Below are 57,671 nucleotides of genomic sequence, written 5' to 3'. Positions count from 1 at the left end.
AGGCGCAAGCAGTTCAATTTCAGGGGATTTCGGATCAACGGTTTCGCGATAATCTTTCAGGAAAAGATCATCGAGACGGGCGCCGACAGTATTGATCGAGCCGCTGACGCGCGGTGTATCAATGCTGATGCGTTTGCTCTGAGCCAGTGCGGCTTCACGGGTAACAGGTTTTGCTCCCTGAGCCTCTGCTGTCTGACCCGGAATACCAGCCTGAGGCGCATTGCCCTGCGGGATATTGGCGGATGTTGCCTGCGCATTCTGAGTATTCTGCGCTTCAATCCGTGCCTGTTCTCTCTGAGCCTCAGTCTTTGGCCCCAGATAGAATACCTGCCAGAGCGTGAGAATCAGAATCGACAGGCCAATGGTGAGAAAGAAGTTACGATTTTTTTCCATTGACGGGTCCTGGTTCCTGTCAGTTCATTACAGCTAAGTGCGCAAAACCGCTGCGCTGTCCTAGCGTATAATATGCTGGCTGACAGAGCGCTGTGCAGAATATGCCCCATACCTGTCAGAGTTAAGTGCCTGCCTTATAATACGAGCCATTCAGAAAAGCGAACGCTGAGACGATATAATTCAGGCCTATTTTGAGAAACGGTCATTTAAACCGCTTTGAGAGCTCTCTGGTCAGTGCGCTGAAGGGGGCGTTTAACGCTTCCCTGCGTGCAACAATAACATAATCAGTTTGCGGAGCCATTGCGGCTTCGCTGAGTGCAGCGGCGGCTTTCAGGCGGCGGCGGATTCTGTTGCGGATAACCGCATTGCCGTTTTTCTTGGTAACCGTGAAGCCGACACGCGGGTTTTCACCGGTTTTTGCTTGTTTGCTGGTTGCCTCATCGCGCTGTTTTACTTCCAGAAGGAAATATTTGCCGCGACGCTTTTCCCCGCTGCGAACAGCCAAAAACTCCGCTCTCTTGCGAAGGCGGAGTGTTTTGGTCTGCTTATTTGCTTGTTGTGTCACCGCTCTACGCGGAGCAACAATTATGCAGAAAGCTTGCCGCGACCGCGTGCGCGGCGGGCTGCAATAACTTTACGACCGCCTGGAGTAGCCATGCGCGAACGGAAACCGTGACGACGCTTGCGGACGAGTTTAGATGGCTGATATGTGCGCTTCATTTGTTTAATACCGCGGTGTGCGGCCCTTCTTAAATCTGTTTTTTAACAGGAGCTGGTTCAGACGCGGTCGATGAACGACCTTGCAAAAAATATCTGAACGTGGGGCGGCTTATAGATGCAGGCAGGTTTTGAGTCAAGAATGGAGCGGAATATTCGGTCAGCATAAGGATTGCTCACATTATTCCGAAAAAATATGTGCTGTTTTCCGTTTTCTTAACCCTGACAAATAGTCTTGGCGCGCTTTGATGCTTATAAGGCTTTATCGAATTTACAATGAGAGGAAGAACTATGTCTGTTAAGCGTTTCGAATCCGGCAAGCGTATGAGCGGTGCGGTTGTCCATGGCAACACTGTTTATCTGGCCGGTCAGGTTGGTACAGAAAATGCAAGCGTGACTGAACAGTGCAAAACCGCGCTGGCTGAAGTTGATCGTCTGCTGGCTGTTGCCGGTACCGACAAATCCAAAATCCTTCAGACCATTATCTGGCTGGATGATATGAAAGATTTCGCAGAAATGAACGCGGTTTGGGAAGCATGGGTTGATCCTGCTAACACACCGGCACGCGCAACCGGTTCTGCCCATCTGGCAACTCCGGGCTACAAAGTAGAGTTCATCGTAACTGCTGCTCTCGACTAAAGCATGTCTCCCAAAAGTGGATACCGGTTTTGGGATAAAGACATGCGTTAAAATAAAGAAACAGAGCGAGAGCCGTAGGTTCTATTAAACGCAACACGCTCTGGTTTTCTCGGTGCCGCATTATAATGATGCGGCACCGGATATTTTATTGTGCAGCTGCCGGCAGCGGCATGGCAGGGTTACGGATACGCTGCGAATAACCTTCGCGGCTGCCCTTTGCCTGTTCACTGATATCGGCGTTGAGACGCATCGATTGCGTATTATCCTCCGCCGTTACAATCAGTTGTTTTTCAAACATATATTCAGGCAGATAGCCGGAGAGCAGTACGCGATAATCAAGTGCTATCGACGGATCGAGAATTCGTGCCATGTCGAAGACAACCGTCGTGCAATTGGCGGTCAGCGTATTATAAAAGCCGGCTTCTTTGCTCAGGCGGTTGGCTGTATCAGTATATAGTCTGAAAAGCTGCCGTGCCTGTTCCGGTTCAATATCCACATGATAGCGATAGACATGCTCACCACGCACATTGGTGCGCAGATAGATAATGTCGCTTTCTTCTGCCGCGATCATTGCCAGTTCAAAATCTTTGAAGAATCCGCCGATTTCAGAGAAGGCTTGTCCGCGTTTTTTACGGATTTCTGCGGAGAAAACGACCTGTCTCCCGTCTTCAAATCCGAAGCTGACCAATGTGTGGGCAATCGCAGGCCCTGCCCAATAGGACAAGAACAGGTCAACGCTTTTAATCTGGCTCAGATCATAATCGGCACTTTTCCAGTTAACGGTAAAATCCTTTTCCGTACGCCAGTCAAAATCACGGATATGATCGAGCCGCACCATATCGCCACTATACTCGGCGGTGACTGTTTGTGCGACTTCCGGTGCCCAGTCGCGGTTCAGCGATGGCTTGACGCCGTGCCACCAGATCAGCAAAATTGCGAACAGGATTGCAAAGCTGATAAATGCGGCTCTGCGATAATGTTGCAGGTCGGTGAACCAGAGTGTGCTGAGTGCAGCCAATGCCACGAGTACCCATATGCCGATTGCAGCATAAGTGAGCAGGCGCGATTCTGTCAGCTGATAATGGAGTGCAAGACTGCCCCAGACGGTGATGATAATCAGAACCAGACTGAAAAAAGCCTGAGCCAGAAGTGTTAAGAAGACCAGAGCTGGTTTATATGTCATTTGGTTCCGGTATTGCTGATGAGGCGGAATATCTGGTGAAGATATTTATTATGCGGCATGAAGTTAAAATAATTATTGATGGCATGTTTTCGCCGCGATTGAGATTTAGAGAGTGGCCTGTTTTGAGCTTGCCAGAATTGCAACTCTCCGTAAAATGCGCCTTTACAGGCACGCAATGCATCAATTTACCGACTTGTTAGATTATTTTAATATTTGTCCGGCAAAACTTCTCCTATGGTAAACAAATTATTCTCTTTTTCCGCTTCTGCCGCTGTGGCAGCTATGCTGATCTCGTTTCTGCCGCAGGCTGTGCTTGCGCAGGAGGCGCCGTCCCGTGCTGAAACAGCTTCTGGTAATGCGGCATTTATGAAGAAATCAGATATAATGACACCGGCCACAGGCGCGGGGCTGACCATGCGTAATCCTAAAGCGGATGCTGCTGAAGCAGCGAAAGATGTGAGCAAGGTGGTAAAAGAGGCAATTTCCCGCAGTCAGAAATTTGTTTATCACTTTACCAAGCCGGAAAACGGCAGCGGTGAAACGATTGTCCTGCTGCATGGTTCCGGCGGTAATGAAACCAGTCTTGTGCCGTTTGCGCAGAAGGTGTGGCCGCGTGCCACGCTGCTCGGTATCCGCGGGCGGGTTTTGCAGGAAGGTCGCACACGCTGGTATGCCCGCATTACGCCAGTAAAATTCGACCAGAAAGATGTGCGTAATGAAGCGGATGCTTTTGTCAGTTTTCTGACCAAGCTCTCTGAAGACGATCAGATTGATTTGAGCCGCACCACTTTTGTCGGCTATTCCAATGGTGCCAATCTGCTGGCCGCTACGATGATATTGCATCCTGATCTGGTGAAAAAAGCTGTTCTGATGCGCTCTATGCCGGTGCTGGATCAGACACCGGCAGCTAATCTGAGTAAAGCTAAAGTGCTGGTTGTGACCGGCGCTGATGACAAGATGTATGCGCCTTTTGCGCCTGCACTCTCGGACTTGCTGCGTACCAGCGGTGCAAAAGTGGATGCGCGCGTGGTGAAGGCCGGTCATATGATCGGCGCAAAAGACGTGTCGCTGGTGACTGCATGGCTCTCGGGGCAGGGGCCGGATGGCGCACCTGCAATGTCGCAGGCTGTGACGACAAAGACCAAAGACAAAACGGATAAATTGAAAGCCCTGCCGGAAGCACAGGAACCGGCCACTCAGAGCGAGCAGGCACTGGAACAATCGAAGAAGTAATTTCGATCTTAGATGTTTTAAAAAAAAGCGGCTTAGAGCCGTTCCAGTTTAAACGAGTTGCTGGAACGGCTCTTTCTTTTTATTTTACGCATTGTCCGACGCATCGTAGCAGGAAAAGAAATCAGTCCGGTGAACTGATTTCCCTGCGGAGGCGCTGCGCACTTTTGCTGGAAATGCTTTGAAGCCGCTTTTTTCTTTGTTACCACTGAATATTAATCAGACCGCAATCACCGGTTTCCGCACCATAGGCGAGGCGCGTACCGTTTTTATCCCAGCCCATTGAGCTGATGGCGCCTTTGCCCGGACGACGCAGCAGCACTTCTTTCTGATCGGCAAAACGGCAGAGCAGTACCATTCCGTCCTGATAGCCGACAGCGACAATATCTTCGACCGGATGACAGGCAACAGCTGTAACCATTGTGTCGCCGCGCAGGCCAAGTTCCAGCGGCGCTTTGCCCATCGGGCCGTCTTTGCCTGCAAACGGCCAGATGATTGCCGCAGGAGCACCGGAGGTGGCCAGCCATTTGCCCTTAGGGCTCCATGACCAGTCTTTCACCTTGGCCGGATAGCCGGTCATGCGCATATTGCGGTTATCTTCCAGACGCCAGCCATGCAGAGCATTTTCCTGCATGGTGGTAATCAGAAAACGACCGTCCGGTGAAAAGATCACGCCGGTATGTGCGCCTTTCCATTCCAGATCAACCGGTTTACCGGCCGTGCCTGCCCAATGCAATGTCGCGCCATTATAACGGGCAATGGCGAGGCGAAGACCTTTGGGTGCGAAGGCAACGCCTTCAACACTGCGCTCATGGGCAAATTCGGTGGTTTTGCCATTGGCTTCACGTACCCATGCGGTACGGCCGGAAGCATAGGCCACTGCACCATGAGGGCCACTGGCAACCGCAGTGATCCATTTGCGCGGCAGAACCGCCAGTTCCTGCACATTGCCTTTTTCGTCAGTCTGACAGATGCGTCCGTCTTCACCGCCGGTGATCAGGGCTTTATTGTCAGCCGTTGGTGCAACGCAGAGCAAACCGTCATGCATGGTTACGGTTTTATGCGCTTCATCCAGCCAATGGAGTGTACCATCGGCCAGTGCATAATAGGCATTATCATTGAGGAAGCCGGCTTTCAGGCAGTGGCTTCCCAGATCAATAGGGGCAATCGTCGGCATGGTTATTTACATTTCTCGAAGCCGGAACGCAGTGCCTGCTCATTCAGATTACGACCGATAAAGACCAGACGGCTTTCGCGCTTTTCATCCGGTTTCCACGGACGCTGGTGATCGCCTTCGATAATCATATGCACGCCCTGTACCACATAGCGGTCATCGTCACCGGCAAAAGCGATGATACCTTTGAGGCGCAGAATATCCGGCCCCTGAACCTGCGTTACATTCTGAATCCACGGGAAGAATTTCGCAGCATCCAGCTCACCGGTGCGCAAGGATACGGACATGACGGTTACGTCATGGATGGCTGAAGCATGCCCGTGGTCGTGCCCATGGTCATGATTGCAATCGGGGCCGCAGGTATGGTCGTGATCATGATGGTGGTGATGACCATGATGGTCGTGTCCGTGGTCATGGTGATCGTGGTCGTGATCGCAGTCAGGGCCGCAAACATGATCCGGATGATCATGATCGAGGAAATGCGGATCATTTTCCAGCGCACGCTGGAGATCAAAAGCACCGCGATCCAGAACTTTCGTCAGATCAATTTCTGCGCGTTGGGTACGATGAATAATCGCATGCGGATTGATGGCGCGGATAGTCGCTTCGACAAGGCTAAGTTCCTGCGCATTAACCAGATCGGTTTTGTTGAGCAGAACCACATCGGCAAAAGCGATCTGATCTTCGGCTTCTTTACTGTCTTTCAGACGCAGTGGCAGATGTTTGGCATCAACAAGGGCGACCACAGCATCAAGCTGGGTTTTGGCGCGCACATCATCATCCATGAAGAATGTCTGGGCAACCGGCACCGGATCGGCAAGGCCGGTGGTTTCCACAATGATCGCATCGAAACGGCCAGGACGGCGCATCAGACCTTCAACCACGCGGATCAGATCGCCGCGCACGGTGCAGCAGATGCAGCCATTGTTCATTTCATAGATTTCTTCGTCGGACTCGACGATGAGATCATTATCAATGCCGATTTCACCGAACTCATTAACGATGACAGCATAGCGTTTGCCGTGGTTTTCGCTGAGAATACGGTTGAGCAGGGTGGTCTTGCCGGAGCCGAGATAGCCGGTCAGCACAGTAACCGGAATTTTAGGGAGTGTGGTTGCGCCAGTCGCAACCTGATCTGCTACAGGGCTATCGCTCATGGGTAGAGTGCCTCTTCATTGTCAGAATTTTTACCGGATCGGGTAACTGGTGTTGAGCCAGAGCCGGTTTATATGTTGAAATCTCTGTGCATATAAGAATTGCGAAACCGTAATTCTATAGAACAGACTAGCTATATAGAGCAATCTCTTCTGAAGCTTTGCTGACAGTTTTCAAAGTGAGGGTGTTTGCCCAAAGACCGAGATATCAAACCGGTGGACATCATCCATCAGGCCGGTCAGGCCGCTTACTGCATGGGCAATGATTTTCTCGCCATCTTGCGCATTGGCACGTAAAGCATTGCCGGCGGCACCCTGCTTGTTCAGATCGCTCATCATCCAGCCAAAAGCGTGCGGGCCATAGGCACGCAAATACTGAAACTCTTCAATGAATTTTACCTGTTCATTGATGTAATTCTGCGCCTTATCCATCTGCACAAGCTCCGGTGCCAAGGCCAGCATGACAGAGGTTTCGATATAGCCTGCATGGATATCAAGGTGTTTCTGTTCCGCACTGATGAGATCTTCCGGTATGCCGAACCTTGTCCAGTGGGTTGCCACGGCCAGCATGCCTAAACGTGCGCGCAATTCTGTGGCGACTATGGTTGCCAAAGGAGAGTTGCCGCCATGGGCATTGAGTATAACCAGCTTGCGGATATTGGCGGCACAGAGATTTTCACCGATGCCGATCCAGCGGTTCACTGCTTCAGAAAAAGCCAACGTACGGCTGCCTTCCACATCCATATGTTCAACAGAATAGCCAACCGGCTCAGTTGTCAGAAAGCGCGCGGTAATATGCTCCGGCAAATTTTCTGCCAATCGTGCGGCTATGCCCTCGGCGATAATCGTGTCTGTCTCAAAAGGCAGATGAAGTCCGTGTTGCTCATGGGCACCCAGCGGTAAGACAGCAATGAGATTTTCAGGAATAGTATCCTGCAGCGGCTCAGTTACGAGAGCCTCACTGGTTTGCGGCACTCTGTCAGAAAGGGCGGAACTGGCGTGCTGGGTGATCTCCGGCAAAATATTTCTCCTCTGATATGTGCAAGTGAGAGGCATCATAACGGCTGAGTGTGGCCGCGGCTATTCTAAATACGCCTTTATGCCCGTTGTCCTGACTTTGCAGCTGAGACCAGACTGCTGCTTGTCAGTCATAACACCTTCAATTAGGTTGTTTATGAAATGATAAACGGACAGGTAGGGTGCATATGAGCAAGTCAGGCAAAACTGCTATTCTTCAGCCGTTACAGCACAATGCGCGGATGATGCGCACGATATTAGCCACACGGCTGCTGGAACACGGATTATATGCTGGGCAGGATGCGGTTTTGCTGAAACTTGCCGAAGAAGACGGCCTGCCGCCCGGTATTCTGGCGCAGCGTCTGGGTGTGCGACCCCCGACCGTGACCAAAACGATCAGCCGTTTGCAGGCACAAGGTTTTGTCACCAAACAGGCATCGGAAAGCGATCAGCGCCAGACACATGTGTTTCTGACCGATCAGGGGCATGATGTTATCCGTGTGATTGAAAAGCTGGTACGCAAAACTGAGAAAGACTGTCTGCGCGGTTTTGAAAAGAAAGAACGGAAAGTTCTGCTGAAACTGTTGGCGCGGATGGAAAATAATCTGAATGCGGTTGCTGCCGGTCGCCCGTTGCGCACGGCTGCCAGTGATGAGGCCGATACGGCGGATGATCTGGCAGATGATGATGCCGATTAAAACGGAACAATGCAGGTGAGGGTGGCTCTGTGTTCCGTATTGAATAATTTGCCGGATAAGTTGCTAAAAACTGTCTCGCTATTTGTTAAACTATATTCTAGATATTGATTAACTAAGATTACTGAAGATAACTATACCGCAGAACTGCCGGTTCCGGTGAATATGATTGTTGAATAAGGGGCGGACGGCTTTTGGCCCAGAAGATCAAACTTTCAACCATTGCTGATGCGCTTGGCGTGTCAACGGCCACGGTTTCTCTGGCTTTGCGTGACAGTCCTCTGGTGGCGGATCAGACCCGCGACCGTATCAAGGAACATGCCCGCGCCATCGGTTATATTTATAATCGTCGTGCCGCATCGCTGCGCACATCGCGCTCCGGCATTATCGGTGTTGTGGTTCATGATATTATGAACCCGTTTTTTGCGGAAATCTTGCGCTCCATTGAAACGGAGCTGGATCGCTCCCGCCAGACTTTCATTCTCAGCAATCATTATGACCAGCTGGAAAAGCAGCGCACATTTGTTGATACGCTTTTGCAGCTCGGCGCGGACGGCGTAATCATGTCTCCGGCTATCGGTACGCCTGCGGAAGATATTGAACTGGCAGAAAATAACGGTCTGCCGGTGGTGCTGATCGCCCGTAATGTGGAAGGTGCGGATGTGCCGGTGTTTCGCGGCGATGATGCCTATGGCATCAGCCTTGCGACCAATCATCTGATTTCACTCGGACATACACGCATTGCGATGATCGGCGGTACGGATCAGACCTCTACAGGTCGCGATCGCTATCAGGGTTATGTCAATGCGATGGAAAAAGCCGGACTGACTGTGAAGCCGGAATGGCGCATTCCGGGGCCGCGCACCAAACAGGGCGGCTTTGAAGTGGCACCGCAATTCTTGTCTCTCAAAGACAAGCCGACGGCAGCTGTGTGCTGGAACGATCTGGTCGCCATTGGTCTGATGAATGGTATTGCCCGTGCCGGTCTGGTGCCGGGTGAAGATATTTCTGTGACCGGTTATGACGATCTGGAAGAGGCGGCAATTGCTACACCGGCACTGACAACGGTTTGGAACGGCCAGCGTGAAGTCGGGCGTCAGGCAGCGCGTGCGTTGCTGGATCAGCTCAACGGTGTTGAAATGCATAGTGATCAGCCGCTGATTAAACCGGAATTACATATCCGCCAGTCGACAAGTAAACCTGCCTGATACGCATAAACAGGCAGGTTTCAGTATTTTAGTATTTGAAATTTTGTAAAATTATATTCTAAATGCTCCCTGTATTCATAAGCGGGGGCGTGTTGTGAAATCTGTATCAGCAGTTATTTGCAGTCAGTTTTTGTTAATTGCAGTTTTGCCGGCCGGTGCCGCAGATTTCAATCCCACGCAAGTCACAGATATACGGATCAGCAATCCCGATTTTTCTTTTCTGGGCGGAATTGGTTACATCCATCTGCAAGGGGATGAGCTGGTTTATAATAATACCGGCAAGAAGATCAGCCATCTGATCTGGAAGACGGATGCTCCGGTTCTGACCGCAACTGCCAAAGCCGTATTTGATAATGACTGGACGCTGTCAGGCAATGTGATGGTCGGTTTCAGCGGCAATAACCGGATGAAAGATTATGACTGGCTGATGGATCCGCCAGCCGGTTATGGCTCCGCTGCGTGGTCACATCGCTCAATCCATCCTGATACACAGCTTAACCGCTATATAACGGCTGATCTGGCGCTGGGGCATGATTTCCGCCTCAATGAAACAGCGCTGCTTAATCTGCATGGCGGCTTTAAATATACCAATGTGAAATGGGATGCCTATGGCGGCAGCTATATTTATAGCCGGAATGAATTTCGTGATGATGTCGGTGACATTCCTGATGGTGAACGCACTATCAGTTATGAACAGAGTTATCCGACAGCATTTGTAGGGCTGGAAGCAAGTAAGAGCTTTGAACAGTGGACGTTCTCAGTGCAGGCAAGGGGTGGTTTGGCCTTTAAATCCAGAGATGAAGATCATCACTGGCGGCGGAACCTGCGTTTTACTGAGAAATATGATAGCCTGGCATTCATGTCCGTCGGTGCGCGTACAGAATATGCCTATACCGCGCAGACGTCATTTTTCCTCGCCGGTAATTATGAGCGCTATTTCAACAAAACCGCTGATACAACAATGTATAATCTGACCAGCGGAGAGGTCGTGGAATATTTTCCGGACGGAGCCGGAATGAAATTCCAGTCTTTTTCTTTAAGCGGCGGATTGAAATACCGGTTCTGAAACACAGATCGCGGGTTTCACAACCGCGATCTGTAACACTGTATATTTTTTTACTCTGCTTTGCAGGCATGTTTGCGCACAGCATCACCGAATGCCTGAAAGATTTTGGCTGAAGGTGCATCGGAGCGCACCCAATATTCAGGATGCCATTGCACTGCGAGCGCAAAATCCTGTGCGTCTTTCACAACAACCGCTTCAATCGTCCCATCTTCGGCTACGGCTTGCGGTTCAAGCTTGTCGGAAAGGCGGTCAATCGCCTGCCGGTGCACAGAATTGGTGTTAACTGCAGTGCTTTCCAGAATCGCAGCAAGGCATGAGTTTTCAGCAATCTCCAGCGGATGCGAAATCGCATAGCGCTCATCACGGATTGTGGAAACCGGCGCGCGGTGGTCGTTTTTGCCGTTGAGCTCCTGAATATCATTGGCCAGCGAGCCGCCAAGCGCGACATTCATTTCCTGCAAACCACGGCAGATACCAAGCACGGGAATGCCCCGTTCCAGTGCAGCGCGGATCAAAGGCAGGGTGGTCGCATCGCGGTCCGGATCAAACGGGCCGTGCTGCTCTGTGGCTTCCTGTCCGTAATGTTCCGGATGCACATTGGAACGGGAACCGGTGATGAGCAGGCCGTGCACCGCCGCGAACAGGGCGTCGTGGTCAACCTTGTCACGGATATTCGGCACCAGAAGCGGTGTGACCTGAGCGACTTCAGCAAGCGCTGTAATATATTCCGAAGGTGTTGCGTGCCAGTTATTGCCGTCAATATCACGAATGTCAGAGGTGACAGCAATCAGAGGGCGGGATTTTTGCATGATAAACAAGCCTTGTCGTGGTTGCGCAGTCGCAGGCAGTTGGTTAGTTTTACGATTATGCAGTGAGGCAGCGTTTCTGTAAGAGCCGGAAAAATGCAAAACAGGAGCGGGAATACCGTCCGGATTGTCAGTTTTCAGCGGCCTGAATTTGTCTACTGTAAAGCGGCGTGATTGGGAATAATTATTGTATAATTTTGCGCTGTGTATGACGGCAAAGTAATTGATTGAGAGGGCGATGTCCGCAAATCATCCGAATATATTTTCTGTCAAAGATAAAGTTATTGCGGTGACAGGTGGTTCGTCAGGGCTGGGGCATCATATGGTGCACACACTTGCCGCACATGGGGCAAAAGTTGTGTCCATCGCGCGCAGTCATCCTGTGACCTCCTGTGCTGATTGCGAGACTGTAAAGCCGGATATCCTTCATATTTGTGCCGATGTTGCCGACAGTGCGGATATTGCTGCCGCCTTTGACGAAGCGGAGAAGCATTTCGGTACGGTCAGTGTGGTGTTTAACAATGCCGGTATTGCCTGCAAAGCGAGTGCTTTGAAAACAACCGCCGAGATGATGGAGCAGGTTTTCGCGGTTAATGTTGTCGGGGCGTTCAATGTCGCGCAGGAAGCTGCACGACGGATGATTGAGGCCAAAATTGCCGGTGCGATCATCAACACCACCAGTATTTTGAAAAACATGCCGCAGAAAGGCGCTGTTGCTTATTCCATGTCTAAGGCAGCCTTGGCGCAGATGACACGTGCACTGGCACTTGAATGGGCAGCACATAATATTCGCGTGAATGCTATTGCTCCGGGCTGGTTTCCGACAGGCATTAATCAGGAGCTTATGACAGGACCGGCAAGTAATTATCTTAAGGCGAAGAACCCGATGCGCCGGCTTGGAGAAAATGGTGATCTGGAAGGCGCATTGTTGCTGCTTGCCTCCAATGCAGGTGGCTATATGACGGGTACAACCATCACGGTTGATGGCGGACACAGCCTGCAGGGGTGAAATCTGCGACTGTTGGCGGATTGATTTTCAGGTGGGATCAGCGGACAGTCTGATTGCGCGGGCTGAAAGCGCTGTGTTTGCGGGATATATCTTTATTGTAGAACTTACGAATATCATAATTTTTAAATATATTTTTATAGTTCCCGGCGATAATAATCCTATCAAAGGGGGTAGCAACCTATGGCATTGATTTTAATGTAAAAACACTCAGAAGTAGAAAAATTTGAAACTTATTTTTAAAGTATTTTTGTCATTCTTCCCCGGCGAGGGGGAGCAGTGACAAATGACATGGTTATTTAAGACCAACATTCCGGTGGACGTTCGCCTGTCATTTGTCAGAGCGCTTTATGGCAACCGGGAAACACTTTGGTTCGGACTGGCCGCACATATGCTGGCCTGCATGGTTATTTATTTTAAAACCGGCGACATTGTCTTTGTTATCTTCTCCGGCCTGTTCGCGCTGACTACCAGTATCCGCATGTATGATATGCATGTGTTTGACAGGGCGGATTTCAGCAGACTCACCCACGACAAAATCAATCGCTGGGAAATGCACTATCTTTTGGGTGCCTGTGCAATTTGTCTGATCCTCGGGCTGCTTTGTTTCTACAGCACCTATGTGATCGATGATCCGTTTGCCGAGCTGGCCAGCCTGTCTATTCTTCTTGCCTCCGTTGTTTCGATTGTCGGCCGTAATTATGCGTCGCGTAATGCCGTTGTCATGATGTCGGTATGCGCTCTGGTGCCGGTTCTGTTCGGATTTATTCTGGTCGACAGTATTTATCATGTGATTATAGGCGCATTGCTGGTGCCGTATTTTCTCAGCAATATTCAGATGGCCAATGGTCTGCGACAATCACTATTTGCGGCCGTAATGAACGAGCGCCGCCTCAGCACCGTTGTCAGCCGCTTTGATACGGCGTTGAATAATATGCCTCAGGGGCTGGTGATGCTGGACGGCCGTGCATCAATTGCTGTGGTCAATAAGCAGGTGCGGGATATGTTGAATATCTCGCAAAATATCAGCCTTCTGAACCGTCCGTTTGAAGTTGTTCTGCGCTATTGCAGCAAGCACGGATTGTTTCCGCGTGACGAGCTGGACAATGTGCGCATGCGGATTGACGAGTTGCTGGAAGGCCGCCGTCAGCGCGATGTGTTTCATTTCGGCAATAATCGCTACATCGAGGTGATGTGTAATCAGCGTCGCGAAGAGGGAGCGGTGCTGATTTTTGATGATGTGACAGGACGTATTGAGGCCGAAGCGCAGATCCAGCATATGGCGCGCTATGACGGGCTGACCGGATTGCCGAACCGTTTCTATTTTGAAACGCTGGTTCGCGCACTGACCGCAGGCAATAAGCCTGACGACCTCGTTGCGCTTGCCGTTATTGATCTTAATCACTTCAAGCATGTGAATGATTCATACGGCCATCACACGGGCGACGAGTTGTTGCGGCAGTTTGCGGAGCGTCTCGGCCAGCTTGATGCAGAGCGTTTCGTGGCATCGCGCTTTGGCGGTGATGAATTTGTGCTGTTCATTCAGGGTATTAAAGACCGCTCGCATATTAATGCGGTGATGGATGAGGTCACGGCTTATCTGAGCGGTGTTTATGAATTCGCGTCCCAGCAGATCTATCTGGATATCAGCGCCGGTGTGGCGGTTGATATTATGAAGAATGTCGATCTTCGTGGCCTGCATGTGAATGCCGATCTGGCGCTTTATGAGGCCAAAAGCAGCGAACATGATCGCTGGGTTGCTTTTGTGGAAGCGATGGATACGAAATACCGCTCACGGCAGAAGCTTAAAAATGATCTGCGAGAGGCAATCAATGCAGGCAGTCTGACGGTTGTCTATCAGCCGATTGTCAGCCTGAATTCTCTGCGTATTGTGGCGGTTGAAGCGCTGTCCCGCTGGCATCATCCGAAATTCGGGCCTATCGGTCCTGCGGACTATATTCCGCTTGCCGAAGAGATGGGGATTATTACAGAACTCACGCAGTTCATGCTGAACCGTGCCTGTCAGGATTGCGCGGGCTGGGGACATAAAATCGGTGTGTCGGTCAACCTCTCTGCCATTGATCTGAAAAATTCCGGCATTGTCGATATGGTTGTTGATGCTTTGCAGAAAGCGCAATTGCCGTCTTACCTGCTTGAAGTTGAAGTGACGGAAAGTGCAATTATCAGCGACCGCGTCAAAACCTGCGAAATGCTGCAGCGCTTGAAAAATTCAGGCATTAACATTGCTCTTGATGACTTCGGCACCGGTTATTCCAGTCTCAGCTATCTGAACACATTGCCGCTGACAAAGGTTAAAGTTGACCGTTCTTTCGTCCGCGATATCGTGACGGACAGACGGGCCTTTATGCTTTTGCGCGGTGTGACGCAGCTCTCTCATGAGCTTGGTTTCGGGGTTACTATTGAGGGCGTGGAAACTGAGGAACAGCTGAAACTGATTCGCGGAACCGGCGGTGCAGATCTGGTACAGGGTTTTTTGCTCGGCGCACCACTGAGTGCCGACGAGATCAGTGCGCAGCTCGGGCGCTCGCTCTCCGTGATGTCGAATAATCATGCAGAGGCTGCGCAGGCGGACGAACTTCCTTCCTGATCAGCGGTTCTTTCTGAGAATATGCCGGTGATATTTGTCTCCGGCGATGCATTCATTTCGCGGCAAATATAAAAAAGATTAATTGTGCCGGTCTGGACCCTTGCTTTTTGTCACACATAAAGAGAAATGGTTACCAGCATATTTGTTTCCTCAAATCAGCGGGCAGATATGCAAGGTGATGCCCGTGAGGGCTATTGCTGTTTCCTGAATATATTATGTTCCGGACATAAGACATCTTCCGGAATGGTTAGTGCTTTGAAATTACGCTTTATTTTAGATTTTGCTTATAGGGGGCGGGTTTAAAATAGGATGTGTATTCCTGTATATTTTACGGAATATGAAGCGTGGCATATTCATGAAACGGCTGCACCAGAGCTTTAGTTTATTGGTGGCGGACATTATAGATGACGGTCTCTCAACCGGTTGCGAAAGCACCAGTCCTTTCGAACTTTGCCCGGCACATGCTGGAGTTTCTGGATCGAGTGGAATACCGGCGGGTTATACACGCGGAAGATCTGGAAGAGGTCGGCCGGCTGCGTTATCGTTCCTATATGACGCGCAATGTCATGGACGACAATTTTCTTGGTACCATTATTGATGAAGTCGACCGTGATCATCAGGCCTATGTGTACGGTGTCTATATAGACGGTATTCTGGTCAGTACGCTCCGTGTTCATCACATTACAGCAGAGCATCGCATCGGTACCAGCGCCAAATTATTTCCCGATATTCTGGGGCCGATGCTCGATAATAATATGAGTTTTGTTGATCCGACACGTTTCGCTGCGGATCCTGCCTATCTCGCTGAATTTCCCGCCATTCCCTATCTGACATTGCGCATTGCCGCGATGGCATCAGAATATTTCAATGCAAGCTTTTGCCTTGCCGCAGTCAAGCCGGAGCATATGGCTTTCTATAAACGCATCTTTGGTTCGCAAATGCTGGCAGACCCGCGCGATCATGAAGGCTATGGTATTCAGGTGGGCTTAGGCGCTGCGGCGGTCAGTTCAATCCGCGATGCGGTTGCTGTGCGGTTTCCGTTTTTTAAATCTCAGGCGCATGAGCGGCGCAATATGTTTGCTGATGTTCGTGCAGGTAATGTTCCGCTGACTATTCTACCGACGGCTAAATATACCGGACTGGGGATCTAAGTATTTGATCCGAAACCACCGGACTTGGCTGCAAATTTTTGATTCAGATACTGAGGCGCCTGTAAACTTCAGCATTGCAGCAGATTGTCGCAACACTGGTGGTGAAGTGAAGCTTGCCTATTGCTTCAGAACTGTGTCAACTGTGGCCAGATAAGATTTCTGAACCGGAAGACGGCCGCAAAGGAAGATATCTTTGGGGAGGGAGAAAGAAATGGCAGAAATTCAGCACGGTCCTGCAGAGCTTGGCGCAGAGATGGATTATCCTGAGCATGAGCGCACCTATCATGGTTTTACCTTTTTGGTAAAATGGGGAACGATTGTGCTTTCCGCTTTGATGATCGCGATGGCATTTGCATTTTTTGCTGCCGGCTGGTTCTCGGGTGTTATTCTGTTTGCGCTGATTATGGCTGCGGCAGTTTTCTTTGCCTGAGATATGTCAGAGGCAGACTGAAAAATTTCATTTCAGAACCGCATGGAACCTATAAATTATACCGCCATTTTGGCGGTATAATTTTTTGCGCCCTGTTCAGAGCAAAAATCTCTCCATAATTGCGTATTTTCGATCACATAAGAAATTTTTTGCATAAAGAGTATTGCGGCCTGCTTTTTCCGTGATTTACTGCGCCCGTCCAAAATGTTGTTCCGGAGGAGACCGGTGCGGATTTTGTGAGTTTTGGGGATAGGGAAAGTGAGGGCAGTTTTGTCTCAGGTAATATTCATTCCCGTTGAAACTGATCCGAGTGAAACACGGGTGGCGGCAACGTCGGAAACCGTGAAAAAGCTGATCGGTTGCGGATTTAAGATAATCGTGGAAAGCGGTGCAGGTATTGCGTCGCGTATTACGGATCAGGCTTTTGCCGATGCCGGTGCGCAGATCGGTAAGACCGCCGATATTAAAACCGCGGATATTATTCTTAAACTTCGCCGTCCTTCATCCGCTGAACTGAAAAATTACAAAACCGGTGCCGTGCTGATCGCGATGCTTGATCCTTATGGCCATGAGGACAGTGTAGCGGCCATTGCGCAGGCAGGGCTGACTGCATTCACCATGGAGTTTATGCCGCGCATTACCCGTGCGCAGGTGATGGATGTGCTGTCATCGCAGGCCAATCTTGCAGGCTATCAGGCGGTGATTGATGCCGCGGCGGAATATGGCCGTGCCATGCCGATGATGATGACCGCTGCCGGTACAGTACCTGCAGCCAAAGTTTTTGTGATGGGGGCAGGGGTTGCCGGTCTTCAGGCCATTGCGACTGCGCGTCGTCTTGGTGCTGTGGTGACGGCGACTGATGTACGCCCTGCAGCCAAGGAACAGGTGGCATCGCTTGGTGCTAAATTTGTTGCTGTAGAGGATGACGAGTTCAAAGCGGCCGAGACTGCCGGTGGCTATGCCAAGGAAATGTCGAAAGACTATCAGGCAAAGCAGGCAGCGCTGGTTGCTGACCATATTGCCAAGCAGGATATTGTGATTACTACAGCGCTTATTCCGGGGCGTGCTGCGCCGCGTCTGGTGAGTGCGGCGATGGTTGCCAGCATGAAACCTGGTTCGGTGCTGATTGATCTGGCTGTTGAGCGTGGTGGGAATGTTGAAGGTGCGGTAGCGGGACAGGTTGTTGAAAAAGACGGCGTGAAAATTATCGGCCATATGAATACGGCCGGTCGCATCGCTGCTTCTGCGTCACAGCTTTATGCACGCAACCTGTTCGCTTTCCTTGAAACGCTGATCGACAAAGACACCAAACAGCTTGCAATCAATCTTGATGATGAACTGGTGAAAGCAACGGTGCTGACTCATCAGGGCGCCATCGTGCATCCGGCTTTTGCTGATGCGAAAGCAGCACCGGTTGCTGTTGATAATAAGGCTGAAGCCGCACCTAAACCTGCCGTGAAGAAGGCTCCGGTCAAAAAAGCTGCCCCGAAAAAACCGGCTGCTGCAAAATCGGCAACCAAAACGGGTGCAGGTAAGAAAACCGTAAATGAAGCCGGAAATAAGGGGGATGAGGCATGAGTGCGGATTCTTTGAAAGAGGCACTGGGTGGTCTCGACAAGGCGGTTGAAAACCTGCGTCAGGCTGCGGAAGGTCTGGGGAGCTCAGACTCAATCAGCAATGCTGTGCATGCCGCGAGCGGCGGTGTGATTGATCCTTTTGTATTTCAGCTGGCGATTTTCGTGCTGTCGATTTTTGTCGGCTATTACGTTGTCTGGTCGGTAACACCTGCCTTGCACACACCTTTGATGGCGGTGACCAATGCGATTTCATCGGTGATTGTCGTTGGTGCATTGCTGGCCGTCGGTCTTTCCCTTTCTGGCTGGGCAACCGGCTTCGGTTTTATCGCTTTGGTGCTGGCAAGCGTGAATATTTTCGGGGGTTTTCTGGTCACCCAGCGCATGCTCGCCATGTATAAGAAAAAAGACAAGTGAGGGGCTGAAACATGAGCGTTAATCTGGCAGCCTTTCTTTATCTCGTTTCCGGCGTGTTATTCATTCTGGCATTGCGCGGTCTCTCTCATCCGACAACCAGCCGTCAGGGTAATTTTTACGGTATGCTCGGTATGGGCATCGCCATTGTCACCACGTTGATATTGGCGCAGCCGTCTTTTGGCGGACTGGCGCTGATTGTGCTGGGGCTTGCAATCGGTGGCGGAATTGGTGCCGTTGTTGCCAAGCGTATTGCCATGACGGCAATGCCACAGCTGGTGGCATTCTTCCATTCGCTGGTTGGTCTTGCTGCGGTGATGGTGGCCGCTGCGGCTCTCTACTCGCCGCATTCTTTCGGTATCGGTGAAGTCGGCTCGATCCACGCACAGGCATTGGTGGAAATGTCGCTTGGCGTGGCCATTGGTGCGATCACCTTTACCGGCTCGATCATTGCCTATCTCAAACTGGACGGGCGTATGTCGGGTAAGCCGATCATGCTACCGTCACGGCATATCATCAATGCGGCGCTGTTTATCGGCATTGTCGTTCTGGTGATCGTGCTGGCGATTACCGAAAGCCATCTGGTGTTCTGGGCGATTGTGCTGTTGTCCCTGCTGTTCGGTGTGCTGATTATTATCCCGATCGGCGGCGCGGATATGCCGGTGGTTGTGTCAATGCTCAATTCCTATTCCGGCTGGGCAGCGGCAGGTATCGGCTTTACGCTGGGCAATCTGGCACTGATTATCACCGGTGCGCTGGTCGGTTCTTCCGGTGCGATTCTGTCCTATATCATGTGCAAGGGCATGAACCGCTCGTTCATTTCTGTGATCCTTGGCGGTTTCGGCGGCGACACATCTGCTGGCGGTGCGGCTGGCGAAGTTGAGCAGCGTCCGGTCAAACAAGGCTCGGCAGATGATGCGGCCTTCATCATGAAGAATGCCGCTAAAGTCATCATCGTACCGGGTTATGGTATGGCGGTAGCACAGGCACAGCATGCGCTGCGTGAAATGGCCGACAAGCTGAAGGAAGAGGGCGTTGAGGTCAAATATGCTATTCATCCGGTCGCGGGTCGTATGCCGGGACATATGAACGTGCTGTTGGCGGAAGCCAATGTGCCTTATGATGAGGTCTTCGAGCTGGAAGATATCAATTCGGAATTTGCGCAGGCCGATGTGGCTTTCGTGATCGGTGCGAATGACGTGACCAATCCGGCGGCGAAAACAGACCCGCAGTCTCCGATTTTCGGTATGCCTATTCTTGATGTGGATAAGGCCGGAACGGTGCTGTTCATCAAGCGCGGCATGGGCTCCGGCTATGCGGGCGTGGAGAACGAATTGTTCTTCCGTGACAATACCATGATGCTGTTTGCTGATGCAAAGAAGATGGTCGAAAATATCGTCAAAGCGCTGGATTAAACCGGTGCACGTCGGTTGGTAAAAGAAAAGGCGGCTTTTGAGCCGCCTTTTTTATCGTGATTTAGAAGTGTTTAATGCTGCTTTTAATCGGAAAAATATCTTCTTCTGGTTGAAATTCGTGCACAGACAAAGACTTAAATTCGTCGCCTGAGAAAAAGAATCTCAAGTGATCTGGCACCGTAAAACCCGCTTTAAATTGGGATTTTTAATCTGAATATTTTCATCTTTATTCTCCTTGTTAAAGGAGGAAAATGAATGAGATTATTTACTAATTTATATCGCAAAATGTTGTTTCTTGGTGTGTGCGTTTGTTCTCTCTCAGTGGCAGCCCATGCAGACGTGAATAAGGTTTATCTAACGTCACCTGGAGCTGAGGCGGCAGTAAAAGTGGGTAAAATTTATTTTACCGCTGAGGTTAATGCTGACAATATATCTAATCTGGCACGGGTACTTGATGAGCTGAATATCAGCTATAAAAATCTGGAAACCATCAATCTTTATATCAGTAGTTATGGTGGTGATATGGATAGCGGTTATGTGGGGTATTGGCTTGTAAAGGGATCTCGCATTCCGGTGGCGACAGTCAATATCTCAACGGTCGGATCTGCCGCGAGTATGATCTTCTGTGGTGCTGAAAACAGACAGTTGTTACAGGGCGGACGCTTTATTCTGCATCCGGCCAGCATTACACGGAAAAGCTCTTATTTTAGTCCGGACGTTATAGAGATAGCGCAGTCTGATCTGGCTGCTTATAATCAAATGTTCAAAGATATTTATAAGAAATGCACGAAGTTTCGTGATGATGAGGTTAGTTCATTATTAGCTAGAGAAGCACAAAGGCAGTTTCTTTTGCCGGAACAGGCAATGGAAAAGGGCATCATCTCTAAAATAGCGGATGATGTAACGCATGCACAAGTTGTCTATTATATTACGGACTCAAATAAAAAATAAGACTTTCGCCTCCGGAATAATTATCATTCCGGAGGCGAAAAATTGCTGAATTTATTCTAGCTACCGTAAACCAGCTTGTCCTGACGGGCGCGCAATTCCGCAAGGCGGGAGCCGGCAGGCAGAGCCGCATTGTCATAGGTTATCAGTTCACCTTTTTTGATCGGCTTCAGTACTTCGGCGCCGGTCAGCATGCCGCATGGAATGGCTTTGGCAGCGCGGGCTTCACCGGCGGTCATGATCCATGCGCGGTAGCAATATTCACCGATCGCATCGAGGGTTTCGCCGACTGCCATATCCTTCTTGGCAACGGCTGCAACTTCTGCGGTCGGTTTGCTCAGCGGTACCATGTCGGCTTTGCCATAGAGCACTGCACGGGCGCAGGTCAGCGGCACTTCCAGCGAGGTCAGGTGATAAGGACGATGGAAGGTGAAATACGGGCCTTTGCCCATTTTCAGATCTTCCATACGCTCACTAATACGCGGATGGGACATGTCCGCAACAACAAACACGCCCGGCGCCACGCCCTTGCCGATGGTATAATCAACCACGCCCACACGGGAGAGCACACCACCATCTTTTTCAGGGATCAGGGTTGAGGACAGCTGATCGAGCGTTGCCGCAGGGCCATGCATACCGGCTTTATCCGGTACCAGACCGGTGGCATTAGCGATAGCCGCCATTTCCACCATGGTTTTGGAGCCGTCCACAAATTCCACCAGCAGGCGCACATTCATATTCCGGCGCGTGGCTTCCTCGATATAATTATCAGGGATCGCATCAATATTGAGCGGATTGTTTTTACCCTTACCGGCGGCAACAATCGGATGCCCCATGGCGGTGACAAATTCGATCAGTTCCATGCAGGCGGAAGGTTCGTCACCGGCACCGAGCGAATAGACAACGCCAAGACGGTCGGCTTCGCTTTTCAGATAAGCGCCGATTGTCACATCAGCTTCAACATTCATCATTACGAGATGTTTGCCGTGCTCCATGGCACGCAGACCGATTTCCGCGCCGACGGCCGGAATACCGGTCGCATCAATCACAACGTCAATCAGGTCGTTATTGAGAATGAGGTCTGCATTATCGGTAACAGCAATTTTATGAGCTTCGAGCGCGAGGCTCAGGCCAGAGCCGGTATTGATCTCACGGGCATGGCCTTGCTCGCCATAGGCGATTTCGGCGGCTTTGAGAGCGCGCTGCGGATTTGTTTCCGAAATGGCGCCGATTTCAATGCCGGGCATATGGGCGACACGGGTCACAATATCGGTTCCCATTTCGCCGCAGCCGATCAGGCCGATGCGGATGGGTTTACCGGTATCGGCGCGGGCTTTCATATCACGAGCTAAGCCGGTGAGTGCGACATTGGTGGCCATGTTTGTTCTCCGGAGATAGTGTTTTGCGGGAGAATAACCCGCCTGATAATGACAGTTATAAAAGACTAGATTAAATATCAATTACTAAGGGGCTGCATCCGTGCGGCATGACAGAGCAGGAGTTCAAAGTGCTGGACAGCGCAACCAATAATAACTGGGATCTCGTGATTTTTGACTGTGACGGTGTGCTGGTTGACAGCGAGCCGCTGGCTGCGCTGGCTTTTCATAATGTTTATGCCCGTCATAATATGCCGATTCCTGATGGTACGGTAGCCAAAGGCGTGGGAATGAAACAGGCGGATATTATTCGTCTGATCGGCGATCTGACCGGTCATTATCTGCCGGATGCAGCGCAGGATGATATCTGGCCTGAAACCCATCGTGTGTTTTCTGAGGCCTTGCAGCCTTGTTACGGCATTGCCGGTGTGCTGGAACGCCTGAAGACCCGCAGTTGTGTGGCCTCATCGTCTTCGCCGCAGCGTATTGCTTTCAGTCTGGAAAAAACCGGTCTGATTAATGCTTTTGATGGCGCTCTTTATTCATCCACAATGGTCAAGCGCGGTAAACCGGCACCGGACTTGTTCCTGTTTGCCGCAGAAAAGTTCGGCGCTGATCCGGCACGTTGCGTGGTGTTTGAAGATTCACCATTTGGTGTGGAAGGCGCTGTTGCCGCAGGGATGACAGCGATCGGTTACACCGGTGGCGGACACACTTATGCGGGACACACGGAAAAGCTTTTGGAAAAAGGTGCAAAAGCGGTTTATAGCAGCTGGAAAGAGATAGAGAATAACCTTCTCTGAAATTGCGAATCCATCATAAAGGTCTATAGCAATGAAAGATGCGATCACTCTGGATCAGCTGCGTGAAGCGATCGGCACAGAAATCGGCTGCTCCGAGTGGCGGGTGGTGACACAGGAAATGATCAACCAGTTTGCGGATGCAACAGACGATCATCAATATATTCATGTCGATCCGGTTCGTGCAGCAGAAACACCTTTCGGCGGTACAATTGCCCATGGTTTTCTGACGCTTTCATTGCTCTCGACACTTGCTTTTGAAGCGCTGCCGATGCTGCAGGGCGCAACCATGGGCATCAATTACGGTTTTGACAGTGTGCGGTTTATGTCGCCGGTCAAAACCGGAACCCTTGTCCGCGCCCGTTTCAAACTGGCCGATGCGGATATCCGTCCTTCCGGTCGTGTGGTCAATCATTATGATGTGACACTGGAAGTGGAGGGCATGGTCAAACCGGCTCTCACTGCGCGGTGGTTGACTATTGCCGTCGTCCCACCTGCGGAGTGAAGTTTCAGGCCAGAACGGGCTGCAAATGGCGTTTTTCTCCGCTTCCGGTGCTCATGTACTTAAGTACACTGCGCGCCGGTTCTCGAAAAACACCATTTTCGCCTCGTGCTGACCAGAAACGCGGCAGTGCCGTTTTAGTGTAATGTATCCAGCGGTGCAGGCTGATCGGGGTAATCGGTCAGCAGGGTTTTGAGCGCAAATGGCCCGTGCAGGAACATGCCGATATCATAGGCGTTTTTCTTCTGGCTGCCGGAAATAAACAGCAAATGCATTTTGAAGAAGTTGCCCTTGGCCTGTTTGTAGCGGACAGGGGAGTGAATGTGTTTGAACCGGATATGGCTGACCAGCGGCGGATTATTGGTTTGAATTTTCAGCGCCTTGGCAGGCTCTGAATTATAAAAATGAATGATATCCGTCAGCGCCTGAAATTCCGCCCAGAAAACCGGACTGTCGTTCAGTAATACACTTACATCTTCGCGCAAGGCTTTAGCGCGCGGATGCAGGGCAATCATCAGCAAACAGGAGCCGGCAGCAAGCAAAGAGACCGGTTGTTTGCGCAGGAGCTGCGGTTCGGTGCGCCAGACTTGAGCCAGCGCTTCAATCGCCGGTACAGTGCCGAGACTATGCCCCATAATTATGACTTCATCGGCATCACTGCTGCGCAGCTTTTCTGCAAGCATTTTTGCAAAAACCTGTTTGCGCTGGCGCAGACTGGAACTCTTGTCATAAATCCGGTCATAGGCGGCTGACCAGTCGTCGAGCAGATAGGAGATGAAGAGTTTTTCATCCAGCGCCCGTATCAGGCCATAGCAAATACCGAGAGCCAGCGGCAGCGACCAGAGCATATGCAGTGGTGAGAAACCGGCCAGTGCCGGTGCAGCGGTGATGCCGAGCGTTAAGGCCAGCATGGCCAGCACCATCAGAAACGGCCACATGAAAAACATGACAAACCGCCAGCTGGTGCGGCCATAGCGCCATAAGGTGCCGGTGAAGAGAATGTTCAGAAAAGCGCGGCTGCCGGTGAACAGGCGGTGCGGCAGGGAGCGCGCTGCATATTCATCAAAAATATCTGCAGTACCGAACTGGCAGAATTCGCTTTGCGTTTCCCAGTTTTCACCTTTGGCTGTTACCTGCATGGTGCCGCTGCCGTGATCTGCATCGGCCATCGGAGACAGGCTGGTTTTTGTGCCCCACAGCTTGTCAAAATCGCTCATAATCTTGCGGTGACGCACGCGCACTGCCTTAGGGTGCAGCCCTTCATAACCTGTGAAATTGATGATGAGACGTTTTTTAATGGTCATGAAAATGGTGCTTGTCAAAACAGAAGAGGGCAATGCGGCGCAGAAGATGCTTTAGTGCGGTCTGCTGTAAATGAACAATCACATTAAAGCTATTATGCTTGCTCAAAATAAAAGTACCGCGCCTTTTAGAAGACGCGGTGCTTAAAGTGTAATTATGACAGTTTCAGGACGTTGAGAGTATCGTCAGACGGCTGCGTCCAGTACACCTTCACTCAACAGTCCGAAAACATAGGTGCCAAAAGAGCGCCAGCATTCCAGCCGGAATTCTGTTTCAGACAAGCGCCAAAGCACGATCTCAGCCTTGCCGAAAATTGTGCGGGAGGCTGCGCCGACCGGAAAAACGGCCAGCGACAAATCCTGCGGACAGCCCGCATTGATTGTTGCCTCTGCGCCTTCACCGGCAATGATGATCCCGATATTGCGGTGGGATATATCCGTTGCGGCATGCAAGGTTTCAACGCCTTGCAAATCCGCAAAAGGTGATTGTCCGCCGGTGTCAATCACCAGCCATTCGTCAGGGCCAAGCCACAATGCCGAGCGCTTGCCTTTGGTGGTGCTGTGTTTCGGTTTTTGCGGCAGGACGACGCCAAGGGCTTTGGACAGATCGGCGAGATCATTGACGCGGGCGCGCAGCGAAATACGCTCCGCCGGTTCTGCCGGAATGATCTGTACCGAGCCGTTGCCGGCACGGCGGTTGCCCAGAACAGTGATGCGCTGCGCGCTTGCTTCGGAGTTAGACATGCAGGCGCTCTCCCTTTTCGTCAATAAAGACGGGGCCGGTTACTTCAACTTCAATTACACGATCCAGCATCGGCACGAACAGAGTTTTACCATGCAGATTAAATCCGTCATGCACCACAGCCATGGCAATGGAGCGCCCGAGATTGGATGACCAGTAAGATGAGGTGACGTGGCCGAGCATTTTCATCGGTTTCGGCTGGTTCGGATCGGCAACGATCTGTGCACCTTCATCCAGCACTGTGTTCGGGTTCTTGGTCAGTAGTCCAACCAGCTGCTTGCGGCCTTCCGCCACCAAATCGGGGCGGCGCATACCGCGAATGCCGACAAAGTCGGTTTTCTTCTTGGAAACTGCCCAGCCAACCGCTGCATCATGCGGGGTCAGAGTGCCGTCTGTATCCTGACCGACAATGATGTAGCCTTTTTCAGCACGCAGAACATGCATGGTTTCCGTGCCGTAGAGGCAGGCGCCCATGGCCTTCGCACGCTCCCAGACGGCTTCCAGCACAGACTGACCATAATCGGCAGGGACATTGATTTCAAAGCCCAGTTCACCGGTAAAGGACATGCGGAACAGACGGGTCGGTACACTGCAGAATTTACCTTCTGCCACACTCATATGCGGGAAGGCTTCGTTGGAAATATCAATGCCTTCAACAAATGGCGCGATAATCTCACGGGCTTTCGGCCCCTGAACGGCAAGCACCGCCCATTGTTCCGTTGTGGAGGTCAGCCAGACATTGAGATGCGGGAACTCGGTCTGGAGATAATCTTCCATATGATTGAGAACACGCGGTGCGCCACCGGTTGTGGTGGTAACGTGGAAACGGTCATGTGCTATGCGACCGACCACACCATCATCCATCACGAAACCGTCTTCACCGGTCATGATACCGTAGCGGCAGCGACCCGGTTTCAGCGTATCCCATGCGTTTGTATACATCAGATTGAGGAACTCAGCGGCATCAGGGCCGACAACTTCAATTTTACCCAAGGTGGAAGCATCAAAAACACCGGCCACTTCGCGTACGGTTTTACATTCGCGGGCAACTGCATCATGCATGGTTTCACCGGCCTGCGGATAATACCATGCGCGTTTCCAGTTGCCGACATCCTCATAAACCGCGCCGTTCTGAGCCTCAAAATGATGCAGCGCAGTCTGACGTGCCGGATCAAACAGATGATCGCGGGACGAGTTGATGAGTGTGCCGAACGTCACCGGCGTATAAGGCTGGCGGAAAGTGGTGAGGCCGACTTGCGGGATTGGCTTGTTGAGCGCTTCCGAGGCAATCGCCAGTCCGTGCATGTTTGACATTTTACCCTGATCGGATGCCATGCCGTTGGTGGTGAAGCGTTTGATATGCTCGATAGAGTGCATACCTTCGCGCACGGCATTGCGGATGTCCTTGGCGCAGACATCATGCTGGAAGTCGATAAAGGCTTTCACATTGTTGTCAGGACCTGCACCGGCTGTCGTGCCGACCATGCCGCCGCTCCAGCTATAGGCTGTTGTTGCGCTGACAGTGGTGGTTGCTGATGCCTTGCCGCCGGTTGCAACACCGGCAGATGTGCCTGCTGCAACGGCCTCATCAATTGCTGCCTGCAAATCGTCGGTGCCGTTACAGGTGCCGACGCAGATGCAATCCTGTGCGTAGACATCCGGCAGGAAGCGCTGTTTGGCATCATCAAAGCGCAGCTTGCCGCGCGATTGCGAGAACAAATGTACCGATGGTGTCCAACCGGAGGAGGTAATCAGCGCATCAATCGTATATTTGCTGCCTGATTTCGCGCCATTGGTGGCAACAGTCATGGATTTGACCCGCAGCTTGCCGCCGACAGTCAGCACACAATGATTGGTCAGAACCGGAATATTCAACCGGCGGGCTTCCGCCAGCACAGCTTCACCCGGATGGGCGCGGGCATCGACAATCACCGGAATATCAACGCCTGCATTTTTCAGATCAAAGGCGGCTTCATAGGCGCTGTCATGGGCGGTGAATACACCGACATGCGATCCGACAGCTACACCGAAATGATTGAGATAGGTGCGGGCAGCCGAAGCCAGCATAACCCCCGGACGGTCATTATTGGCAAATACCATATGCCGTTCAATCGAACCGTTCGCGAGGATCACGCGTTTGGCCCGCACCTGCCACAGGCGCTCACGCGCGGTGTTCTTTTCTGGTAAAGCAACATGGTCGGTAACGCGCTCGGCCAGAGCCACAAAATTATGGTTATAATAGCCGAAAGCCGTGGTGCGCGTGAGAACACGCACATTCGGCATGGCATTGAGTTCAGCCGCAGTGATTTGCGCCCATGCAAAACCATCTTGCCCGTCGATCTTGGTGCCGTTTTCATGATGCAGGGCACCGCCGACCTCAGGCTGTTCATCGCAGAGAATGACTTTGGCACCGGTGCGGGCAGCAGCCAGCGCAGCACTTAAACCAGCTACACCTGCACCGACAACCAGCACGTCACAATGCTCATAGCGGCCTGCATAGCGGTCAGGATCAGGTTCTGTCGGCGTAACGCCCAGACCGGCAGCGCGACGGATGATCGGTTCGTAGACCTTCTCCCACGCCTTTCTCGGCCACATGAAAGTCTTGTAGTAGAAACCTGCACCAAAGAAAGGCGAAAACAGGTCATTCACCGCGCCGATGTCGAAAGACAAAGACGGCCAGCGGTTCTGCGATTCCGAATGCATGCCGTCGAAGACTTCCTGCACGGTTGCGCGCACATTCGGTTGACGATGCGCTTTGTCGCGGGAAATATCCAGCAGTGCATTCGGCTCTTCCGGCCCTGCGGACAGAAAGCCACGCGGACGGTGATATTTGAACGAACGTCCGATCAGGTGAATATCATGGGCAAGCAGCGCGGAGGCGACAGTATCACCTGCCAATGCTGTATAAGTCTTGCCGTCAAAGGTAAAACGGGCGGTTTTCGCCGGTGTCAGACGGCCTTTGCCAGTAATGCGTTTTGAGCCGCTCATTTACCACTCTCCTTGGCCGCAACACTGTTTGTCTGTACGATTTGGCTCAGATCCGGTTTTGGCTCTCCGGCTTTATAGGTGAGAAGGAACCGGTCACTCACCGTATCGCGCGCTGCATTAAAGAAGCGACCGCAGCCGTGAATATGCCGCCAGCGTTCAAAGATCACACCTTTGGGATTGTCGCGCCAATAGAGAAACTCAACGAATTCCTCGTCCGAAAGCTCGGTAATATTGGTCGGGCGGGCAATATGAGCATCATGCGCGCTGCGGAATTCCAGCTCCGAGCGGTCTTCACCGCAATAAGGGCAATGGATCAAAAGCATGATAATTATCCTTAGTGGGCTACGGCTGCTGCAGCAGCTTCGTCAATCAGACGGCCGGTGCGGAAGCGATCCAGTGTAAAGCCGGCGGCCAGCGAATGCGGCTCACCACGGGCAATCAAATGGGCGAACAGATGGGCGGAACCCGGTGTTGCTTTGAAGCCGCCGGTGCCCCAGCCTGCATTGACGAACAAGTTCGGCACAGGGGTTTTGCTCTGGATCGGTGCGCGGTCGACAGTGTTGTCGGTGACACCACCCCATTGGCGCATCATTTTCACGCGACGGAACATCGGGAACAATTCACAAATCGCATCCAGTGTATGGGTAATGATCTGCAAGCCGCCGGTCTGCGAATAGGAATTATACTGGTCTGTGCCCGCGCCGATGACAAACTCGCCCTTGTCCGACTGGGAAATATAGGCATGAACCGCATTGGACATGACCACGCATGGCACAATCGGCTTCATCGGTTCGGAAACCAGTGCCTGCAATGGAGAGCTTTGCAGCGGCACACGGACATCGGCCATATTCATGATAACGGAGGAGTGGCCTGAAGCGGAAACACCGATTTTCTTGGCGCCGATAAAACCACGATTGGTTTCAACGCCGCTGACACTGCCGTCCGCATTGCGGCGAATTCCGAGCACTTCGCAATTCTGGATGATGTGGACGCCACGGTCAGAAGCTGCACGGGCATAGCCCCACGCCACCGCATCGTGACGGGCGACACCGCCGCGACGCTGCAATGCTGCGCCATTGATCGGATAGCGGGAATTTTGTGAAATATTCAGCGGCGGGCAATAGGCTTTGGCCTGTTCCGGTGTCAGCCACTCATTGTCGATGCCATAGAGACGGTTGGCATTGACGTGACGGCTGAAGGATTGCTTGTCATGGATATTATGCGACAGCATCAGTACGCCGCGCGGCGAGAACATGACATTGTAGTTGAGATCCTGTGACAGGTTCTCCCACATCTTGAGCGAATGCTCATAGATATTCATGCTCTCTTCATAGAGATAGTTGGAGCGGATGATAGTGGTGTTACGGCCGGTATTGCCGCCGCCGATCCAGCCTTTTTCCAGTACTGCAATATTGGTGATGCCGTGTTCTTTGGCCAGGTAATAGGCGGCACCCAGACCGTGGCCGCCGCCGCCGACAATAATCACATCATAGTGAGAACGCGGTTCCGGCGAAGCCCAGTGCGGCTCCCAGCCTTTATTTCCGCGCAGTGCTTCACGGGCAACTGCAAATACTGAAAACTTACGCATAATGTCCCCTTATCTGGGCGCGGAAGATTTTTTCCGCCTGTTGGTTTAAAGTTAAACCATATGCCGACACTGACTTTGCCATTTTGCGACGGGTTTTGGCGTATCATGCGGTTTTTGTTTGCTGAAAAGCTCTCGCATCGCGGCGGGATGTCAGTGCGAAGGACTCACTTCATTCCGCATGAAAATTAGCGGAAAAAGCGACAGAGAATCTCTGTGAAATACGGGGTAAATTTTGCATTTGCAGATTAAAACCAATGCAATGTCCGCAAAGAAAAATGCAAATAAAACGTGATTTTTACGGTTAAAACTGTAATAATGAGGTTGATAAGGCCTGATCGGGCGCTGTGTTACGGATTCTGTGTGGACAATCGCGCCGGATACTGTTAAACGGCACTCGAATTTGCATCGGAAGGCCGTTGCGAAGTCTTAAGATTTCTCAGCCATAAGACGGCTCCTTTACCGGAACTGCCAGACTGTTTTTTCTTCGGGGCTCACCGGTGCCTTCAGGCTAAACTGAAAAATCTAACCGAAACGGAACGGGATTACACGTGCAGGTACTCGTACGCGATAATAATGTTGATCAGGCTCTCCGCGCTCTTAAGAAAAAGATGCAGCGTGAAGGTATTTTCCGCGAAATGAAAATGCGCGGTCATTATGAAAAGCCATCTGAAAAGCGCGCCCGCGAAAAGGCTGAAGCCGTTCGCCGTGCACGCAAGCTGGCTCGTAAGCGCGCACAGCGTGAAGGTCTGGTAGGCGGCGGTCGCGTAGCGGCTCGCTAATCAGACTGAACGCGTGGCTATAGGCTGCGTCGTTTCTGATCAGATATACTGATTAAGCAGCGCATGATCTCAGGGTCATGCGTTTTGCTTTGCGTTCAGGTCAGCTTTTCAGGCTTATTATGCCGGTTTTTGAGAACTGATGTAATATGAAGCTTTATTGTAAAAGTTGACCATACAGATATGTTTGCATCGCTGGAAAACAGCTTTAAGGTGGGGTGAGTATTCACTTCCGCCTTTTTCTGTATGGGCTAAGTGCATTGGCATGTCATAAAATATATGCAGTCTTACCATTTTCCGTCAGATACTGTGCAGAGCACAGGCCGGAATCTCAGGCCACAAGACTGCTTTTGAGGAGTGCGCGAATGGGATCTTTGGCAAGTGTGAAATTGACTTTGCGTGAACAGCGCCTTTCTTTGAATAAGGGTTTGCTGGTTGCAGCATCCTGTGCAGTTCTGGCTTTGGCGGGCTGTCAGAGTACTTCCAATTCCATGCTTACGCCGGTTGATCTTGCGCAGGGTTCCAGCGAGAATATCGGTTCGCTGACAACCGTCATTCAGAGCAATCCGCGTAATCCTGAAAGCTATAATGTGCGCGGTTCGGCCTATGGTAAAGCAGGGCGCTATCGCGAGGCGATGAAGGATTTTGATACGGCGATCCAGCTCGATCCGAATTATTATCAGGCCTATGCCAATCGCGCGCTGATCCAGCGCTATCTGAAAAATGATGCGGCGGCTGTGCAGGATTATGGTCGCGCCATTCAGATTAATCCGCAGTATGATGCAGCCTATATCGGGCGCGGTAATGTCTATCGTCAGGCAGGACGTCTGGATGAAGCGATGACGGATTTCAACCGTGCAATTCAGCTGGATACCACCGATGGCCGTGCTTACCACAATCGTGGCCTGATCTATCAGGCGCGCGGTCAGCACAAACAGGCAATTGAGGATTTCTCTGCTGCGGCTTCCCTGCAGTCGAATGCGCCGGAGCCTTATAATGGCCGCGGTATTTCCTATGCGGCGCTCGGCGATTATGACAATGCCTTTGATGATTTCAATACGGCTATCGGGCTGGATGACAAGATTGCCGAAAGCTGGGCCAATCAGGCGCTGGTCTATGAGCATCGCGGGGACAAGAAACGTGCTGCGGCTTCCTATGCCCGCGCGGTGCAGCTTGATCCGCAATATAAGCCTGCCAAGGATGGTCTGAGCCGTACACGGTAATTGATTAGATCGAGCATAGTAAGTTAAAGAGCCGCAGGATTCAGTATCCGGCGGCTCTTTTCTTATTTCTGAAGCTCTCTATATTATTGGCTATGTCTTTATTCGACCATATCGGCTTTGAGAGCCGGGATATTCCGGCATCCTATCAGTTTTACTCCGGCAGCATGGCTGCACTGGAGCTTAGGGTGCTGCAGACGGCGGATAATTTGTTTTTTGTCAGCGGAAATGCCCGCAGCCCTCTGCCGTTCTTGCGGATTGTTGCGGCAAAACCTGCAAATGGTGCAGATTCTGCATCACAGCCGGGTCAGCATTTACACCTTAAATTCAGCGCCAAAAGTCATGAGCAGGTTGAGGCTTTTCATCAGGCTGCGCTCAGATCCGGCGGGCGGGAAAGCAGTGCGCCGTCCTATCAGGGGCCGAAGGAGATGGGTTATTTCGCGGCTCTGGTTTTTGATCCTGACGGTAATACGGTCGAAGTCGGTGTTCATGAGAAACACGGCTGACTTGACAAAGAGATAAAGAAAAGGCCGGTTTTCACCGGCCTTTGTTTTTGCGCATGTCTTTCTCCCAAAACCGGTATCCACTTTTGGGAGACGTGCTTTAGCGCTTAACGACGCGTTTATCGACTTTTTGTACCAGCCGGTCCCCGATCCACTGGATCAGGCAGACAAACACGATCAGAACAGCAACTACAGCGGCCATGATCGGATAGTTGAAACGCTGATAGCCATAGCGGATAGCAAGGTCACCGAGACCGCCTGCGCCAATCGCACCAGCCATTGCAGATGCACCGATCAACGTGACGATGGTAACAGTAAAGCCCGCAATCAGACCCGGCATGGATTCCGGTATCAGCACTTCCTTGATGATCGTCCAGCGGCTTGCACCCATGGAGCGGGCGGCTTCAATCAGGCCGTGGTCAACTTCACGCAGCGATACTTCAGCCATACGGGCATAATAAGGGATGGCGGCAATCGACAGCGGCACGATGGATGCCCATGTGCCCAGTGCAGTGCCCATAATCAGGCGTGTGAACGGGATGAGGGCAACCAGCAGAATAATGAATGGTACCGAACGGAACGCATTGACGACCGCGCCGATAACGCGGTTGACCGGAATATTCTGAAGCAGGCCGTTACGGTCTGTCAGGATCAGCAACAGACCAAGCGGCAGGCCGAAAATCAATGTGAAGAAGCTGGAGAAACCGGTCATAATCAGGGTTTCGCCTAACGAGCGCCAGAGCAGATCAAGCATTGCGGGTGTCAGGAACTGAAACATATCCGGCAACCTCCGTTTCATCACAAATTGTCTTCAGAAAACCCACAGCCTTTTGCAAAGCTGTCTGGTCATGGGCGGGGAGGCCAAGGAATAATGTGCCGACCGGCTCTCCCTGAATCGTATCTATGCCGCCATGAACGAGGCGTGCATTGAGACCGGAAGCGGCGGCAATATCATTGATCAGCGGTCTGCGTGCAGATTCACCGGAGATACGCAGGCGGACAATCGCTTCCGAGGCTGATTGCGGGTTCTGTGTCAGCTGTGCGGCAATGATTTCCGGCAGAGCAGGGGTCAGCATTTTCAGCAGGCTTTTGGTTGTATCAGCTTTCGGGCGTGCAAAAACTTCCCAGACTGGGCCTTCTTCGGCAATATGCCCGTGATCCAGCACAATCACACGGTCTGCAATTTTGCGGATGACATCCATTTCATGGGTAATCAGCAGAATGGTCAGGCCGAGTTTCTGGTTGATATCTTTCAGCAGTGCCAGAATGGACTGGGTGGTTTCCGGATCGAGAGCGGAGGTTGCCTCATCCGACAAGAGCAGGCTCGGTTTGGCTGCAAGTGCACGGGCAATGCCGACACGCTGCTTCTGACCACCGGAAAGCTGTGCCGGATAATGCTGTGCACGCTCTGACAGGCCGACCAGTTCCAGCAATTCAGCAACGATTTTCTGGCGTTCCGGTTTGGTAATGCCGGCAATTTTGAGCGGCAGGGCAATATTCTGCGCTACGGTTTTGGCGGACATCAGATTGAAATGCTGGAAAATCATGCCGATACGGCGGCGCACCGGCTGCAACTGGCTTTCAGTGAGACCGGTGATTTCCTGACCTTCAATGATGACCGAGCCGCTATCAGGCCGTTCCAGACCGTTGAGGCAGCGGATCAGTGTCGATTTGCCCGCGCCGCTGCGGCCGATAATACCGAGAATTTCACCGCGCTGAACCGAGAGAGAAATATCATCCACGGCAGGTGTAGTGCCGAACATACGTTTAATATTGGAAAGTTTGACAACTTCGTCGCCGGTCACGGGAGGCTGACCGGATGCGGAAGGCAGCTTTTGCTGCATATTCTTTGTTGGAACTGAAGTATTCACTTTATCCTCTGGAGCGCATCCCGAAAAATGCGAAGCGATTTTCGGAAAAGATGCGCGTAAAAACAAGTAGATAGAGCATTTTCAAAGAGTTGATTTAAAATGAAAATGCTCGAGCTCTTTCTTTAAATTGAGGCAATAATAACGGAGCAAAATGGCAATGCTCAGAGTGCAAAACGGTCCGGATAAATCCGGACCGTTACTATGCGCGGTTTAAGCTTGGTTTGACAGCTCTTATTCCCAGGCAGGAATACCTGTGCTCTTATAAGCACGGTCGAGTTCTGCTTTCACCGGCTCGTTCTGGAAAGCTGCAACAAGCGGTTTCACCCATGCTGCATCCTTGTCTTCAGTGCGGATGGCAATGAAGTTACGGTACGGATTGTTTTCTTTTGCTTCCCAGCCGATAGCATCCTTCACAGGATCCAGACCGGATTTGGCTGCCCAGTTATTGTTGACGATGGCTGCATCGAGATCATCAATGGAAAGACCGACAACACCGGCATCCAGTTCTTTGATTTCAAGCTTTTTCGGGTTTTCAACAATATCAATCGGAGTTGCAAGAATACCTGCATCCGGATTGAGTTTGATCAGACCTTTACTTTCAAGAACGCGCAGGGCACGGCCTTCATTGGTCGGATCATTCGGAACACCGACGATTGCGCCTTCTTTCAGATCTTCCAGCTTTTCAACTTTGCGGGAATAAATACCAATCGGCCAGAGGGCAGTGTAACCGGCAACGGAGATTTTGTAACCGTGCTGCTTGATCTGCTCATTCAGATATGGCTCATGCTGAAACGCATTGGCATTGATTTCTTTACGCTCCAGCGCTTCATTCGGCTGGGTGTAATCGTTGAAAATGACGGTTTCGATTTTGAGGCCTTCTTTTGCAGCCTGTTCAGCAACAACTTTCCACACATCTTCGTCTTCACCACCCATGATGCCGACTTTGATCGTTGTGTCCTGTGCCTGAACCGACAGAGGTGCAGCAAATGCAACGCTCATGGCAACAGCGGAAAGCAGCATCATTTTCATGCCGGTGCGGCGCGAAATTAAGGTTTTGACGCGGGCGATATCTGACAACGACATTGCTGTTTTCCTTATAATTTTGGTCATTAAGCGGTCTCTCGCTTAACGGTTTTGCCTCACAAATCTCATACCTGTTTTCTCTCAAACGGAGGCAGGCGGATTGTGTGAGTATATTCTTCACAGAATGGTGTGTGATAACAAGGAAGTTTCGTCTACGTATTAAGTTTTATTAGAATATTTTTGCGTAATTTTATTAAATCGCGAATAAAACTATCGCAGATAAATATATGTTTATATTTAGCATTGTGCGTTTGGTAATAAGTTGCAGCTGTGCGGAATCGAAATTCATCACATAAAAACGCCCGCAATGCGAAGTGCATTACGGGCGCGATGATGTGCCGGTATGAGCTTAGTTCTAATCGATGAACACGCGCACGCTGGCGGCACGGCCAACCGCGTCAATCACGGTCAGTGTGGAATAGCCTGCACCATCGGGCTGCCAGAGGCCGGAGCGCTTGCGGGAGGCTTTGTCCAGCGGCTTGCCATTGGCCAGCCAGATGAACGGTGCGCGGCCGCCCTGCATTTTCAAAGCCAGCGGTGCGGTGCTGCCGTCAGGCTGGTTGGTCAGCTCAACCCGCGCACCTTCCGGCGGAAACAGGATTTGCGGTGCGGATTCCCGCACGGACGCACTGACTAGTGGTGCGAGATAGGGTGTAAAGCGCCGCAACGATACCGGCAGCTCGGATTGGCGCAGCCTCATTGTACCGACCGGTGGGGCTGCAAGTGGGGTAAAGCCGACACCGGATTTGGAAAAGGCTTCAAACAGGATCGGCGCGGCGGAACCATAACCGCTCAAACCCGGCACGGCGCCATTATCAGCACGGCCAACCCAGACACCCAGCACATAGCGGCCGTCAAAGCCAACTGACCATGCATCACGATAGCCATAGCTGGTGCCGGTTTTATAGGCGAGGCCGCGCTGGAGTGATCCCAGCGGCGGTTTAACGCCTGCCAGCACATCGGCCACCTGCCATGCGGCGGCGGGCTGCAGCAGCGGCTCGCCGGAGATTACGCTCTTGTCATCTTTTATACGGTCATCCACGCCATTGGAAATGACGGCGGTTTTGCCACGATTGGAAAGGCCGGTGTAAAGCTGCACCAGATCTTTAAGGCTGATGCCAAGCCCGCCAAGACCAATAGCCAGACCCGGTGTTTCACCCGGCGGCAGTGTGGTTTTAATGTCGGCGCGGCGCATCCGCACCATCAGACGCGTTGCACCGACACTGTCGAGCAGGCGCACGGACGGCACATTGAGCGAGAGTTGCAGCGCCTCGCGCACTGTCACATCGCCCTGATAGCTCATATCAAAATTGCGCGGACGATAGCCGGAGAAATTGGTTGGCCGGTCTTCGATAATGGTTTCCTGCATCACCAGACCGTCTTCAAATGCCAGTCCGAAGATGAAGGGTTTCAGCGCGGAGCCGGGGGAGCGCTGCACATTGGTCATATCAATCCAGCCTGAGCGGCTGGAATCAAAATAATCCGAGGAGCCGACTTCACCGATAATCTCACCGGTCACCGCATCGGCCATCACCATGGCGACAGAGATTTTAGGGCCGAGGCGTTTGGCGGAATCCATCGCCACAGTTTCCAGCGCCTGCTGCACGGAGCGCTTGAGCGTCACATGATGGACATTGGCTTGAGGGTCTTTGCGCAGAGCGGTTTCGCTGACATGCGGGGCAAGGGCGGGCATGGCTAAGCGGCGTTTTGGTATTGCCAGATGTGCGGCACGGTCGGCCTCGTCATTGCCGATCAGCGATACCACGGCCAAGCGGTTCAGCACCCGATCACGGGCGGCACGGGCATTCTCAGGATAACGATCGGGGCGACGGCGCGCCGGCAATTGCGGCAGAGCAATCAGCAGAGCTGCTTCCGAGGTTGTGAGCCTGCGCGGTTCTTTGCCGAAATAAGCAAGGCTCGCAGCACGGATACCTTCAAGATTGCCGCCAAAAGGCGCAAGCGTCAGATAGGCATCAAGGATTTCTTCTTTTGACAGGCGACGCTCGATTTGCACAGCGCGCAGCATCTGACGGAACTTGGCAATAAAGGAGCGCTCCGTGCGCGGTTCAATCAGGCGCGCAACCTGCATCGACAGAGTGGAGCCGCCGGAAATAATGCGCCCGTGGCTGGCAAGCTGTATGGCTGCACGCCCCATAGCGCGGGGATCAATACCGCCATGGTCGCGGAACCGCTGATCTTCATAGGCAATCAGCATGTCTATAAATTGCGGATCGACATCTTTATGGGTGGTGGCGAGCCGCCAGTGACCGGAAGGAATTGCAAAGGCACGCAACAGATTGCCGTCACGATCCATCACTTCTTTGGATGTCTGGCTGACAACTTCTAATGGTGGCGGAAAGGCCTTGTCGAGAATTTCCAGACTAGCCCATGTCACAGCCAGAGCGATTGCAGTGCCGCTCAGGATCATGAGCTTTTTATGCAAGCGCGTTTTTTTAAGAGGCTGGGTCTCGGCCAAAAGCTGTCTCCGCCTGCATGAACAGGCTAATCCGGAACGGTTGATTGTACCGCTCTTATATTATTGCATATAACAGAGCGGAAAATAACGGGGAACACCATGATCGACAAGCTGGAATATTTCATTGCGCTTGCGCGGGAAAAGCACTTTGGCAAAGCGGCAGAGGATTGCGGCATTACCCAGCCGACATTGTCCGCTGGTATTCGTCAGCTTGAAGATACTCTTGGCGTTATGCTGGTGCAGCGCGGCTCGCGTTTTCAGGGGCTGACGCCGGAAGGGCAGCGTGTGCTGGAATGGGCAAGGCGCATTGTCGGTGATGCGCGGACGATGAAAGAAGAGATGCGGGCAGCGCGTTTCGGCCTTGGCGGTCATATCCGGATAGCGGCAATTCCCACCGCGCTGGCTATGGTCTCGCAACTGACAACCCCGTTCCGCGAGAAGCATCCCGATGTGACTTTTACGATCATTTCCCGCACTTCTGTCGAGGTGTTGGCTGCGCTGGACAATTTCGATATTGATGCCGGAATCAGCTATCTGGACAATGAACCGCTGGGAAAAGTGACAGCGGTGCCGATTTATCGTGAGAGCTATCAACTGATTACATCGGTCGGCAGCCGGTTTTCAGAGCGTGAAAATGTCACATGGGCGGAGGTCGGCAGTTTACCGCTATGCCTGCTGACAAGCGATATGCAGAACCGCCGGATTATCAATCAGCATCTGGCGCAGGCGGGAGTAACCGTGCAGCCGACGCTGGAATCCAATTCCATGATTGTGCTGTTTTCCCATATCCGTACAGGCAAATGGGCGAGCATTATGCCGCTCAATCTTTCCCAGATTCTGGGCTTTAGCGAGCCGATCCGCTCTATTCCGATTGTTGAGCCGCAGGCCAGTCATAGTGTCGGGCTGATTGCCGCGCAGCGTGAACCGCATACGCCGCTGATTGCGGCTTTGCTGCATGAAGCAAGAGCATTGTCGCGTATTATGATGCCGCTCACTTGATAGATTTTTTCTATTGACTGACGGTTTTACCCTATTGAATCAGGGGCGCAGTTTTGATCTGTTCTAAGATGGGGAACAGAAATATAAATTTGCGGGAGGCTTTGACGTCAATGTCAGGCTCGGATTCAGTTTTTACCAGAAGCGCAGGCACGTCATCTCAAAAGTCTGATGTCGCCGAGCGCACGATAGATGTTATCAATGAGTATAAAGCCATTGAGGGCCCGCTGCTTCCTGTCTTGCACGCCATACAGGAAGAATTCGGCTATGTACCGGCAGAAACGCTGACACTGATTGCCGAGGCACTGAACCTGTCGCGCGCAGAAGTGCACGGCGTTATGACTTTTTATCACGATTTTCGCGCATCGCCGACCGGTCGCCATGTGATCCGGCTGTGCCGTGCTGAGGCTTGCCAGTCTATGGACGGCGACCGCGTGGCAGAAGCGGTGCAGAAATTGCTCGGTATCGGCTGGGGTGAAACAACCGGCGACGGTAAAATCACGCTTGAGCCGGTTTATTGTCTTGGTCTGTGTGCCTGTGCACCGGCAGCGCAGGTGGATGACCGGCTGATCGGTCGCCTGAATGAAGGCAAGGCAGAACGATTAATTGCGGAGGCACGGGCATGAGTGTGACGATTTATGTGCCTTGTGATGCTGCCGCTCTGGCGCTTGGTGCCGATGAAGTGGCGTATGCCATTGCCAATGAAGCCGCAAAGCGCGGTCTGGATATCAAGCTCGTACGCAATGGCTCCCGTGGAATGGTCTGGCTGGAGCCGCTGGTGGAAGTGGCAACGAGCAAAGGCCGCGTTGCCTATGGCCCTGTGGATGTGTCTGATGTGGCCTCGTTGTTTGACAGCGGTCTGCTTGAGGGCAAAGACCATCCGCTATCGCTGGGACTGACCGAAGAAATCCCGTTTCTCAAAAAACAAACCCGTCTGACTTTTGCCCGTTGCGGGTTGACCGATCCTTTGTCGCTGGAAGATTACCGCGCCCATGACGGGCTTAAGGGGCTGGAAAATGCCATTGCAATGCAGCCTGCGGATATTGTGGCGCAGGTCACGGATTCCGGTCTGCGCGGTCGCGGTGGGGCGGGCTTCCCGACCGGTATCAAGTGGAAAACCGTTCACGATGCACAAGGCGCACGCAAATATATTGTCTGCAATGCTGACGAGGGTGACAGCGGTACTTTTGCCGACCGTATGATTATGGAAGGTGATCCTTTCGTTCTCATTGAAGGTATGGCGATTGCCGGTATCGCAGTGGGTGCCACCAAAGGCTATCTCTATACGCGCTCGGAATATCCGCATGCGATTGCAATGATGGAGCAGGCTGTCGAGATTGCGCGCAAAGCTGGCGTTCTCGGTGCTTCGGTGCTTGGCTCGCGTTTCGCCTTTGATATGGAAGTGCGCACCGGTGCCGGTGCTTATGTCTGCGGTGAAGAAACCGCGCTTTTGGAAAGCCTTGAAGGTAAGCGCGGACTGGTGCGTGCCAAGCCGCCATTGCCTGCCCATAAAGGCCTGTTCGGCAAACCGACAGTCATCAATAATGTGATCTCGCTGGCCTCTGTTCCGGTGATTATGGACAAGGGCGCTGCCTATTACCGTGATTTTGGTATGGGGCGCTCGCGTGGTACAATTCCGTTGCAGATTGCCGGTAATGTTCAATATGGCGGGCTGTTTGAAACGGCTTTCGGTCTGACACTGGGCGAGATTGTCGATGAGATCGGCGGCGGTACCGCAAGTGGTCGTCCGGTTAAGGCGGTTCAGGTCGGCGGGCCGTTGGGTGCTTATTTCCCGCGCGCATTATTCGATACGCCGTTTGATTATGAAGCCTTCGCGGCCAAAGACGGTCTGATCGGTCATGCCGGTCTGGTGATCTTTGATGATCGGGCAGACATGCTGAAACAGGCGCGGTTTGCGATGGAATTCTGTGCCATTGAATCCTGCGGGAAATGCACCCCATGCCGTATCGGCTCGACACGCGGTGTTGAAGTGATCGACAAAATTGCAGCCGGTGTTGAGACCGATACGCAGATCGAAGTTCTGACAGATCTTTGCCAGACCATGAAGTTCGGCTCCCTTTGTGCGCTGGGCGGCTTTGCCCCTTATCCGGTGATGAGTGCTCTGACGCATTTTGAAGAGGATTTTCGTCCGCGCCCTGAAAGCCAGACTTTCGTGCAGGCAGCGGAATAGGAGTGACAGAAGATGAGCTTAATTAAAGAAATCGATTACGGCACACCTGTTTCACGCTCGGACAAAATGGTGACCCTGACCATCGATGGCAATCAGGTGACTGTGCCGGAAGGCACCTCAATCATGCGGGCTTCGATGGAAGCCGGTATTGCCATTCCGAAGCTTTGCGCCACCGATATGGTGGATGCGTTCGGTTCCTGCCGTCTGTGCCTCGTAGAAATTGAAGGCCGTAACGGCACGCCATCCTCCTGCACTACACCGGTGATGGAAGGGCAGGTGGTTCATACCCAGACCGGTCGTCTGAAATCTTTGCGCAAAGGCGTGATGGAGCTTTATATCTCCGATCATCCGCTGGACTGTCTGACCTGCGCGGCCAATGGCGACTGCGAATTGCAGGATATGGCCGGTGCTGTGGGCTTGCGTGATGTGCGCTATGGTCAGGACGGCGCGAACCATGTGTTCAAACAAGGTCGCAATGACGGTGCGCTGAATGCGAAATGGATGCCGAAAGACGAGAGCAATCCGTATTTCACCTATGATCCTTCCAAATGTATTGTCTGCTCACGCTGCGTGCGTGCTTGTGAGGAAGTGCAGGGTACTTTCGCGCTGACCATTGAGGGACGCGGTTTCAACTCCCGCGTCTCACCAGGTATGCATGAGAGCTTCTTAGGCTCGGAATGTGTGTCCTGTGGTGCCTGTGTACAGGCTTGTCCGACGGCGACGCTGACAGAAAAATCGGTGATCGAAATCGGTCAGCCTGAACATTCCAAAGTCACGACCTGTGCTTATTGCGGTGTCGGCTGTTCTTTCAAAGCGGAAATGCGCGGCGAAGAACTGGTGCGAATGGTGCCGTATAAAGACGGTAAGGCCAATCGCGGTCATTCCTGCGTTAAAGGCCGCTTTGCTTATGGCTACGCCCATCATAAAGACCGTATTCTCAAACCGATGATCCGTGAGAAGATCACCGATCCTTGGCGCGAGGTGTCATGGGAAGAAGCCTATGGCCGTGTGGCCAGCGAGTTTAAACGCTTGCAGACGCAGTATGGTCGCAATTCCATCGGCGGTATTACCTCGTCACGCTGCACGAATGAAGAAACCTTCCTTGTGCAGAAACTGATCCGCGCCGGCTTCGGCAATAACAATGTTGATACCTGTGCGCGTGTTTGTCATTCGCCGACCGGTTATGGTCTGAACCAGACTTTCGGCACCTCTGCGGGTACGCAGGATTTTGATAGTGTTGAACATAGCGATGTGGTGATGGTGATCGGTGCCAACCCGACCGATGGCCATCCGGTATTCGGCTCGCGTTTGCGCAAGCGTTTGCGTCAGGGTGCCAAGCTGATCGTGATTGATCCGCGTCGTATTGATCTGGTGCGCTCACCGCATATTGAGGCAGTACATCATCTGGCACTGCGTCCGGGTACCAACGTAGCGATTATGACTGCGCTGGCGCATGTGATTGTAACAGAAGGCCTGCAGGATGATGCCTTCATCCGCGAGCGTTGTGAAAATGAAGAGTTCCGCGATTGGGTGGAATTCGTCTCCCAGCCGCAATACAGCCCTGAGGCAGTGGAACTGCTGACCGGTGTTCCGGCGCAAGAAGTGCGTGGCGCAGCCCGTCTGTTTGCAACCGGCGGCAATGGTGCAATCTATTACGGTCTTGGTGTAACCGAGCATAGTCAGGGCTCCACCACCGTTATGGCGATTGCCAATCTCGCGATGGTCACCGGTAATATCGGCCGCAAGGGCGTGGGCGTGAACCCGCTGCGTGGTCAGAACAACGTGCAGGGCTCTTGTGATATGGGCTCATTCCCGCATGAACTGCCGGGCTATCGTCATATCTCTGATCCTGCAACCCGTGAGATTTATGAAAATATCTGGGGTGTAATTCTTCAGGATGAGCCGGGTCTGCGTATTCCGAATATGCTGGATGCGGCGGTGGAAGGCACCTTCAAGGGCATCTATATTCAAGGTGAGGACATTCTTCAGTCCGATCCGGATACCCGCCATGTGGCCGCGGGACTGGAGGCTATGGAATGTGTGGTGGTGCAGGACTTGTTCCTCAATGAGACCGCCAATTTCGCCCATGTTTTCCTGCCGGGTTCGACCTTCCTCGAAAAGGACGGTACTTTCACCAATGCGGAACGCCGTATCAACCGCGTGCGCAAGGTAATGACACCAACCAACGGCTATGCTGACTGGGAAGTGACGCAGAATCTTGCCCGTGCAATGGGGCTGAACTGGAATTATACGCATCCGTCGCAGATCATGGATGAGATTGCCATGACCACGCCGACATTTGCCAACGTGTCCTATGAATTGCTGGAGCGTGAGGGTTCCGTGCAGTGGCCATGTAATGCCAAAGCACCGCTCGGCACGCCGGTGATGCATATTGACCATTTCGTGCGCGGCAAAGGCAAGTTCATGCGCACGGAATATGTGGCAACTGACGAGCGTTCGGGCCCGCGCTTCCCGTTGCTGCTCACCACAGGGCGTATTCTCTCACAATATAATGTGGGTGCACAGACCCGCCGTACCGAAAATGTGGCATGGCATGCGGAAGACCGTCTGGAAATCCATCCGCATGATGCGGAAGTACGTGGTTTGCGTGACGGCGACTGGGTGAAGATCGCCAGCCGCTCCGGTGAAACGACTTTGCGGGCGCTGGTTACAGACCGTGTGACACCGGGTGTGGTCTATACGACCTTCCACCACCCGACGACACAGGCCAATGTGGTGACCACCGATTTCTCGGACTGGGCGACCAACTGTCCGGAATATAAGGTAACTGCGGTGCAGATCAGCGCATCCAACGGCCCGACACAATGGCAGCAGGAATATCGTGAACATTCTGATGCCAGCCGCCATATTGAAACAGCTTTGGATACGGTGAGCTAAGCTATGAGTGAACATACTTATCACAGCCGTATTCCGATGATGGCATCGCAGATTGCCACATTTTTCAGCTCGCAGACGCAGATCGATCAGGCGGCGGGTGTCGCCAAACATATCAATATGTTCTGGGAGCCACGCATGCGTACGCAATTATTTAATCTGATTGATGCAGGCGGAGAGGGGCTGCATCCTCTGGTGCTTGAGGCCGCGCCACTGATTAAACGTCCGGTCTCATAATACGCAATTTCAGCCGGATACAGTCCAGTATCCGGCTGAAATGATTCAGCATTTAAATAATTTCATTCTGACAATTAAGGGATGCTCACGGGAGATGGGCAGGCTGCGGCGCGTTCGCAGAAGGGAGGATTTTGATATGAGTGCAACAGATCAAACCCTGGGAGGTTTGAGCGGGCCGGGGATTCTCGACCGCGAGCGGATTATCGCCAAACCCGGATTTAACCGCTGGCTGGTGCCGCCGGCAGCACTGGCCATTCACCTGTGTATCGGTATGGCTTATGGTTTCAGCGTTTTCTGGCTGCCGTTGAGCCGTGCGCTCGGCGGAGAAGCTGCAGCTGCCTGTGCGGATATGAGCCTGCTGACCGCACTCTTTACCACCAGTTGTGATTGGCGTGTGGCTGATCTCGGCTGGATTTATACGCTGTTTTTTGTGCTGCTTGGCTGTTCTGCTGCCATCTGGGGCGGCTGGCTGGAGCGGGTAGGCCCGCGTAAAGCCGGTTTTGTGTCGGCGCTGTGTTGGTGCGGCGGTATGGTGATTGCCGCGATCGGCGTGATGACCCATCAGCTCTGGCTGATGTGGATCGGTGCCGGTTTCATTGGTGGTATCGGCCTTGGCCTTGGTTATATTTCACCGGTTTCCACACTGATTAAATGGTTTCCTGATCGCCGAGGGATGGCGACCGGCATGGCGATTATGGGTTTTGGCGGCGGTGCTATGATTGGCGCGCCGCTGGCTGACCTGCTGATGGAACATTTCAAAACACCGGATTCCATTGGTGTTTGGCAGACATTTCTGGTGATGGCTGCCGGTTATTTCGTATTCATGATGGGCGGTGCCTTTGGTTATCGTATTCCGCCTGCGGGCTGGAAGCCGGAAGGCTGGGTGGCACCGCAGACCAAAAAGGCTATGATCACCACTCGTCACGTCCATTTGCGTGATGCGCATAAGACCCCGCAATTCTGGCTGATCTGGGCAGTGCTGTGTTTGAACGTCTCTGCCGGTATCGGTGTGATCGGCATGGCTTCACCAATGTTGCAGGAAATTTTCGGCGGCAAATTGATCGGTGAGGCAGGGCTGAGCTTTACAGAACTGAGCACCGAGCAGAAAGCTGCGATTGCAGCGATTGCAGCTGGTTTTACCGGTCTGATCTCGCTGTTTAATATTGGTGGCCGTTTTTTCTGGGCTTCTCTGTCTGACCGCCTTGGTCGTAAAGCCACTTATTTTACATTCTTCGCCCTTGGCATTGCACTTTATACTTTGCTGCCGACAGCCGCGCATATGGGCTCGGTCACACTGTTTGTGGTGATGGTCTGTATCATCCTGTCGATGTATGGCGGTGGCTTTGCGACTGTGCCTGCCTATCTGGCAGATATTTTCGGCACGCAATTTGTAGGTGCAATCCACGGGCGCTTGCTGACCGCATGGGCAACGGCGGGTATCGTCGGGCCGGTTGTGGTGAATTATATTCGTGAGTTCCAGATTGCTGCCGGCGTGCCGCGCGCTCAGGTCTATGATTATACGATGTATATTCTGGCCGGTATGCTGGCGCTTGGTCTGATTGCAAATTTCTTCATCAAACCGCTGGGCGATAAATGGTTCATGTCGGATGCGGAAGTTGCCAAACTGCAAGCAGCAACAAAAGCGGAAGCGACAGGGCCGAGCGGTTCCTTCGGCATCGGCACAGGCGGGTTGGATGCCAAAGCTGCTCTTGCATGGGCAGCTGTGGGTATCCCGATACTCTGGGGTGTGTGGACAACCTTTGAAAAATCTCTGATCCTGTTCCGCTAAATCTGAGACTTCAGGTTGGTTGAAAACTCCGGCAGCAGTGCCGGAGTTTTTTATTTCCCCATAAATTTCAATAGCTTTCTTCGAATGAATAGCTATTGAAAAGAGTGGTTTTGAGGATTTTTATGCAATGTCGAACAAAACTATTCTGTTTTGGTATAGGTAGTCGGAAATTGCATTGGCCTTGAAAGCTGTTCGCTGCCTATAAATTTCACGTCTGAAATTAAAAAATAAATGCCGCAAAGAGGCAAATCAATTCAGACGCAAGAGTGGTGAACGGAGTGCTGTTTGTAACAAACAGCAGCAGGAGGATGGGCCGTGGCAGAATTGCGCCAAGTGCGTGACAGCTTTCGTCTGAAAGTCAGCGATATTCATGAAATTGCGGTTTATGATTACGGCAATCCGGACGGTATTCCGGCTGTGTTTTTGCATGGCGGGCCGGGTGCCGGTGTATCGGCCAAGCAGGTTGCCAGCTTTGATCTTGATACCTATCGCGTGATTACTTTCGATCAGCGCGGTGCCGGACAATCGACCCCTGTTGCAGAATTGCGCGAGAATACCACGCAGCATCTGATTGCAGATATTGAACGTATCCGTGAGCATTTCGGCATTGAGCGCTGGTTGGTGACCGGCGGTTCGTGGGGCTCCTGCCTGTCGCTGGCCTATGGTCAGGCACATCCGGAGCGCTGCCTTGGTTTCCGCATTCACGGGATTTTTCTTGGTGACCGCGAAGACAGTGACTGGTGGTTCCATGGTTCCAGAACGATTTTTCCTGATTACTGGCAGGAATTTGCAGAATTTGTGCCGGAGGATGAACGCGGCGATCTGCTGAAAGCTTATTACAAGCGCCTGACCTGTGGTGATCCGGCGGTAGAACATGCAGCGGCGCAGAGCCTGCGCGGTTTCTCTGCCCGCACACAAACATTGGAGCCGAGCGCCGAGCATGTCTCGACCTTGTTGCAGAGTGATGCGGCTTTAGCTGTTTCTCGTATTTTCACGCATTATTGCATGAATGGCGCGTTCATGCCTGCCAATGCACTGCTGGATAATCTCGACCGTATCCGCCATTTGCCTGCAGAAATTGTGCAGGGGCGTTATGATACAGTGACCCCGATGGTGACAGCATGGAAGCTGAAAGCCGCATGGCCGGAAGCCAGTTTCACCATTGTTACTTTGTCTAATCATCAGTCGACAACCGGTCCGATGGCCGTTGCTCTTGCGGATGCCTCTGAGCGTCTGGCTAAGGCCGTCAAAGCACCGGTTCAAGCATAACTTCTTTTAAAATAACGGGCAGCTTCATGTTTGATACACTGAAATCCGATCCTTCCGCCGTTGCAATGTCCTCCTATACGGAGATCCGCAAAGCCGTAAAACCGGCTATCTCACCGGATGGCGAATTGCTGGCATTTTTGAGCGATGCAAGCGGCACTGCACAGGTCTGGATCAAGCCTTTGGCCGGTGGCGAAGCGAAGCAACTGACTAATCTGCCGGAGCCTGTCGGCACACTGTCTTTCAACCCGAAAAGCCGTGATCTGCTGATCAGCACCGATTGGGGTGGTGATGAGCGTCACCAGTTCTGGCTGATTGAAAATGCTGAAGGCGAACCGCGTAAGCTGACTACGGATGCAACTGTGGTGCATGGCTGGGGCTGCTGGTCACCGGACGGCACGCAGATTGCCTATTCCGCCAATTACCGTGACCGCACCCACATGGATCTCTATGTGATGACGGTCGCTACAGGTGAAGCCAAATGTGTTTATCAGGGCACCGGCTGGCGCACTCCGGCTGCCTTCACACCGGATGGTGCAGCACTGCTGGTCAATGACTGTACCCGCGCTATGACGGATCAGAATTTCTGCCGTCTCGATCTGGCAAGCGGCGCTTATGAAGATATGCTGCCGCATCAGGGACGCGCTTCCTATCAGGCAGCGAAATTCCTCAAGGATGATTCCGGTATTTTGCTGATTTCCGATCAGGGACGTGATTATTCCAGCGTGATGTTCAAAGCCCATGACAGCAATGAACTTGTTGAAATTGCCGGTTTTGAAAAACAGGATGTGGAAGCATTGGCTATTGCGCCGGATCAGCAGAGCGTAGCGCTGGTGCTCAACCGTCAGGGCTGGAGCGAGATCGTTATCATTGACCGTCAGGGCAAAGTTCAGAAATCTCTGCCAACCCCGATGGCTTGTGTAATTGCGTCTGTGGCATGGACACAGGATGGTGCGGCACTGGTGATGCCTGCGGAAGGTGCGGCAACCTCCGGTGATATCTGGCGTTGTGAGGTGGCTACAGGCACCTATAGCCGCCTGACCGATGCGCCAAAGGCAAAAACCGCTCTGCCGGACTTTATTGAGCCGACTGTAACCAGTGTTGCGAGCTTTGACGGGCTGGATGTTCCTTACTTCGTCTATCAGCCGACTGTTGCTGCGCCTGCAAGCGGCTATCCGGTGATGATCATTGTCCATGGCGGCCCTGAAGCTCAGTGGAAGCCTGATTTCCGCGCCGATATTCAATATATGCTGGCACGCGGCATCATGGTGGTTGCACCGAATATTCGCGGCAGCACCGGCTATGGCCGTCCTTATCAGCATCTTGATGACCGAGAATTGCGTATGGACAGCGTAGCTGATCTCAAAGCCGTGCGTCTGGCTGTCGGCAGTCGTGCGGATGTTGATGACAGCCGTATTGGTGTATTTGGCCGCTCCTATGGCGGTTTCATGGTGCTGGCTGCACTCACTGAATATCCGGATTTGTGGAAACTCGGTGTGGAATATTACGGCATAGCCAATTTCCTGACGCTGATGGAGACCACCGGCCCGTGGCGCAAAGTCCTGCGCGAAGTAGAATATGGCGATGTTGCCACGATGAAAGATGCGCTTGAGCGCTTCTCTCCAATTCACAAAATGGCCGAAGTACAGGCACCATTAATGGTGGTGCACGGGCTGGAAGATCCGCGCGTAACGCCATGCGAGAGCGAGATGGTTTATTCCTGCCTGCGCGGCTTGGGCAAGCCGGTGGAAATCCTGCGTATTCCGCATGAAGGCCATGGTTTTGCACGGATTGAAAACCGCCACACAGTGTTTGATGCGCTGGGACGTTTCATCGACGAAAACCTGTAAAGACAACACGGTTTCAGGCGCGGGTGGAGGCTCGCTCCTGAAACTGTATTCAAATGACATGATAATCGGGAGGAACACCATGAAGAATGGTGCGGTGATCTGGGATCTGGTTGATGCGAAAAAGCGTGAGTTCGAGGAACTCAGCGACCGCGTTTGGGGTATGCCGGAAATTGCCTATACGGAATATAAATCCTGCGCCGAGCATACTCAGATGCTGCGCGATCAGGGTTTTAAAATCACGGAAAATGTGGCCGGTATTCCGACTGCCGTGATCGGTGAGGCCGGTGAAGGCGGGCCTGTTATCGCTATCCTCGGTGAATATGATGCATTGCCGGGTCTGTCACAGGAAGCCGGTATTGCCGAACCTCGTCCGATTCCGGGCACAGGTCATGGTCATGGCTGCGGCCATAATATGCTTGGTTCCGCAGCGCTTCTTGCAGCCACTGCTGTGAAAGACTGGCTGGAACAGAACGGTAAAAAAGGCTGCGTGCGTTATTACGGTTGCCCTGCGGAAGAGGGCGGTGCTGCCAAAGCCTTTATGGTGCGCGCCGGTGCTTTTGACGATGTGGATATTGCCATTTCATGGCATCCGGCTTCGTTCACGCAAGTGGATGATGCGCAGTCTCTCGCCAATACCCGTATGGACTTCGAATTTACCGGTCGTGCATCGCATGCTGCTGCTGCACCGCATCTCGGCCGCTCCGCACTGGATGCGGTTGAGCTGATGAGCGTTGGCTGCAATTATCTGCGCGAGCATATTCCGGCGGATTGCCGTCTGCATTATGCCTATCTCAACGCCGGTGGTATTGCACCGAATGTGGTGCAGGCCAAAGCCAAGGTGCGTTATGCAATCCGTGCAACCGATCTGCCGGGCATGTTCTCGCTCAATGAGCGCGTGAAAAAAGTGGCGCAGGGCGCTGCAATGATGACCGAAACCACAGTCGATATTTCGATCATGAGTGCTGTGTCTAACCTGCTCGGCAATACACCGCTGGAAATCGCCATGCATTCCAATATGGAGCGCCTCGGTGGTGTGCCGTTTGATGATGCTGACCGTGCTTTTGCTGCAAAAATTCAGACAACTCTGTCGGCCGAAGATATCGAAACCGATTACTTGCGCGTTGGTCAGCCTTTTGCTGAAAATGCACCGCTTTGTGATTATGTGCTGCCGCGTGAACAGACCGGCGTGCCAATGATCGGTTCTACCGATCTGGGCGATGTCAGCTGGGCGGTGCCGACCGTGCAGGCACGCGTTGCCACCCATGCGATCGGTTCACCTGGTCACTCATGGCAGATCACTGCGCAGGGCAAAATGCCTGCCGCGCACAAAGGTATGGTCTATGCGGCTAAAGTTATGGCCGGAACCGCGCTGGATGTGATGCAGGATGAGAGCATTCTCAATGCTGCCAAGGCCGATCATCAGGCCCGTATGGCAAAAACACCTTATACCTGCCCGATCCCGCCAGAGGTGAACCCGCCGCTGCAGCCGCGACCTGCTGAATAAGTGGCGGAATAAACGAATTGGCATGGCGGTGCATTGCCGCCATGCCCTTTATCAAGACTGAAAAATCATAAACAGGGGATAAAGATGAAGACCAATAAATATTTGAACCGCAGTTCCGCTTTGGCAATGATTGCCGGCACTGCTGCTCTCGCCGGTGCAACATTTACATCAGAAGCTGCCTCGCCGCCAAATGCGCTGGTTATGGCATGGAATATTGATGCGATCAGCACATTCGATCCGGCTCAGATCGGCGAAGTGGTGAGCAATGAAATTATTCAAAATACCTGCGATCCGCTGGTTGATTTTGACCCGAAAGATGAAACCAAAATTCTGCCGCGTATGGCCAAGAGCTGGGATGTTTCGGAAGACGGTTTGCAGATCACATTCCATCTGCGCGATGACCTGAAATTTGACAATGGCGACAAAGCAACTGCCGGTGATCTGGCATGGTCAATGCAACGCGTTGTTAAGCTTGGTTTTGGTAATGCTGCAACACTGACGGAATATGGTTTCGTCAAAGACAATGTTGACACTGCGATTACAGCGCCGGATGATCAGACGCTCGTCTTCAAGCTTGATAAACCATATCCGGTCAATCTCATCTTGTCAGCTATTGCTGCAAACCGTGTTTCAATTCTGCTCAATCAAAAAGTGCTGACGGCCAATCAGGTCGAAGGCGATATGGGCAATAAATATCTGGCCACCCGTACCGAATGCGTGGGCCCGTATAAACTGATGCGCTGGAACCCTGCAGAAGTTGTGCTGCTGCAGGCGAGTGATAATTACTGGGGTGAAGCACCAAAGCTGAAACAGGTTCTGATCCGTCACGTATCGGAAGCCGGTACGCAGCGTCTGCTGCTGGAAAAAGGCGATATTGATATTGCCCGTGACCTGACACCGGAAGATCTGAAAGATCTGGAGGCACAGGATAAAGTGGCGGTTTCACGCGCTTTGAAGCCGACTTTGTTCTATTGGAACTTCAACAATGCTGATCCGATTTTCAACAATGAAAAAGTGCGTCTCGCTATGCGCTATCTCATTGACTATGACGGTCTGGCAAAGACTGTGATGCACAATGTCGGCGTGCCGCGTGCAAGCTTTGTGCAGCTTGGTGCTTTCGGTGCATTGGATGAAAAAGAAGGCCAGCCATTCACACTGGATGTGGAAAAAGCCAAAGCGCTTCTTGCTGAAGCCGGGCATCCGGATGGTTTTGAAACCACCATGTTTATCGGTACTGCGCCTTATGCTGCGCCGATTGCCCAGAGTATTCAGGATGCTGCTGCCAAAGCCGGTGTGAAAATCAAGATCGAACGTATGGCTAATGCCCAGCTGTTCAGCCGTATCCGTGGCCGTGAATTCCAGACCTCGCTGATGGGCTGGGCGACCGGCGTGCCGGATGCGCATGGCAATGCCTCGCGTCAGATTTTCAATCCGGATAACCGCATGGAAGCCAAGCAGACCATGTATCCGAGCTGGCGTGCGAGCTATTTCGATGAGGCCGTGAACAAGCAAGTCGATGCTGCCCTGTTTGAAAAAGATGAAGCCAAACGTGCCGAGCTTTATCATGCCCTGCAGAAAGAGATGATGGAAAAAGGCCCGCAGGCCTATATGTTCCAGATCTATAATGTTGCCGGTATTAACAAGGGTATCACGAATTGGGAGTGGAACGGTTTCCGCACCTATTATGATACAGCCGCTAAATAACTGACCGCGAAAGACCTGCCGCTTGCATTGCGGCGGCAGGTAACTTCCGGAATTGATATTCCGGCATTCAGTCAGGTTTGCAGCACATTCTCTTTATTTTACCGGCACCTTTGCGGTGCTGAAAGCCCTGTGCTGCAAATTCTCCTTTTCCCGATATTGACGGAAACATTGCCATGACGACGCCCGAAACTTTGCAAGATACGGAGTTTGACAATGAGGTCTATCATGAACCTCATCCCGTTCTTCTCTTTCTCGCCGCCGCCGCACGCCTGATCATTTCCGTGGCGATTACGCTGCTTGGTCTGGTCACGCTGACTTTTTTCATCAGCCGTCTTTTGCCGCTTGATCCGGTGATCGCGATGCTGGGGGATAATATCTCTCAGGAAGCCTATGATACGATGTATCGCAAGCTTGGTCTCGATCAGCCGTTGATCGTGCAATATGGTCTTTATATTAAAAATGCCGTGATGTTTGATTTCGGCAATGCGCTGACCTCCGGTCGTCCTGTGCTGGAAGATATCGGCCGCGTGTTTCCGGCCACCATCGAACTGGCAACCGTTGCGATTATTATCGGTACCGGCTTTGGTATTCCGCTCGGCGTGTTCTCGGCAATGTATCGCAATTCACCGCTGGATCATCTGGTGCGTATGCTCAGCCTGCTCGGCTATTCCACGCCGAACTTCTGGCTCGGTCTGATGGCTCTGCTGGTGTTTTATGCCGGTCTTGGCTGGATCGGTGGTCCGGGACGTATTGATTTTATTCATGAGTTCTCCGTCGAACCGACAACCGGTTTCCTGTTGCTCGATAGTGCGATGCAGGGACAGTGGGAAGCATTCGGCAATGCCTTCAGCCATATCATCATGCCTGCGCTCATTCTGGCTTTTGGCTCCATGGCCTATATCAGCCGTATGACACGCGGTTTCATGATTGAGCAGCTCAATCAGGAATATATCATCACCGCCCGCGTGAAAGGCCTGTCATGGTCGCGCACCGTCTGGGGACATGCATTCCGCAATGTCGCCGTGCAGGTAGTGACGGTTGTTGCACTGTCCTATGCGTTCCTGCTCGAAGGTGCCGTGCTGACAGAAACCGTGTTCGCATGGCCGGGTTTTGGCCGTTATCTCACCAATGCTCTGATGGCCGGTGATATGAATGCTGTGGTCGGCTGTACGCTGATCGTGGGTATTCTCTTCGTTGTCATCAATCTGATCAGTGATCTGCTTTACCGCGTCTTTGATCCGCGTACACGATAGGTGCTTTCATGACTGATACTTCCAATTCCGCACCTAACACTTCGTCATTCCGTGAATGGCTGCGTGCGCCGGTGCCTTCCTCCGCCCTTCAGGCCAATGTGCAGCAATTGCGCCGCTCATGGCTGAAGCTTCTGACCAATACATCCGCAGTTTTCGGCCTGTTCGTTATTCTGCTGCTGGTGGCTGTGGCGATCTTTGCGCCTTATATCGCGCCTTATGATATTGGTGCGAATAATCTGGCCAATCGTCTGCAACCGCCGTCATGGGCGCATTATTTCGGCACCGATGAGCTGGGTCGCGATATTTTCAGCCGTCTAGTCTATGGTTCACGGATTACGCTATATATCGTGACGCTGACGGCAATTATCGCTGCACCAATCGGCCTGATTGTCGGCACCACTGCCGGTTATATGGGCGGCTGGGTTGATACAGCGCTGATGCGTATTGTTGATATTTTCCTCGCATTTCCAAGCCTTGTTCTGGCGCTGTCATTTGCTGCGGCGCTCGGACCCGGCATTGAGAATGCGGTGATTGCGATCTCGCTGGCTGCATGGCCGCCGATTGCCCGTTTGGCACGTGCGGAAACACTGACCATCCGCTCGTCCGACTATGTGGCAGCCATCCGCTTGCAGGGTGCCTCCACCATGCGCGTGATCTGGCACCACGTTGTGCCGATGTGTATCCCGTCCGTGGTGATCCGCATTACCCTCAATATGTCGTCGATTATTCTCACAGCCGCCGGCCTTGGCTTTCTCGGTCTTGGTGCGCAGCCGCCAAGCCCTGAATGGGGTGCGATGCTCTCCAGCGGACGTGAATTCATGATGACCTCCTGGTGGCTCGCAGCCATGCCCGGTTGTGCCATTCTGCTCGCCAGCCTTGCCTTCAACCTGTTTGGTGATGGTCTGCGCGATGTGCTTGACCCGCGTAACGGATAAGAGGAACGGATAAATCAAATGACCAAACCTCTGTTAGAAGTTGAAGATCTGTGGGTGTCTTTTCCGGGTGTTGACCGCTCAATCGATGTGGTGCGTGGCATCAGCTTTTCCATCGGGCGCGAGAAAGTCGGTATCGTAGGGGAGAGCGGTTCGGGTAAATCCATGACCGGCCGTTCGATCCTCAAACTGACCCCGAAAGCGGCACAGATCAAAGCCAAAAAACTGCAATTCGGCGATGTTGATTTGCTGGGTGCCAGTGAGCGTCAGATGCGCTCGGTGCGCGGCAATAAAATCTCGATGATTTTGCAGGATCCGAAATATTCGCTCAATCCGCTGATCCGTATCGGCGACCAGATTATGGAAGCCTACCGGCTGCATCATCGGGTGAATAAGCAGGAAGCTCGTCAGCGCACACTGACCATGCTGGAAGCCGTGCATATCCGTGATGCGGAGCGGGTGATGAACCTGTTCCCGCATGAGATTTCCGGCGGTATGGGACAGCGCGTGATGATCGCGATGATGCTGATCCCTGAACCGGATATGATCATTGCGGATGAGCCGACCTCTGCGCTGGACGTGACAGTGCGCCGTCAGGTGCTGACCGTGCTGGATGAGCTGGTAAGCCGTTCCGGCACCGGACTGATGTTTATCAGCCATGATCTCAATCTGGTGGCGGATTTCTGCGACCGCGTGCTGGTGATGTATGCTGGTCGCATCATGGAAGATCTGCCTGCCAAAGAACTGCACAAAGCGCAGCATCCTTATACCCAGGCTCTTCTTGCCAGCCTGCCGCGTCTCGACCATCCGGTGGATATGCTGCAAGTGCCGGAGCGCGATCCGAGCTGGCTTTCAGGTGCAACCCTCAGCGGAGGTCAGAAATAATGGCAGATATTATGAGCGAAAATGCAAAGCCGCTGGTTGATGTGTCTGACCTGTCTGTCAGCTTCGGCAAGGGACGCAAACGCTCGACAGTGGTCAAAAAAGCCCGTTTTCATATTGCCCGTGGTGAGGCCTATGGCCTGATCGGGGAATCCGGTTGCGGTAAGTCCACGATCCTGCGTGCGCTGGCCGGCCTGATCCCGCATTATACCGGCAATTTCAGTTTTGACGGCACATTGCTGTCCGGTGAGCGGGAGAAGTCGTTCTTCCGCCGCGTGCAGATGGTGTTTCAGGATCCTTATGCCTCGCTGCATCCGCGCAAGATGGTGCATAAAGTGCTGGCGGAATCTCTCACCATTCACGGCATGGATCGCAAGGAAGAGCGTATCCGCGATGTTCTGACAGCTGTCGGTCTGGGACCAAGCTTCATGTATCGCTATCCGCATGAATTGTCGGGCGGTCAGCGTCAGCGTGTGGCGATTGCCCGTGCACTGATTATCGAGCCGGAAGTGCTGTTGCTGGATGAGCCGACCTCGGCACTGGACGTTTCTGTTCAGGCGGAAATTCTCAACCTGCTTAAAACCCTGCGCCGAGAACGCGGTCTGACCTATCTGATGGTCAGTCACGATCTGGCGGTGGTTGCGCATATTTGTGAGCGGGTCGGCGTGATGCATAAAGGTATTATTCTGGAAGAACTGACGGCAGATGATCTGCGCCAGTCCCGTGCCAGCGCGCCTTACACGCAGGAATTTTTGCAGGCCAGTGTTGAGGCTGTGGCGCATAATTAAACTGGGGGAAGAGATATGAGTTATCAGCATGCGGCCAATCCGGCGGCAGAATGGGAACGGGTGCAAAACCCTTCTCAGTCCGGTTGGTCTGAAGCGGGTCTGCAGGCGGTTGAAGCCTGCGCCGAGAGCCAAGAGACCGATGCGCTGATGATCGTGCAGAGTGGCAAGATCATCTACACCTATGGTGACGTTACCCATAAATATCTCTGCCATTCGATCCGCAAAAGCATTCTCGCTGCCTTGATGGGGCAGGATGTGGCGGATGGTACGATTGATCTGAGCCTGACGCTTGAACAACTCGGCATCGACGACAATGACGGTTTGAGCGAAGTTGAAAAGCAGGCAACAGTCTATGATCTGCTGACGGCACGCTCCGGTATTTATCATGCGGCAGGATATGAAACGCCGTGGATGCGCATGATCAAGGAGAAGCGCCATTCCCATGCACCGGGCACCTTCTGGTGCTATAATAACTGGGATTTCAATGCACTGGGTACAATCTTTGAACAGCTGACCGGCAAGACCGTGCATCAGGCTTTTGAAGAGCGCATTGCCAAGCCGTTGCAGTTTGAAGATTTTTCGCTCAGTAGTGATAAGCCGGATGGCTGGCATGATCGTTTCACCGAGAGCCGTCATGCGGCTTATCCGTTCCGCCTGTCGACCCGCGATCTGGCACGTTTCAGCCAGCTTTATTTGCGTCATGGTCGCTGGAACGGTGAAGATGTGCTGCCAAAAGGCTGGGCGCAGGAATGCGTAATGCCTTATTCTGATGCCGGTGCGCGCGGTGCCTATGGCTATATGTGGTGGCTGGAGCGTGACGGTGTGTTTTTCCCCGGTGTTGTAACTCCTAAAGGCAGCTATGCAGGCTTTGGTGCAGGCGGACATTTTTGCATTACCATTCCGGCGCTGGATATGGTGATTGTGCATCGGGTGGATACCGATATTGCCGGTCGCCAGCTTAACCGGCACAAATTCGGCCGTCTGCTAAAACTGATCTTCGACGCATTTCAGGGATGAGGGAAATGCGGGAGGAGGAAATGACGGTTGCCGGAGCGATTGCGCAGGTCTGTGCAAAGCCGGTAACCAGTGCAAAGGCGCGTCTGCTGGCGCGTGATGCGATTATCGACACGCTGGCCTGTATGGTTGCAGGGCGTGAAGATGCAAGCATCAAAACAGTGTTTGAGGCTTTTGCTCAGACCGGCAATACGGGAGAGGCGCTGCTGGTCAATGGCAAAACATCAAGCCCGATTGTGGCTGCGCTGGTGAATGGTACCGCTGCTCATGCGCTGGATTATGACGATAATTTTCTGCCCGGTATGAGCCATGCTTC

Annotated in this window: 50 protein-coding genes and 2 pseudogenes (2 of these 52 running past the window's edge); 34 read left to right on the top strand and 18 right to left on the bottom strand. The window is 52.5% G+C overall.

What is annotated here, in order from left to right; translation table 11 throughout:
- The 3 genes from yidC to rpmH all read right to left on the bottom strand — a co-directional run.
- Positions 1 to 393 carry the beginning of a membrane protein insertase YidC gene (gene yidC / locus K1X45_RS06805; protein WP_220160193.1) on the bottom strand. It extends 1,440 nt beyond the left edge of the window, so 393 of the gene's 1,833 nt are visible here — the first part of the coding sequence; it begins with the start codon at positions 391 to 393; its stop codon lies beyond the left edge, outside the window.
- 202 nt (positions 394 to 595) lie between these two features.
- Entirely contained in the window at positions 596 to 898 is a 303-nt protein-coding gene (gene rnpA / locus K1X45_RS06800) for a ribonuclease P protein component (protein ID WP_238481641.1), read from the bottom strand.
- Positions 899 to 978: 80 nt separating this feature from the next.
- On the bottom strand, positions 979 to 1,113 hold the full coding sequence (gene rpmH, locus K1X45_RS06795; protein ID WP_022712486.1) for a 50S ribosomal protein L34: 135 nt from the start codon (positions 1,111 to 1,113) through the stop codon (positions 979 to 981).
- A gap of 288 nt (positions 1,114 to 1,401) precedes the next feature.
- Between rpmH and K1X45_RS06790 the strand changes: the two genes are divergently transcribed.
- Entirely contained in the window at positions 1,402 to 1,749 is a 348-nt protein-coding gene (locus K1X45_RS06790; protein ID WP_075657046.1) for a RidA family protein, read from the top strand.
- 145 nt (positions 1,750 to 1,894) lie between these two features.
- On the opposite strand, the gene K1X45_RS06785 is transcribed toward K1X45_RS06790, so the two are convergent.
- The gene (locus tag K1X45_RS06785; protein ID WP_220160192.1) at positions 1,895 to 2,932 is read right to left on the bottom strand and encodes a DUF4105 domain-containing protein; all 1,038 of its coding nucleotides are present in this window, start codon (positions 2,930 to 2,932) and stop codon (positions 1,895 to 1,897) included.
- Between the two features lie 234 nt (positions 2,933 to 3,166).
- On the opposite strand from K1X45_RS06785, the pseudogene K1X45_RS06780 reads away from it, so the two are divergent.
- A pseudogene (locus tag K1X45_RS06780) lies at positions 3,167 to 4,054 on the top strand (alpha/beta hydrolase); the annotation flags it as partial.
- A gap of 310 nt (positions 4,055 to 4,364) precedes the next feature.
- Here the strand turns inward: K1X45_RS06780 and K1X45_RS06775 are convergent.
- From K1X45_RS06775 to K1X45_RS06765, 3 genes are all read right to left on the bottom strand, one after another.
- Positions 4,365 to 5,339 (bottom strand): WD40 repeat domain-containing protein, encoded by a 975-nt coding sequence (locus K1X45_RS06775; RefSeq protein WP_220160191.1) that lies wholly within the window; start codon positions 5,337 to 5,339, stop codon positions 4,365 to 4,367.
- A gap of 2 nt (positions 5,340 to 5,341) precedes the next feature.
- The gene (locus tag K1X45_RS06770; protein ID WP_220160190.1) at positions 5,342 to 6,493 is read right to left on the bottom strand and encodes a GTP-binding protein; all 1,152 of its coding nucleotides are present in this window, start codon (positions 6,491 to 6,493) and stop codon (positions 5,342 to 5,344) included.
- 171 nt (positions 6,494 to 6,664) lie between these two features.
- Entirely contained in the window at positions 6,665 to 7,429 is a 765-nt protein-coding gene (locus tag K1X45_RS06765) for a creatininase family protein (RefSeq protein ID WP_255560934.1), read from the bottom strand.
- Positions 7,430 to 7,695: 266 nt separating this feature from the next.
- Between K1X45_RS06765 and K1X45_RS06760 the strand changes: the two genes are divergently transcribed.
- The 3 genes from K1X45_RS06760 to K1X45_RS06750 all read left to right on the top strand — a co-directional run bounded on the left by K1X45_RS06760 (position 7,696) and on the right by K1X45_RS06750 (position 10,476).
- Positions 7,696 to 8,205: a MarR family winged helix-turn-helix transcriptional regulator gene (locus K1X45_RS06760; protein ID WP_220160189.1), complete on the top strand. Its 510-nt coding sequence runs from the start codon at positions 7,696 to 7,698 to the stop codon at positions 8,203 to 8,205.
- A 191-nt stretch (positions 8,206 to 8,396) separates the two neighbouring features.
- Positions 8,397 to 9,410: a LacI family DNA-binding transcriptional regulator gene (locus K1X45_RS06755; RefSeq protein ID WP_028234002.1), complete on the top strand. Its 1,014-nt coding sequence runs from the start codon at positions 8,397 to 8,399 to the stop codon at positions 9,408 to 9,410.
- 130 nt (positions 9,411 to 9,540) lie between these two features.
- Positions 9,541 to 10,476 carry an omptin family outer membrane protease gene (locus K1X45_RS06750; protein WP_220160188.1) on the top strand — a complete coding sequence of 312 codons (936 nt, stop codon included), beginning with the start codon at positions 9,541 to 9,543 and terminating at the stop codon, positions 10,474 to 10,476.
- Positions 10,477 to 10,526: 50 nt separating this feature from the next.
- On the opposite strand, the gene K1X45_RS06745 is transcribed toward K1X45_RS06750, so the two are convergent.
- A complete protein-coding gene (locus K1X45_RS06745) occupies positions 10,527 to 11,285 on the bottom strand; it encodes a gamma-glutamyl-gamma-aminobutyrate hydrolase family protein (protein WP_220160187.1) in 759 nt (252 codons plus the stop codon).
- A 235-nt stretch (positions 11,286 to 11,520) separates the two neighbouring features.
- On the opposite strand from K1X45_RS06745, the gene K1X45_RS06740 reads away from it, so the two are divergent.
- From K1X45_RS06740 to K1X45_RS06705, 8 genes are all read left to right on the top strand, one after another.
- Positions 11,521 to 12,291 carry an SDR family NAD(P)-dependent oxidoreductase gene (locus K1X45_RS06740; RefSeq protein ID WP_116088869.1) on the top strand — a complete coding sequence of 257 codons (771 nt, stop codon included), beginning with the start codon at positions 11,521 to 11,523 and terminating at the stop codon, positions 12,289 to 12,291.
- A 283-nt stretch (positions 12,292 to 12,574) separates the two neighbouring features.
- The gene (locus K1X45_RS06735) at positions 12,575 to 14,896 is read left to right on the top strand and encodes a bifunctional diguanylate cyclase/phosphodiesterase (protein ID WP_220160186.1); all 2,322 of its coding nucleotides are present in this window, start codon (positions 12,575 to 12,577) and stop codon (positions 14,894 to 14,896) included.
- 404 nt (positions 14,897 to 15,300) lie between these two features.
- Complete coding sequence (locus K1X45_RS06730) at positions 15,301 to 16,047, top strand: hypothetical protein (RefSeq protein WP_022712500.1); 747 nt, start codon at positions 15,301 to 15,303, stop codon at positions 16,045 to 16,047.
- A 211-nt stretch (positions 16,048 to 16,258) separates the two neighbouring features.
- Positions 16,259 to 16,477, top strand: a complete 219-nt coding sequence (locus tag K1X45_RS06725; RefSeq protein WP_022712501.1) for an aa3-type cytochrome c oxidase subunit IV — start codon at positions 16,259 to 16,261, stop codon at positions 16,475 to 16,477.
- 270 nt (positions 16,478 to 16,747) lie between these two features.
- On the top strand, positions 16,748 to 18,055 hold the full coding sequence (locus tag K1X45_RS06720; protein WP_220160185.1) for a Re/Si-specific NAD(P)(+) transhydrogenase subunit alpha: 1,308 nt from the start codon (positions 16,748 to 16,750) through the stop codon (positions 18,053 to 18,055).
- Positions 18,052 to 18,468 (top strand): NAD(P) transhydrogenase subunit alpha, encoded by a 417-nt coding sequence (locus tag K1X45_RS06715; RefSeq protein WP_116088865.1) that lies wholly within the window; start codon positions 18,052 to 18,054, stop codon positions 18,466 to 18,468. Before K1X45_RS06720 ends, K1X45_RS06715 begins: the two co-directional genes overlap by 4 nt.
- Before the next feature lie 11 nt (positions 18,469 to 18,479).
- Positions 18,480 to 19,880 (top strand): NAD(P)(+) transhydrogenase (Re/Si-specific) subunit beta, encoded by a 1,401-nt coding sequence (locus K1X45_RS06710; RefSeq protein ID WP_151160098.1) that lies wholly within the window; start codon positions 18,480 to 18,482, stop codon positions 19,878 to 19,880.
- Between the two features lie 255 nt (positions 19,881 to 20,135).
- A complete protein-coding gene (locus K1X45_RS06705; RefSeq protein WP_220160184.1) occupies positions 20,136 to 20,831 on the top strand; it encodes an ATP-dependent Clp protease proteolytic subunit in 696 nt (231 codons plus the stop codon).
- Between the two features lie 56 nt (positions 20,832 to 20,887).
- Here K1X45_RS06705 and K1X45_RS06700 read toward each other — a convergent pair whose 3' ends face one another.
- Positions 20,888 to 22,207, bottom strand: a complete 1,320-nt coding sequence (locus K1X45_RS06700) for an NAD(P)H-dependent oxidoreductase (protein ID WP_220160183.1) — start codon at positions 22,205 to 22,207, stop codon at positions 20,888 to 20,890.
- A 131-nt stretch (positions 22,208 to 22,338) separates the two neighbouring features.
- Here K1X45_RS06700 and K1X45_RS06695 point away from each other — a divergent pair, with 131 nt between their 5' ends.
- Complete coding sequence (locus tag K1X45_RS06695; RefSeq protein WP_220160413.1) at positions 22,339 to 23,007, top strand: HAD family phosphatase; 669 nt, start codon at positions 22,339 to 22,341, stop codon at positions 23,005 to 23,007.
- A gap of 31 nt (positions 23,008 to 23,038) precedes the next feature.
- Positions 23,039 to 23,509: a MaoC family dehydratase gene (locus tag K1X45_RS06690; protein WP_220160182.1), complete on the top strand. Its 471-nt coding sequence runs from the start codon at positions 23,039 to 23,041 to the stop codon at positions 23,507 to 23,509.
- Positions 23,510 to 23,643: 134 nt separating this feature from the next.
- Here the strand turns inward: K1X45_RS06690 and K1X45_RS06685 are convergent, their stop codons facing one another.
- The 5 genes from K1X45_RS06685 to K1X45_RS06665 all read right to left on the bottom strand — a co-directional run bounded on the left by K1X45_RS06685 (position 23,644) and on the right by K1X45_RS06665 (position 30,125).
- Complete coding sequence (locus K1X45_RS06685; RefSeq protein ID WP_220160181.1) at positions 23,644 to 24,810, bottom strand: alpha/beta hydrolase; 1,167 nt, start codon at positions 24,808 to 24,810, stop codon at positions 23,644 to 23,646.
- A gap of 183 nt (positions 24,811 to 24,993) precedes the next feature.
- Positions 24,994 to 25,551 (bottom strand): sarcosine oxidase subunit gamma, encoded by a 558-nt coding sequence (locus K1X45_RS06680; RefSeq protein WP_220160180.1) that lies wholly within the window; start codon positions 25,549 to 25,551, stop codon positions 24,994 to 24,996.
- On the bottom strand, positions 25,544 to 28,537 hold the full coding sequence (locus K1X45_RS06675; RefSeq protein ID WP_220160179.1) for a sarcosine oxidase subunit alpha: 2,994 nt from the start codon (positions 28,535 to 28,537) through the stop codon (positions 25,544 to 25,546). Before K1X45_RS06675 ends, K1X45_RS06680 begins: the two co-directional genes overlap by 8 nt.
- Entirely contained in the window at positions 28,534 to 28,860 is a 327-nt protein-coding gene (locus K1X45_RS06670; protein ID WP_121993001.1) for a sarcosine oxidase subunit delta, read from the bottom strand. The genes K1X45_RS06675 and K1X45_RS06670 overlap by 4 nt, the downstream gene beginning before the upstream one ends.
- 11 nt (positions 28,861 to 28,871) lie before the next feature.
- Positions 28,872 to 30,125 (bottom strand): sarcosine oxidase subunit beta family protein, encoded by a 1,254-nt coding sequence (locus K1X45_RS06665; protein ID WP_220160178.1) that lies wholly within the window; start codon positions 30,123 to 30,125, stop codon positions 28,872 to 28,874.
- Positions 30,126 to 30,673: 548 nt separating this feature from the next.
- Here K1X45_RS06665 and rpsU point away from each other — a divergent pair.
- The 3 genes and pseudogenes from rpsU to K1X45_RS06650 all read left to right on the top strand — a co-directional run bounded on the left by rpsU (position 30,674) and on the right by K1X45_RS06650 (position 32,627).
- Positions 30,674 to 30,904, top strand: coding sequence for a 30S ribosomal protein S21 (gene rpsU, locus K1X45_RS06660; RefSeq protein WP_022712514.1), 231 nt, complete (start codon positions 30,674 to 30,676; stop codon positions 30,902 to 30,904).
- Positions 30,905 to 31,326: 422 nt separating this feature from the next.
- Positions 31,327 to 32,124: pseudogene (locus K1X45_RS06655) on the top strand (tetratricopeptide repeat protein); the annotation flags it as partial.
- Positions 32,125 to 32,216: 92 nt separating this feature from the next.
- On the top strand, positions 32,217 to 32,627 hold the full coding sequence (locus tag K1X45_RS06650) for a VOC family protein (RefSeq protein ID WP_220160412.1): 411 nt from the start codon (positions 32,217 to 32,219) through the stop codon (positions 32,625 to 32,627).
- A gap of 97 nt (positions 32,628 to 32,724) precedes the next feature.
- On the opposite strand, the gene K1X45_RS06645 is transcribed toward K1X45_RS06650, so the two are convergent.
- The 4 genes from K1X45_RS06645 to pbpC all read right to left on the bottom strand — a co-directional run bounded on the left by K1X45_RS06645 (position 32,725) and on the right by pbpC (position 38,006).
- Positions 32,725 to 33,390, bottom strand: coding sequence for a methionine ABC transporter permease (locus K1X45_RS06645; protein ID WP_220160410.1), 666 nt, complete (start codon positions 33,388 to 33,390; stop codon positions 32,725 to 32,727).
- A complete protein-coding gene (locus K1X45_RS06640; RefSeq protein WP_220160411.1) occupies positions 33,371 to 34,468 on the bottom strand; it encodes a methionine ABC transporter ATP-binding protein in 1,098 nt (365 codons plus the stop codon). Before K1X45_RS06640 ends, K1X45_RS06645 begins: the two co-directional genes overlap by 20 nt.
- Positions 34,469 to 34,726: 258 nt before the next feature.
- A complete protein-coding gene (locus K1X45_RS06635) occupies positions 34,727 to 35,578 on the bottom strand; it encodes a MetQ/NlpA family ABC transporter substrate-binding protein (protein WP_116088857.1) in 852 nt (283 codons plus the stop codon).
- A gap of 355 nt (positions 35,579 to 35,933) precedes the next feature.
- Positions 35,934 to 38,006 carry a penicillin-binding protein 1C gene (pbpC, locus tag K1X45_RS06630; protein ID WP_220160409.1) on the bottom strand — a complete coding sequence of 691 codons (2,073 nt, stop codon included), beginning with the start codon at positions 38,004 to 38,006 and terminating at the stop codon, positions 35,934 to 35,936.
- A gap of 147 nt (positions 38,007 to 38,153) precedes the next feature.
- On the opposite strand from pbpC, the gene K1X45_RS06625 reads away from it, so the two are divergent.
- The 16 genes from K1X45_RS06625 to K1X45_RS06550 all read left to right on the top strand — a co-directional run.
- Entirely contained in the window at positions 38,154 to 39,053 is a 900-nt protein-coding gene (locus K1X45_RS06625; RefSeq protein ID WP_220160177.1) for a LysR family transcriptional regulator, read from the top strand.
- Positions 39,054 to 39,163: 110 nt separating this feature from the next.
- Positions 39,164 to 39,676, top strand: a complete 513-nt coding sequence (locus K1X45_RS06620) for a formate dehydrogenase subunit gamma (RefSeq protein ID WP_220160176.1) — start codon at positions 39,164 to 39,166, stop codon at positions 39,674 to 39,676.
- Positions 39,673 to 41,241 carry an NADH-quinone oxidoreductase subunit NuoF gene (locus K1X45_RS06615; RefSeq protein ID WP_220160175.1) on the top strand — a complete coding sequence of 523 codons (1,569 nt, stop codon included), beginning with the start codon at positions 39,673 to 39,675 and terminating at the stop codon, positions 41,239 to 41,241. The genes K1X45_RS06620 and K1X45_RS06615 overlap by 4 nt, the downstream gene beginning before the upstream one ends.
- 12 nt (positions 41,242 to 41,253) lie before the next feature.
- Positions 41,254 to 44,139, top strand: coding sequence for a formate dehydrogenase subunit alpha (gene fdhF, locus K1X45_RS06610; RefSeq protein ID WP_220160174.1), 2,886 nt, complete (start codon positions 41,254 to 41,256; stop codon positions 44,137 to 44,139).
- Positions 44,140 to 44,142: 3 nt separating this feature from the next.
- Positions 44,143 to 44,373 carry a formate dehydrogenase subunit delta gene (locus K1X45_RS06605; RefSeq protein WP_022712526.1) on the top strand — a complete coding sequence of 77 codons (231 nt, stop codon included), beginning with the start codon at positions 44,143 to 44,145 and terminating at the stop codon, positions 44,371 to 44,373.
- 136 nt (positions 44,374 to 44,509) lie between these two features.
- A complete protein-coding gene (locus K1X45_RS06600; protein WP_220160173.1) occupies positions 44,510 to 46,162 on the top strand; it encodes an OFA family MFS transporter in 1,653 nt (550 codons plus the stop codon).
- Positions 46,163 to 46,477: 315 nt separating this feature from the next.
- Positions 46,478 to 47,431 (top strand): prolyl aminopeptidase, encoded by a 954-nt coding sequence (pip, locus tag K1X45_RS06595; RefSeq protein WP_220160172.1) that lies wholly within the window; start codon positions 46,478 to 46,480, stop codon positions 47,429 to 47,431.
- 26 nt (positions 47,432 to 47,457) lie between these two features.
- Positions 47,458 to 49,278 (top strand): S9 family peptidase, encoded by a 1,821-nt coding sequence (locus K1X45_RS06590; protein ID WP_220160171.1) that lies wholly within the window; start codon positions 47,458 to 47,460, stop codon positions 49,276 to 49,278.
- A gap of 79 nt (positions 49,279 to 49,357) precedes the next feature.
- Positions 49,358 to 50,782 (top strand): M20 family metallopeptidase, encoded by a 1,425-nt coding sequence (locus K1X45_RS06585; protein WP_220160170.1) that lies wholly within the window; start codon positions 49,358 to 49,360, stop codon positions 50,780 to 50,782.
- 84 nt (positions 50,783 to 50,866) lie between these two features.
- Complete coding sequence (locus K1X45_RS06580) at positions 50,867 to 52,486, top strand: ABC transporter substrate-binding protein (RefSeq protein WP_220160169.1); 1,620 nt, start codon at positions 50,867 to 50,869, stop codon at positions 52,484 to 52,486.
- 173 nt (positions 52,487 to 52,659) lie between these two features.
- Positions 52,660 to 53,739, top strand: coding sequence for an ABC transporter permease (locus tag K1X45_RS06575; protein WP_116088846.1), 1,080 nt, complete (start codon positions 52,660 to 52,662; stop codon positions 53,737 to 53,739).
- Positions 53,740 to 53,747: 8 nt separating this feature from the next.
- Positions 53,748 to 54,674 (top strand): nickel transporter permease, encoded by a 927-nt coding sequence (nikC, locus tag K1X45_RS06570; protein ID WP_022712533.1) that lies wholly within the window; start codon positions 53,748 to 53,750, stop codon positions 54,672 to 54,674.
- 18 nt (positions 54,675 to 54,692) lie between these two features.
- Positions 54,693 to 55,556 (top strand): ABC transporter ATP-binding protein, encoded by an 864-nt coding sequence (locus tag K1X45_RS06565; protein WP_075657017.1) that lies wholly within the window; start codon positions 54,693 to 54,695, stop codon positions 55,554 to 55,556.
- The gene (locus tag K1X45_RS06560) at positions 55,556 to 56,341 is read left to right on the top strand and encodes an ABC transporter ATP-binding protein (protein ID WP_255560792.1); all 786 of its coding nucleotides are present in this window, start codon (positions 55,556 to 55,558) and stop codon (positions 56,339 to 56,341) included. Before K1X45_RS06565 ends, K1X45_RS06560 begins: the two co-directional genes overlap by 1 nt.
- Positions 56,342 to 56,356: 15 nt before the next feature.
- A complete protein-coding gene (locus K1X45_RS06555; RefSeq protein WP_220160168.1) occupies positions 56,357 to 57,358 on the top strand; it encodes a serine hydrolase in 1,002 nt (333 codons plus the stop codon).
- 20 nt (positions 57,359 to 57,378) lie between these two features.
- Positions 57,379 to 57,671: the start of an MmgE/PrpD family protein gene (locus K1X45_RS06550; protein WP_255560791.1), read on the top strand. 1,060 nt of this gene lie beyond the right edge of the window; the window shows 293 of its 1,353 coding nt (coding positions 1-293); its start codon is at positions 57,379 to 57,381; its stop codon lies off the right edge, out of view.

This window comes from Pseudochrobactrum sp. Wa41.01b-1 (assembly GCF_019464455.1).
Lineage (GTDB): Bacteria > Pseudomonadota > Alphaproteobacteria > Rhizobiales > Rhizobiaceae > Pseudochrobactrum > Pseudochrobactrum saccharolyticum.
This window is presented reverse-complemented; position numbering and strand designations above follow the sequence as displayed.

Coding starts and splice junctions, on each gene's coding strand:
- rpmH (WP_022712486.1), bottom strand. CDS start 1,113: ATGAAGCGCACATATCAGCCATCTAAACTCGTCCGCAAGCGTCGTCAC.
- K1X45_RS06790 (WP_075657046.1), top strand. CDS start 1,402: ATGTCTGTTAAGCGTTTCGAATCCGGCAAGCGTATGAGCGGTGCGGTT.
- K1X45_RS06785 (WP_220160192.1), bottom strand. CDS start 2,932: ATGACATATAAACCAGCTCTGGTCTTCTTAACACTTCTGGCTCAGGCT.
- K1X45_RS06775 (WP_220160191.1), bottom strand. CDS start 5,339: ATGCCGACGATTGCCCCTATTGATCTGGGAAGCCACTGCCTGAAAGCC.
- K1X45_RS06770 (WP_220160190.1), bottom strand. CDS start 6,493: ATGAGCGATAGCCCTGTAGCAGATCAGGTTGCGACTGGCGCAACCACA.
- K1X45_RS06760 (WP_220160189.1), top strand. CDS start 7,696: ATGAGCAAGTCAGGCAAAACTGCTATTCTTCAGCCGTTACAGCACAAT.
- K1X45_RS06745 (WP_220160187.1), bottom strand. CDS start 11,285: ATGCAAAAATCCCGCCCTCTGATTGCTGTCACCTCTGACATTCGTGAT.
- K1X45_RS06740 (WP_116088869.1), top strand. CDS start 11,521: ATGTCCGCAAATCATCCGAATATATTTTCTGTCAAAGATAAAGTTATT.
- K1X45_RS06735 (WP_220160186.1), top strand. CDS start 12,575: ATGACATGGTTATTTAAGACCAACATTCCGGTGGACGTTCGCCTGTCA.
- K1X45_RS06730 (WP_022712500.1), top strand. CDS start 15,301: ATGACGGTCTCTCAACCGGTTGCGAAAGCACCAGTCCTTTCGAACTTT.
- K1X45_RS06725 (WP_022712501.1), top strand. CDS start 16,259: ATGGCAGAAATTCAGCACGGTCCTGCAGAGCTTGGCGCAGAGATGGAT.
- K1X45_RS06715 (WP_116088865.1), top strand. CDS start 18,052: ATGAGTGCGGATTCTTTGAAAGAGGCACTGGGTGGTCTCGACAAGGCG.
- K1X45_RS06710 (WP_151160098.1), top strand. CDS start 18,480: ATGAGCGTTAATCTGGCAGCCTTTCTTTATCTCGTTTCCGGCGTGTTA.
- K1X45_RS06705 (WP_220160184.1), top strand. CDS start 20,136: ATGAGATTATTTACTAATTTATATCGCAAAATGTTGTTTCTTGGTGTG.
- K1X45_RS06700 (WP_220160183.1), bottom strand. CDS start 22,207: ATGGCCACCAATGTCGCACTCACCGGCTTAGCTCGTGATATGAAAGCC.
- K1X45_RS06690 (WP_220160182.1), top strand. CDS start 23,039: ATGAAAGATGCGATCACTCTGGATCAGCTGCGTGAAGCGATCGGCACA.
- K1X45_RS06685 (WP_220160181.1), bottom strand. CDS start 24,810: ATGACCATTAAAAAACGTCTCATCATCAATTTCACAGGTTATGAAGGG.
- K1X45_RS06680 (WP_220160180.1), bottom strand. CDS start 25,551: ATGTCTAACTCCGAAGCAAGCGCGCAGCGCATCACTGTTCTGGGCAAC.
- K1X45_RS06675 (WP_220160179.1), bottom strand. CDS start 28,537: ATGAGCGGCTCAAAACGCATTACTGGCAAAGGCCGTCTGACACCGGCG.
- K1X45_RS06670 (WP_121993001.1), bottom strand. CDS start 28,860: ATGCTTTTGATCCATTGCCCTTATTGCGGTGAAGACCGCTCGGAGCTG.
- K1X45_RS06665 (WP_220160178.1), bottom strand. CDS start 30,125: ATGCGTAAGTTTTCAGTATTTGCAGTTGCCCGTGAAGCACTGCGCGGA.
- K1X45_RS06650 (WP_220160412.1), top strand. CDS start 32,217: ATGTCTTTATTCGACCATATCGGCTTTGAGAGCCGGGATATTCCGGCA.
- K1X45_RS06640 (WP_220160411.1), bottom strand. CDS start 34,468: ATGCAGCAAAAGCTGCCTTCCGCATCCGGTCAGCCTCCCGTGACCGGC.
- K1X45_RS06635 (WP_116088857.1), bottom strand. CDS start 35,578: ATGTCGTTGTCAGATATCGCCCGCGTCAAAACCTTAATTTCGCGCCGC.
- pbpC (WP_220160409.1), bottom strand. CDS start 38,006: ATGATCCTGAGCGGCACTGCAATCGCTCTGGCTGTGACATGGGCTAGT.
- K1X45_RS06625 (WP_220160177.1), top strand. CDS start 38,154: ATGATCGACAAGCTGGAATATTTCATTGCGCTTGCGCGGGAAAAGCAC.
- K1X45_RS06620 (WP_220160176.1), top strand. CDS start 39,164: ATGTCAGGCTCGGATTCAGTTTTTACCAGAAGCGCAGGCACGTCATCT.
- K1X45_RS06615 (WP_220160175.1), top strand. CDS start 39,673: ATGAGTGTGACGATTTATGTGCCTTGTGATGCTGCCGCTCTGGCGCTT.
- fdhF (WP_220160174.1), top strand. CDS start 41,254: ATGAGCTTAATTAAAGAAATCGATTACGGCACACCTGTTTCACGCTCG.
- K1X45_RS06605 (WP_022712526.1), top strand. CDS start 44,143: ATGAGTGAACATACTTATCACAGCCGTATTCCGATGATGGCATCGCAG.
- K1X45_RS06600 (WP_220160173.1), top strand. CDS start 44,510: ATGAGTGCAACAGATCAAACCCTGGGAGGTTTGAGCGGGCCGGGGATT.
- K1X45_RS06590 (WP_220160171.1), top strand. CDS start 47,458: ATGTTTGATACACTGAAATCCGATCCTTCCGCCGTTGCAATGTCCTCC.
- K1X45_RS06585 (WP_220160170.1), top strand. CDS start 49,358: ATGAAGAATGGTGCGGTGATCTGGGATCTGGTTGATGCGAAAAAGCGT.
- K1X45_RS06580 (WP_220160169.1), top strand. CDS start 50,867: ATGAAGACCAATAAATATTTGAACCGCAGTTCCGCTTTGGCAATGATT.
- K1X45_RS06575 (WP_116088846.1), top strand. CDS start 52,660: ATGACGACGCCCGAAACTTTGCAAGATACGGAGTTTGACAATGAGGTC.
- nikC (WP_022712533.1), top strand. CDS start 53,748: ATGACTGATACTTCCAATTCCGCACCTAACACTTCGTCATTCCGTGAA.
- K1X45_RS06565 (WP_075657017.1), top strand. CDS start 54,693: ATGACCAAACCTCTGTTAGAAGTTGAAGATCTGTGGGTGTCTTTTCCG.
- K1X45_RS06560 (WP_255560792.1), top strand. CDS start 55,556: ATGGCAGATATTATGAGCGAAAATGCAAAGCCGCTGGTTGATGTGTCT.
- K1X45_RS06555 (WP_220160168.1), top strand. CDS start 56,357: ATGAGTTATCAGCATGCGGCCAATCCGGCGGCAGAATGGGAACGGGTG.